Genomic DNA, 57671 nt, shown 5'->3' on the forward strand with positions numbered 1-57671 from the left:
CCTCTGGTTTGAGCATTTTAGCTGTTGCTGATAAAAAGAGGTTAACGTCAGCAACGTGCTCGACGACCTCCATATTGAGGATCACGTCAAATTGCTCACCTTCATTTGCAAGTTCTTCCGCAGTGGTAGCGCGATAGTCGATTAAAAGGCCGTTTTGTGCTGCATGGCTTTTTGCTATTTCGATATTAGCTTGCGCAGCATCGACTCCCACAACAGTGGCCCCAAGACGGGCCATTGGTTCGCACAATAAGCCTCCTCCGCAGCCAATATCAAGAAATTTTAAGTCTTTAAAGGGTGTCAGTGAAATAGGATCGCGGTCAAATGCTAAACAGACTTTTTCCTTAATATAAGCAAGACGCGTCGGGTTGAACTTATGCAGAGGCCGAAATTTGCCTTGCGGATTCCACCACTCAGCGGCGATACGCGAAAAATGGTCGATTTCATCCTGATCGATTGTTGTGCGATTTTCGTTTATCATACTGCCCTCCTTTCACTTCTCGATTATCACGTCAGATGAATTTTTTTTAAAGTCAAGCGTAAATTAACGTAAACCTGCTAAGGCTTGCGAAAATGGTAGATATTAGTTATGTCAGAAGGCGGCTTTGTATAATTACAGGGTCCCATTCTAGCTATTGTGTGAAATAAGAAATATAAGAGTGTCGTGAAATGGCGCGTATTGTCATGAAATTCGGCGGAACATCTGTTGCGGACATTGAACATATCCATAATGTTGCGCGGCACGTCAAAAGAGAAGCGGACGCAGGCAATGAGGTCGCTGTTGTAGTGTCGGCAATGGCGGGTAAAACTAATGAGCTTGTCCAGTGGACGCGTGATGCTTCACCAGTGTATGATACCCACGAATATGACGTAGTTGTCGCTTCTGGCGAACAAGTGACGGCCGGTTTATTAGCTATTACACTCCAAGCAATGGGAGTGAAGGCTCGTTCATGGCTTGGTTGGCAAATTCCTATTCATACAGATGATGCCCACGGAGGTGCGCGGATTGTAGATATTAACGGATCTCTTTTGCTGCAATGTTTTAGGGAAGGTCAGGTGGCGGTTATCGCTGGCTTTCAGGGGGTAGCTCCAGGTAATCGAATTTCTACTTTGGGACGCGGTGGATCAGATACGAGTGCGATCGCAATGGCTGCAGCTTTGCAGGCTGATCGCTGTGATATCTACACGGATGTAGACGGTGTTTATACAACTGATCCGCGGATAGAACCAAAAGCACGCCGTTTGTCAAAAGTGGCTTTTGAAGAAATGCTCGAAATGGCTTCTCTTGGGGCGAAAGTTTTACAAGTTCGTTCTGTTGAATTGGCTATGGTTCACAAAGTCCGCACTTTCGTGCGTTCAAGTTTCGAGGACCCCGGGGCTTTGGACATGGGTGATTTAATGAATTTTTCCGGGACACTTATTTGCGATGAGGATGAAATTGTGGAACAACAGAACGTTACTGGTATCGCTTTTGCAAAGGATGAAGCACAAATTTCGCTGCGTCGACTGGCAGACCGCCCGGGTGTCTCCGCGGCAATTTTTGGTCCTTTGGCTGAAGAGCGTATCAATGTCGATATGATTGTGCAGAATATCTCTGAAGATGGTTCGAAGACAGATATGACTTTCACTGTGCCGTCTGCCGATGTAGATAAGGCTGTTGCACTTCTGGAAAAAAATCGTAAAAATATTGGCTACGATGTTATTCAGTCCGAAGGTGACCTCGCAAAAATCTCTGTTATTGGTATTGGGATGCGGAGTCACGCGGGTGTCGCGGCTACAGCGTTCAAGGCTTTAGCTGAAAAAGGCATTAATATTCAGGCAATAACCACTTCGGAAATTAAGATCTCTGTTTTGATTGATCGCGCTTATACTGAACTTGCAGTCAGGACTTTGCACGCCGTTTATGGTCTCGACAAGGGGTAAGAGCTTTTTGATTTTGGTGTTTTCTCAGTAAACAATAATTATACACACAGGATAGCTGAGAGTTATAAAATGGGTCTTCAGCAGCGAAGAGAGAAAAGAGGGTAAATGTCCGCTTAGATGCAGTTATTTTGGCTATTGGTTTAATAAAAAGAGCGCTATTAAAGTTGGACGCTGAAGTTCTGCAAGCACGATTGTGTGCGGATGCTGAGAATCATAAAATGAAAATGCTGCATTTTTGATAGTTAAAATTTTCAGCTAATAGAATAGGCAAGAATATTTATCAGGCATTTTCGCCATAATTATAAGAAAATGACAATAAAATGAGCAAGCTAAACTTCTTTTGGGAAGTTTAGCTGTAGGGGTTTTGCGAGTGCTTTATTGATTAAGGGTCACCGTGCGCTTTTTTTTATTGTTCTTAATGTAACAGAGTCCGTATACGAGGCCAGCAAGGGAAGATAGACCTGATCCACAAAGTACGCCGATTTTTGCGGAATCAAGCTGAACAACGTCTTTAAAAGCGAGCATTGAAACGAAAATAGACATGGTAAAGCCAATCCCTGCTAAACATCCAATCAATAATATACCCGCCCATGTTATATTAGGTGGAAGGCGGCAAAGTCCTGATTTTACCGCTAGATAGCTAGCAGTCATAATCCCGAGCGGTTTACCGACACATAGGCCAACGATAATGCCAAGAACGATTAAGAACGATTTGTCAGAAGAAAGATCAAAATTTGCAAAACTAACGCCTGCATTTGCAAAGGCGAAAATCGGCATCACGCCGTAAGCTACCCACGGATGCAACGCTTTTTGGACGCGTATTACAGGTGCGATTATATCACGCTGCCCTTTGCGCATTTTTTTCAATATGAGTGAGATATGATTCAGATCTGTTTTTACGTTTTTTTCTTGAAGTGCATTAACTGCGTTACTTAGTATAGTAAGGGGTGCTACAAGATTGCGAGTGGGTAAGACGGGAGTCATCATGCCTAAGATCACACCGGCGAGCGATGGGTGAATGCCCGTTTTCATGAGACCCCACCAAATAATTGCGCCGGGCAAAATATAAAGCCATGCCGACGCGAGCCCAATCCATTGAAAAAATAATACTGCAAAAACGCCTGTCAAAGCGATAGCTAAACCACTAAGATCAAGATTAGTCGAATAGAAAAAGGCAATGATGAGAACAGCAATAATATCGTCAATAATTGCCAATGACAAAAGAACGATATGAAGATTAGTCGGGATTGCTTTCCCAAGAAGAGCAAGAATGCCCACAGCAAAGGCAATATCGGTTGCTGTAGGTACAGCCCAACCATGGGTATATCCGCCGTTAAAGTTAAAGCTAAGATAAATAACTGCAGGAAGACAAACTCCACCTATTGCGGCGATGATTGGTAAAGTTGCTTGTTTAAAACTAGAAAGAGCACCTTCATAAATTTCCCGGCGAATTTCCATTCCTGCTACGAGAAAAAATACTGTCATGAGAGCGTCGTTCACCCAGAAATGCAGATCCCACGATAATGTAAAATTGCCAAAATTGAAGCCAAGAGGTGTATGCCAAAAAGCTTCATAGGAGGAGGAATATTCAGAATTTGCAAAAATAAGCGCAGCGGCAGCGGCCAACAAAAGAACGACGCCGCTCAAAGCTTCAATATGGAGAAAACGTTCAATAGCAGAAAGCGCCCGATTTGTGGCACGGGAGGCACGATTAGGTAAGCGATTTGAAGATAAATCAGCCATAAAAAACTCCATTTATCGGCAATTTTGCCAACATATCTTTTGTATAAACTGTCCTGTGCAGAACCCCAACCGGCATTATATCAAAGAAAAAGCAAAACTAATAATTTTAAATTTACAATAGAAGGCTATTGTTTCGATATTGACTATATTTTTAGTGGATCACTTCGTTTTTAACAATTAGATTTACTTTTTTTAGAGCCGCTGATAGATCTCTTTGTAAGGCAGTTTCGAGGTCGGCCGCGGTGAGGCCTTTATCATCTTTTGCCCTTATTTTAATCGTGAGTGTTTGCGGATTTTGGGCAAAGTCACCGAAAGATTTTGCAACTTCTTCGGCTTCAGCGTGGTCCTTTAACAATATGCTTGGGCTTTGAGTCATAATTAGGTAAAAATCATCATAAAGCTCTTTTTTGAGATCATGTTTATTATCAGTAAGATTTTTTGCAAAATAAGAAAAAAGTTTATCAATAAAGCCTGCATCTGTGTAACGTATATCAATTTCAGTTACACCAAGATTTTGCGTTGTAGCAGCTATCGCGTCTTTTTGGCCAGAGAAGAGCGCTTCATCGACATTGATAATTTTTGCTGATACTTCTCCAGAGCCCACATCTCTTACACCGAAAGATATTGTATTAAGGAAAAGCGTGCGCTTTTTTTCATTATACGCGATATCGACTTTTCCAGAAAAGTCGAAAGATTCCAAGTTCATATCTTTGAGAAGGTCTAAGTCGTGTTTTTCCAATTCCTTAGGCGAGATCGAAAGGCTACTGAAAGATATAAGAAGCTTTTCAGGTACAGATTGTTGCCATTGGCTTGGTTGCAACTGAAATGATTCGAGCGTTGTTTTTAGCTTCGGTGTGTCAATAATCGCTTTGTCAATTTGGGCATCAATCGAGGTAATAGCTGAAAGAATATTTACAATAATGGCATTTTGTACTGTTTTTTCGGCAACTCTATTATTCGAGTTTTTCGCATCGAGATAGGTTTGAATAAGCTGCTTAAGATTTTGTTTAAACGGCTTCATTTTTAGGCCGGATGTCTGAAGCTTCCCAAGAGAAAAGGAGGATTTTTTTTCTGTTTCTCCGAAAATGTTAAGCGTCACATTTTCTAGTGCAATGGGTCCGGTAATAGTTTCGCTTCGATTATCAGTGGGGTTTTTACCGAAGATAATAGAATAGGCATAGCCTAGATCAATATTACGGACTTTCACTGCACCGCTTTCAAGTAACAGGTACGCCTGTTTTGTGCTATCTTTGGTTACTGTTGCAGAGTCTGTTTTGGTGCTTATATTTTTGATATCGATAGAACGAATACGGCCGTTTCTAAGATCAGTAAGCTTAAAATTCTTTATATCGACTTTTTCTGTCGGTTTATTCTCGTTTTTTACAGAAAGCAGTATATCTGATGCAACAATAGATTCTATATCAATGCGCATGAGGGATTGTAGAAGGCGAGATGGGATTGCGGTATTTTTCGCCTTTAAGGATATATCACTAATGGAAACGCGAGGGATTTGTAGGTGGATGTTATTGTATCTTAAATCGACGTTATAAAGTGTGAACGCGCCAGGAATGAAAGAAATAGGAGGGCGGCCTGAAACAGCGCCAATTCTAAGAGAGACGCCTTTTGGAGCCGGAACAATGACATTAGTTAAGTTGATTTTGCCCATAATGCTCGTTTCTGATGTTTCTGCACTAATGGAATGACGGGCCATTTCCTTTTTGAGAAAGCTGTCAAGATAGGGTTTTGCTGTGTAAAAAACACCAATAATTACGATCGCTAAAACAGCGATAAATCCGGTGATATATAATAACCAGCGTCTTTTATTATTTCGATACCTATCATTAAAATTGACCATTATTTTTTCTTTCTATTCCACTATCACGCACTAAAAGCGTAGGCAATTTTTGTAGGCAACGATAAAGGCCCATGTATGACGCACATCAATTTGACGTTATTTATTTTTCGCATGTAGGGTAGTTGTGGCCTTTTTTTCAATAAGCTTTCATTCACTGTCAACGGTTTTCTTTGGTCCGAAAATTTCGCAAAAAAGCCACGTTGATAAATGAGGAGGTACGTGTGGACCACAATCCTCTTTGCTATTTTTAACTACCTTATAAATGGTACCCGTGTCCAGTTTTGTCTTGTCGCTAGTTACAGGAACAGTTAAAAAAGGGAAATATCTATTGCTGATTGTTTCAGGCTAACGGGGAGAGATGAGTATCATGACAGAAGATCAAATAATGGCTTTTTCCATCATTGGTCTTATGATGGCCGTTTTTATTTGGGATCGATTTCGTTATGACCTTGTTGCTGTTTTTACGTTATTGATTTCCTGTTTTGTTGGTCTTGTCAGCCCGAAGGAGGCGTTTAGCGGTTTCAGCAGCGACATTGTCATTATTGTAGGGAGTGTATTTATAATCAGTGCGGCTGTATCACGCTCTGGTGTGATGGAGTTTATCGTTCAACGAATATGGCCCGATGTAAAGTCAATACGACTTCAATTAGCTTTTTTGGTTATCTGCGTAGTAATTTTGTCGACGTTCGTAAAAAATATTGGTGCTTTAGCTATTATGCTTCCGATTGCCTTTCAATTTTCTCGCCGTTCTCAGGTTGCTCCATCTTTATTTTTGATGCCGATGGCGTTTGGCGCTTTATTAGGTGGCCTTATGACACAGATAGGCACATCACCTAATGTTGTGATTTCAGCTATGCGAGAACGTTTAGTGGGGATTCCTTTCACAATGTTTGATTTTACGCCGGTTGGAGCGACAGTTGCCGCTGTTGGAATATTATATTTGGTCTTTTTCTCTTGGCGTTTACCTGTTCGAGTGCGTTCAGGCGTTTCATTTGATGACGCTATTGATATCCGTGATTACGTTTCAGAAGTACGTATTCCTGCCAACTCTTCAATTATTGGAAAGACCATTATTGATTTAGTCAAGCCATCAGGTGGTGAAGTTATGGTCACTCAGGTTGTCAGAAACAAAATATCTATTTCGCCATTTCCGGATTTTGTTTTGTCTGAGGGAGACACTATTTTACTAGAAGGTTCGCATACGGGGCTAGATATGGTGATTAATTCTGCTCGTTTAGAATTTTCTACCGGTCACGTCATTTCCGCAGGTGATAAAGACAGCGATGTTGATATTGTTGAGGCAGTCGTTACGCATAATTCGTCTCTTATTGGCATCAGTATTGAAAAATTTTTACTATTTGACCATTATGATGTGAATTTACTTGCGTTAAGTCGCCAGCATGAGCGGTTGCGGGGGAGGCTTGGCGACGTCGTTTTCCGTCTTGGGGACGTAATTATTTTACAGGGACGGGATACAGTTATCCCAAATTTGTTACGGGAGCTGAAATGTCTTCCCTTAGCAAAACGCAATATTGTGTTTGGTAATTTACGGCACGGTCTCGTATCTTTGTCTATTATATTTGTCGCAATTATTTTGACTGCTTTTCAGATTACCCCGGTTGCATTTTCTTTTTTCACCGCGGCTACTGCTATGGTCGTTTTTAGGGTTCTTCCGGTACGTGACTTATATCAGGCTTTGGATGGCCAGATATTAGTATTGTTGGCAGCCCTTATTCCGGTTAGTGAAGTATTGGAAAAAACAGGCTGTACGAATTTAATCGGCCATTGGCTTAGTCAAGTGGCTGTATTTTTACCTCCATCTGGGGCATTAGCGCTCATGTTAGTTACAGCAATGCTGGTAACGCCGTTTTTGAATAACGCAGCAACAGTGATGATGGTAGCGCCAATTGCGTCAAGTTTTGCTCATTCTCTTCATTATAAGCCTGAAGCTTTTCTGATGGCTGTTGCAATTGGTGCTGGATGCGAATTTTTAACGCCTATTGGGCACCAATGCAATATGTTGATTATGGGGCCGGGTGGTTATCGTTTTAGCGATTATATACGTTTCGGCGCTCCGTTAGCAGTATTGATAGCGGTCGTGGCGGTCCCGATGTTAATGTGGGTTTGGCCATTACAATAGAAAAATATCAGAATTTTAGAACGTAAATTACGGTACATCGTCGTTCACCGGCTTATATGATGAGCGACTTTATTTTTAGACAAATTTTGTTTTCGTCTAGTCGATAAAGAGCTCTACATCTCGCTCATTTTTGTTTTTTCATATTTTTTAAATAGCTAATTTGCTACGCATCTTCATACTTAATTTTTTGCGGTTTTGTGAGGCCGTTAATAAATGGTATTTGCAGGAAGTGGAAGTGGTTGCTAGGATAGATGCACGGATGCACCATGCCTGTTATTTATTACCGTGATCTATATTTCTGGGAAGCGTTCAGACAAAGTAAGGCGGCATAGGCCAAATGGTTTTATTTTTCGGGAATCAGCAACAAATTTTGCACAAATGCGCTGCTGAAATTGAGGTAATTAGGTGTAGCTTCACGTGTTTTGTAGTGTTAATTATACGTAAAGCTCGCGATGCCAACCCAAAAGCGATCAGAAGATGCGAACTGACAGAGTTACAAAAAGGCTAATTTGCTGGAGGTATATATTGATTCTAAAGTGAATCGGCTGACAAATATAGGATTTTTAGTTAGTTAAGGCTACCATCTTCGTCTGTTTATGCGTAAAAGTGCAACAATAAATTTGTCTAAGGTAGGATAATATGTCGTACGATAGTTTTATTTATGAGGTTAATGAAGAGCTCCGCCAGGAAAAGGCCCGTATTTTTTGGAGGCGTTACGGTTTCTTGGTTATCGCTGCAGTTGTTATTATTGTATCGTCAACGGCCGTTTATCAAATTTACCGTCATGGACAGATAAATAAAGCCAGAGATATTGGTGATGTATTTATAAGAAGTCTTGATTTAGCAGATTCGCATCATTTTGATGATGCGATGAAGCAATTGGAGGATGTCCGAGTATCTGATTTTGGGGGATATTCATTTCTCGCACGTTTACTTGAGGCTTCTTTGCTGATGGAACAAGGTGACACTGTTAAGTCAGTAGAGATATTTGATGCGGTCGCAGCTGATAAAAAGGCACCACAAATATTGCGAAAAGTTGCAAAAATTCGGGCTGCTTATATCTTGGTTGATACCGGGACATTCGATGATGTTATGAAACGCGTCAAAGATATGACGAATGATATTGACCCCATGCGTATGTCTGCGAGAGAGACTTTGGGCTTAGCTGCTTATAAAGCTGGTAAGATAGATGATGCATTTTATTATTTTCAGAAAATTTTTGAAGAGGGGGCTCCTGGGTTACGGATAACAGATCGGGCGAAAATCATGCTTGAGCTTATTCAGGCTGGGGGAAAAAGTAAGCACGGGGTAGATTAATGAGCATTATTGTTGCCATAGTTGGCCGACCCAATGTTGGAAAGTCGACGCTCTTTAATCGCTTAGTTGGACGAAGATTAGCTTTGGTTGATGATAAGCCAGGCGTAACGCGTGATCGGCGTATGCACGCGGCAAAGCTCCAGGATTTGCGTTTTGATGTGATTGACACAGCCGGTTTAGAAGAAGCGTGCGACCATACGCTTGAGGGCCGTATGCGTTCTCAAACGAAGGCTGCCATTGATGAAGCGGATCTGATTTTATTCGTTCTTGATGCGAAGAGCGGGATTACACCAAGTGACTTAAATTTTTCTTCACTAATCCGCAAGTCAGGTAAACCGATTGTACCCGTCATTAATAAATCTGAGTCAAAAGCGGCAGCAGGAGGGGGGTATGAGGCGTGGTCATTGGGATTGGGTGAGCCTTGCTTAATATCTGCTGAACACGGTCTTGGTTTTGCGGATCTCCGTGATGCGATGGTACATGTTATTGGTGGAGATAAAGCTTTTAAAAACAGGATAGAAGAAGGATGTGCTGCTGTACAGCTCACATCCATTTGTGACGATATTGATGAGTTGGAAGAGGAAGATTCTGTTTACGATAAAAGTAAGCCTATCCGAATCGCAATTGCTGGTCGGCCCAATACGGGAAAATCAACGCTTATTAATACTATTTTGGGGCAGGATCGTTTATTGGCTGGGCCTGAAGCGGGCCTTACACGTGATTCTATTTCTGTGAATTGGGAATGGCGCGGTCGTCGTATTGAGCTTTTCGATACAGCAGGTTTGCGTCGAAAGTCAAAAATTCAAGAAAAGTTAGAGAAACTTGCTGTTGCAGATACTTTACGTGCAATCCGTTTTGCGGAGGTGGTAGTGATTGTTTTTGATGCGACAGCGCCTTTTGAAAAGCAGGATTTACAAATTTCTGATCTTGTGATTCGTGAAGGGCGAGTACCCATTATCGCTTTTAATAAATGGGACCTTATTAAAAACCGTCAGGAAACATTAACTGATTTGTATAACAAGTGTGCTCGCCTTCTTCCCCAAATTCGTGGTTTAAGAGCCGTCCCTGTATCGGGCCAATATGGACAAGGGATTGATAAACTCATGGAAAATATTACGATGGTTCATCATGTGTGGAATCGCCGTATTTCTACGGGAAAATTGAATCGTTGGCTTGAAACTGTGATCGCTCACCATCCGCCGCCGGTAGTTTCTGGGCGTCGACTTAAGATCAAATATATGACACAGATTAAAACACGTCCTCCTGGATTTATGATTTCCTGTTCACAGTCGAAAGAGGTACCTCAATCATATTTGCGTTATCTTTCTAACGAATTACGTGATGCATTTGATATAAAGGGTGTGCCAATTCGTTTATCGTTACGGACGTCCGATAATCCTTTTGCGGGGCGCGCGTGAAAAGGAAAGCCCCGTTTATTTTCTTGAGTAATTTCCAATTTTTATGAAAGCTAGTAGAATTTGCGCTTAATGACTGGGTTAAAAATATGTTGTTAGAGACCCTTTAGTGCCTAATTTAGCGATACCGATAATAGTGTTTTAGTAACTATGAATAAAGAGAAAAATCGCTGTTCTTTTCTGTGTGAAGAATCTTTTTTCATTTTATGTAAGTTTTACGGTGGTGATTTGTACACTATTTTTGCGTATCGTTTACATAGGTTAAATATATTGGTGAAAAATTCAGTATTTAAGATTTTAATTTCGGCAAAAATTGCGTTAAGGACGGGAGTAAAATACTAAGTCTAAGTGGCAATAATGCCGGATTTAATCGCGATAAATGCGTAATATACGTTCGTTAACGAGTTATAAAATCGAAAATCCCAGATACAAGATGGTTCTTTTGGCGTCTTTTAGGCATGAATTAGAAAGTTGCAACAATAACTTTGCTTTTCAAAAATAGCGGTTGCAATGTCGCCGACGTTCAAGATTTTAGTATCTTTGGTAAAGAGCGATACAGTCCGCATTTTTTACTTGGTGATCGCTTATTGAGGAGGTTGACTTCACTTCTCGGTAGCATAATTAGGGGTGCAAAGATGAATGTGATCGGTTATTTTGTTCCGCTTAATCGAGGATAGAAATAGAAGATGCCTGGCTAGGTCTGATTATTTGAAAATATGAGAAAAACGCCACAAAGAGCAAACCGCAGGCGTGCAAATAGTGTAGGAGGTGGGGGTAAATTTTGTTGTTATATTTTTCACGGTAAATCGTTATTGTTTTATTTATTAATAAAGATCCTTGTGGTAGATTCCTTTTGTCTACTTGACGAATAAATTCGGTCGCAATATGTTGCTCACAATTTTATAGAGATTGTTTCAATTTTTCTTTTTGATTAAGGAGCTGACTATGGCGGAGGGTGACGAGCCCGTCGTGCCACAAGGGAAAGCCGAAGGGCAAGAGGCTTCTTGTAGTTTAGGGGATTTGGAATGTCGTAGTCGGAATTTGGGATTAGCTTTAATGCGTAAAGGGGTGCTGCGAGATTCCGCAAACGGGGGCGGGGTACCTCAAAAAAGGGTAGCGCGCGCTGTAAAGCTATCCAGTGAATTTTTGGCGAGTATTATTGTCGGTGCTGTTTTGGGATTAGGATTAGATAAACTAGCAGGTTCCTTGCCGTGGGGGTTGGTGTTTTTCCTTTTTCTCGGGTTTGCCGCCGGCATATTGAATATTCTTCGGTCTGTAGGGTCTGTTGCCCCCAGTCAGGTAGGGCGGCGCGGTACGCTGCACCAAAATAAAGAGGCCGATAGGCCCGGTAAATGAGGTTGAAGTGGCATCATACGTTCCAGATCCCGTCCATCAATTTGAGGTTTCACGGTTGATTAATATTTCCGTAGGAAATATGGATTTGTCGTTTACAAATGTGTCATTTTTCACTGTTTTGACGGTCGTTTTGTCTTCAGTATTTCTCTTTATTTCGTCGTCGAGTCGCGGGTTAGTGCCGACACGAACGCAGTCAATCTCTGAGATAGCGTACGAATTTGTGGCGTCAACTTTGCGCGAGTCGTCAGGTACACAGGGAATGCGATTTTTCCCTTTGGTGTTTTCGTTGTTCATTTTTATTTTAGTAGCCAATTTTATCGGGCTTTTTCCTTATTTTTATACCATTACCTCTCAAATTATGATTACTTTTTCGTTGGCGATGCTGGTGATTTTGACGGTGGCCGGTTACGGTTTTTATAAACATGGGGTTGGCTTTTTAAAATTATTTGTTCCCGATGGTGTGCCTGTGATTATTTTGCCTTTGGTTACGATGATTGAGGTAATTTCCTTCTTGTCCCGTCCTATCAGCCTTTCTCTCCGCCTTTTTGCTAATATGCTCGCGGGCCATATCACGCTTAAAGTTTTTTCTGGTTTTATCGTTTCGATGGTTGGACTAGGGGCCATGGGCATCGGTGGTTCAGTTTTGCCGCTCATTATGACTGTCGCAATTACTGCTCTTGAGTTTTTAGTGGCATTTCTTCAAGCTTACGTTTTTACAGTTTTGACTTGTATGTATCTCAGTGATGCGATTCATCCAGGCCATTAATGAAACTGGCGGGTTTCCGTCGAATAATATAATTTCGCTTCAAAGGAGAACGATATGGAATTAGTACTTGCAGCAAAATATATCGGTGCTGGCCTTGCTTGCTTCGGTATGGCCGGGACAGCATTAGGCCTTGGAAATATTTTTGGCAGCTATCTTTCTGGTGCGTTGCGTAACCCATCAGCAGCAGATAGTCAGTTTGGCCGCTTAGTTTTCGGTTTTGCTGTAACAGAAGCTTTGGGTATTTTTTCATTGCTTGTTGCACTTTTACTTCTTTTCGCGGTCTAATCTCTTTTATAGTAGGATATGCCTGCCTTTTATACAGGGAGCCGTGCTCTTGCGGCCCTTATGATAAAAGGGGGTGGGTTGAGTTATTGCGGGTTCCAAATAGGGAGTCTTCATGTTTTGGAGGATGAAGTAGGATGTTTGTTTCCGAGGTTTATGCGCAGGCTGCTGAGACGCCGATAGAGCGTATAGAAGGGGCAGCAAAGCACGCAAGCCGTGTATTTCCTCCTTTCGACCTTTTACATTTTAGTTCACACTTTTTTTGGTTAGCAGTTTGTTTTGGGCTTTTTTATCTCTTTATCTCTCGTGTTATTGTGCCGCGTATCGGTGGCGTTATTGAAACACGTCGAGATAGAATCGCGTCTGATCTGGATCAGGCAATGCGCATGAAGCAAGAAGCAGACGCTGTTGTCGAGATTTACGAGCAGAAGTTGGCAGAGGCTCATTTACAAGCACATGCTATTGCGCAAACAGCGGGCGGTGAAATAAAAGTGAAAGCTGAGTTGGAACGGAAAAAAATTGAGGCGAATTTGGAGAAAAAGTTGGCGGATGCTGAAGTTCAAATAGAAAAAATTCGAGATAAAGCTATGAAAAATGTCGGCGTGATCGCGGAGGAAATAGCTCTTGAAATTGTTAAGAAATTGATTGATGTTGACGTTAGTAAAGAATCTGTCCGTTCGGCTGTTAAAGCCGGGGGGTATTAAGGGTTACGGAGATGACTGATACATTTTGGGCTTTTATTGGGTTGATTTTTTTTCTGGCTCTTTTGGTCTATTTCAAAGTTCCATCTATGATAATACGGGGCCTTGATGAGCGCGCGAAGCGTATCAAAGATGAGCTTGATGAAGCTCTTCGTCTTCGTGAAGAAGCGCAGGAGGTTTTAGCTGAGTATCAGCGTAAGCGTGCAGAAGCGGAAAAGGACGCACAAGAGATTATTGCCGCCGCTAAGCACGAAGTTGAGGCTATGATCGCTGAAGCTCGCGCGAAAACAGAAGAGTATGTAAAGAATCGTAATAAATTGGCGGAGAAAAAGATCGCTCAAGCAGAAGCTGATGCAATTCGTATGGTTTCTTCATCTGCTATTGATTTAGCAATTTCTGCCGCGCGCACGCTTATTGCTAAGGAATTAGACTCTGATAGGGCTGATGAACTTATTAAAGAGTCTCTTATAAAAATGAAGACATATTTTCACTGATATTGGCGTTATTTAGAGTACTTTTTATAACCTTCTTTAGCTGTCTCGTACGGCAGGTGATGGAGAACGGCGGAGTCTGAGCTTTACTATTTTTTTAGCTAAGAGAATACTAAGCTTCAGATCATAAGTTTTGAGAAATTTGCAACTTCTTGTGTGATCGCGTGTACACACTCAAGAAGAGCAAGGCGGTTGGTGCGAATAGTAGGATTTTTATCATTCACAAGCACTTTTTCAAAAAATATATCGATAGATTGTGTAAGGGGAATCAAAGCATTGAACGCTAGTGATGAATTTTCTGCGTTGATATAATCACGAACCTTTTTTTCTACCTCAATGGCTGCTTTATACAGCTGTTTTTCTTCCACTTCACTAAAGAGATCTGGATCAAGTTTGTTTATTATCGGAGCTCCTTTTTTATTCTCATTCTCGAGAATACTCGCAGCGCGCTTTACAGAGATTATAAGATTGTTTCCTTCACGCGTGTTGATAAAGGCGGTAAGTGCTTCAATACAGCGTGCAACTAATAAAAAGTCATCAGCATCTTTGGTCATAACTGCTTCAATAGCGTCGTAACGAACCCCTTCATCTTTTAGGTGGATTTTCAAACGTTCATGGAAGAAGGACAGTAAGTTTAATAAAATATCTTCTATTTTTTCTGGGGATGCAGATTGCGGTTGTATAGCTTTTATTGCGGGGGAGATAAGTTTAATCTTTTGCTGCAATAAAAGATCAGCCGCCTGGTAAAAGAGCGGCATAAGGTTTATTTTCCGGTTATTAGAAAGCACGAGCTTTATAATTCCCAAGGCTGCTCGCCTTAACGCGTAAGGATCTTTGGAGCCAGTTGGTTTTTCATTTATAAGCCAAAAGCAAACAAGCGTATCAATTTTATCAGCTAATGCAACCGTTACAGCAATAGGTTCGTGTGAAATTTTGTCTGTAGGGCCTTGAGGTTTATAGTGGTATTCGATTGCTTCTGCTACGCGGGAATCTTCTCCTTGGAGAAGAGCATATTTTCGTCCCATAAGTCCCTGCAGTTCTGGAAATTCATTAACAACTTCTGTTTGTAAATCAGCTTTTGCGAGGATTGCTGCGCGCTTAGCTAACACGGGATCTGCTTGCGCTAAAGGTGCAATTTTTTGCGTCAAAGCGGCGATCCTTTCTACTCTTTGGCCTTGCGTTCCTAATTTTGCATGGAAAGCGACATTTAGGTGATCGAGGCGTGCCATCCGCTGATCAAGGGGTTTATTTAAATCAAGGTTAAGTTTTTTAGCGGAAGATTCTAAGCGCGCGATATCGGGTAAATCGTCTTGATCTGTTTGCCAAAAGTAAAGAGCATCAGAAAGGCGGGCGCGTACAACTTTGCTATTGCCCTTAGCGATTTCTTTTCCATCATCGCTCGCGAGGATATTAGAAACGAGAACAAAATGGTTAGATAAGTTAGCCTTTTCACCTTGTTTACTGGTTACAAAGCATTTTTGATTAGTTTGAATGGTCAAACGAATAATTTCTGGAGGGATATTAAGGAAAGCTTTGTCAAAATCACCCATGAGTACAACAGGCCATTCAACGAGCCCCGCCACTTCTTCTAAGAGAACATTATCTTCGACTAATGTTAAGCCGTTCGCAAAGCAAAGATTTTGTGCATCTGCTAAGATAATATTTTTTCGCCTTTCCGCGTCTAGGATGACCTTGTTAGTTTCAAGCTGAGCGATATAGTCGCCAAAGCGGCGTACTTGTATAGGTTTACTATCACTCAAGAAGCGGTGGCCATAGGTTAAGTTATTACTTTTGAGAGAGGAAACCGTGAAGGGAACAACGTGTGTTTCACCGATTTCTGGCCCAAAAACGCAAAGAATATTTTGTAAAGGTCTAACCCATTTTAACGCCGTATTTTGGGTTGAAGAATTTCCCCAACGCATAGATTTTTGCCAAGGGAAACTACGAATAATATCTGGCAAAATATCGGCAATAATTTCTTCTGCTGCACGGCCTTTTTTGGTAATTTTGGCGATATAAAAATCACCTTTTTTAGCGTCATGTACAATCTGCGCTTCAGAAATATCATCAAGACCTGTAGTACGTAAAAAGCCGTCAATGACTTGCTGCGGTGATTTTGTGTTGGGACCTTTCCTTTCTTCGACAATATCTTGTGAGCTTGCAGGAAGACCGCGCACATCTAATGTCAGCCGACGGGGTGTCCAATATTCACGGGCAGCTTTGTAGGTTAATCCTGCATTTACGAGCTGATCAGTGACACGTTTTTTTAGATCAGCGGCGGCTTTGCGCTGCATACGAGCAGGAATTTCTTCGCTGAAAAGTTCAAGAAGAAGATCAGGCATTAACTTTTCCTCTAGAGTGTGCGCTGCCAGCTTCAGTTAATAAGAAAGCGTCGCCACAGCGGCGCGCAAGATTACGTACACGGAGGATATAATTCTGCCGTTCAGTGACAGAGATAACCCCGCGCGCTTGCAAAAGGTTAAAGATATGGCTGGCTTTAATACATTGATCGTAAGCTGGAAAAACACACAAGTGCAAGCCGCTTTTTGCATTTGGTTTTCCAGCCTCAAGAAGTGTGATGCATTCGCTTTCTGCATCGATAAATTGCTGATGCAGAAGTTTAGTATTGGCAAACTCGAAATTATAATAGGAATATTCCTGTTCTGCTTGCAAAAAAATGTCGCCATAATTTATTCTGTCTGCACCATCCAAACCGTTAAAATTAAGGTCATAAACGTTGTCGACACCCTGGATGTACATCGCTAAACGCTCAAGCCCGTAAGTAATTTCTCCTGAAACTGGGGCGCATTCAATGCCGCAAACTTGCTGAAAATAAGTAAATTGAGAGATTTCCATTCCATCACACCAACATTCCCATCCAAGCCCCCAAGCGCCGAGTGTTGGACTTTCCCAATCATCTTCAACAAAGCGAATATCGTGAAGTTTTGTATCAAGACCGATAGCTTGCAGCGACCTGATATAAAGCTCTTGCAGGTTCAGGGGAGAAGGCTTGAGAAGAACTTGGAATTGGTAATAATGCTGTAAACGATTTGGATTTTTACCATATCGGCCGTCTGTCGGACGCCTAGATGGTTGGGCATAGGCCACTTTCCAAGGACGAGGTCCCAATGAACGTAGTGTTGTAGCTGGGTGGAAAGTTCCAGCACCCACTTCCATATCGTAAGGTTGCAGAATTGCGCATCCATGTTTGGCCCAATAATTTTGCAAGGATAAAATTAACCCCTGAAAAGAACGTACAGGATTCAAATATTCTGGTAAGTTCACGCTTTGCACTCTTTAAATATTTAAACAACAGAGAAGCTAAAAAGGTTTTAGCTTTTATTACTGTACTGTCTATTGCTTCATATTGTTATGGTCAAGTATTGTTGTTTCTGGCAGGCCAAACTTCAATTTTTCTTCGATTTTTTCTGGATTTTTTGGTTTTCCGTCGAGCGCATGGTTCCATTGAAATACCGCCTCACGCTTGCGTCCAGTTCGCCAATAAACATCACCCAAATGATCGTTTAATGTTGGATCTTCAGGTTGTAATTTGACAGCAGTCTCCAATGTTTTGACAGCGTCGTCGTACTGCCCAAGTTTATAATAAGCCCATCCCAGAGAATCAAGGATATAACCATTTCGAGATTGCAAAGAAGAAGCTTTTTGAAGCATTTGGAGTGATTCTTCGAGTTTTTGACCACGATCAATGAGTGAATATCCTAGATAATTTAGTACTTGTGGTTGATCGGGGGAAAATTCGAGCGCTTTTCGTAGATCAGCCTCTGCTTCTTGCCATCGTCCTAAACGTTCTAATATGACACCACGTTGATAAAAAAGTTTCCAGTCATTTTGCTGAAAATTTGTTATTTGTGCGATAGCGCGATTCATAACTTCAACAGCTTCGGCAAATTTATTTTGTTGCGTGTAAATATCAGCTAACACTACGAAAATATAGTGATCATTAGGGATCTTTTTCTCTAATAATGTTAGTAAATTAACGGCTTCATCATGGTTATTTTTATGAGCAAGGATCAGCGCAAGCCGCATCTGACTATCTCTATAATAAGGGGAGTTAGCTGGTAATGCACGATAAAACTTAACCGCTTGCTCATAGTCATTTAATTTGGCAGAAATGTGCGCTAATTGGAATAGTGCGGCGTCATTTTGGGGATATAAGGTCAAAGATAATTGCCCGAAGATACGTGCAACCCACTCTAAATTTCCTCGATTAAGGGCGGTGCCAAAGTCGTATAATGCCTCACCAGCTCCTTGTTGCGGCGTGGTAACTGGGTTTGCTAAGTGGGCGCCTTTTTCGACCCTTTTCCGGATATTTTTAAGTATTCCCCATCCCGACAATGTTTGCTCGCCGTGCCGGATAGTTTTAAGGGCCTGATCACGCATTTTATGACGCAATTGGAACGAAGCGTAGGCTATAATAACACGTTCGTAGGTATCGGGCGCGACGGCGGCGCCTCGCGTATTGTTTAATGCTTGAGTAAAATATTTTTGCGCGTTTTGCGTACGTCCCATTAGGTTATTCATAAGTGCAAGATGATAATGTACGAAAAGGTTGTACCAAATAGGTCCCTGGTGCTTTTCAAGATTGGCGATCGCCTCAGATTGGCGACCAGACCCAAATGTAGCCCAGGCATCTATTAATTCAGATATCGGGTTATTCGCGGAGGAGGGGGAAGTAACTTGCAGGGATTTTTTAGCATCTTTGTAGTTTTTTTTGATTAAATTATCCACCGACAACGTCAAAGAAACGAAGGGGGAAGTAATACCTTCTAGCTTTAGTTTTTGTGCTATTTCTACGGCCTCTTTAAATTCACCTACGGACAGCGCTGCTTCGAGCATCTCTTTTTGTGCTTGAATATTACCCGGTTCGTAACTAAGCGCTTGTTTAAAGTAATCAATAGCGAGATTGGTTTTGCGTTCATAGTTTGCGATTCGTCCGGCCAGATAAGCACCTGCAAATGAAGTTGCGTTAGTTTTGCCGTGGGTAATTGATGGCACCAACATGCTTCCCGCAATCAAGAAAATAAAAAAACGGGATATCGTTGCATTGCACATAGCACGGACACTCCTCGGAATAATTAACTGATTATGTAGTTTATAGATCATATCCGGTCGCTGTTTTAAGAAATACCGAGAATTCAAGAATTATTGATCGATAATTAATTTACACGCGTGATACAAAAATCGACAGCTTCGATCAAGGCTTGTTTAGCAGGGCTTTCTTTCATGGAAGAAAGAGCGTCGATTGCGCGTTTTCCATAAACGCGCGCTTGTTTTATTGTATCAGCTAGGCCGTCGTACTTTTCCATTAAGTTCTGCGCATGCATTAAAGATTCATCATTATTTTGACGATTTTCAAAAGTTTTTTTCCAGAATATTTTTTCTGCGGCATTGCTACGCGCATACGAGAGAATAACAGGCATAGTAATTTTACCTTCTCTGAAATCGTCACCTATATTTTTCCCGAAATATTCGGCATGACCGCTATAATCAAGTGCGTCATCGGTTAATTGAAAAGCCATTCCTAATGATGTGCCGTATTCACTTAGCGAAGAACGTTCTTTATGTCCATAAGCAGCAATAATCGGACCGACTTCGGCTGCAGCCGAAAAAAGCGCGGCTGTTTTAGCGTTGATGATTTTGAGATAATCTGAAGTAGTAGTTTCTATATTCCCTGCAGTTGCAAGCTGCATAACTTCTCCTTCAGCGATAATTGCTGCCGCATTGGCCAAAACAGCGAGTGCTTCTATAGAGCCAACATCTACCATCATCTTAAAGGCTTGCCCTAACAAAAAATCACCCACAAGCACACTTGCTTGATTTCCCCAAACTATCCGTGCGGTGGATTTTCCTCGTCGTAAATTGCTTTCATCGACTACATCGTCGTGCAGTAAAGTCGCTGTATGCATGAATTCGACCGCTGTTGCGAGTTTTATATGCCCACTCCCTTGATAGCCAAACATACGAGCAGCGGCTAATGTAATCATCGGGCGTAATCGTTTTCCACCTGACGAAATGAGATAATTGGCAATTTCAGGAATCATTTCAACATTTGATTCGACCATAGAGATAATGGACCGGTCCGTGTGCTCCATATCATCTTTAGTGAAATCCACTAAAGGTTGGAGAGAAGCCTGATTATTCTTTTTATAATTCGGATTTGCGGTGGTACCCAATGCATTTGCTCCCAGAGTATTTAAACGGACATACACGAGTCCCATTTTAATTCGTAGCATAAAGGGGTATCGATTTTGACTCAAGCTTTGATACCTCTTTATAGAGACAGTTCTTAGCGGTATTGATAAAAAAATTGAAAAATATTTTTCTTATTTGAATAATGCAACTATTTATAGTGCTGTGTAAATTCGAGATAGGGTAACAGTGATTTAGTTAGCCAGAGGCAGAAACATAAATAATGAAAATTGATATTGGCTTTGCAGATGGATAAAGCGACAAAATACGAAGATGAAACGATTGATAAGTTTCATCGCGGTAAATTTTACTTAGTTCAGCCGCGTTTACGTGGCCATCGTTCTGGCGTGGACGCTATGCTGTTAGCTAGTCTGGTTCCTAATCACTTTAAAGGAAAAATTGTTGATTTAGGCGCGGGGGCTGGAGCTGCGGGGTTGGCGGTTGCTTCACGTTGTTCTGAAGTTCATGTAACATTGGTTGAGCGGTCAGCTTTTATGACAGGTTACGCTAAAAAAACGCTAACATTAAAACAAAATGAAAAATTTGCTAATCGGATTTGCTTGTTAGAAGCAGATGTTACTTTGAAAGGCAAAGCGCGTTTAGAAGCTGGGTTGATGGATAATAGTTTTGATTTTGCGATCATGAATCCGCCTTTTAATAATCCTGTGGATCGCAGAACGCCTGATGAACAAAAGCTAGAGGCACATGTTATGCCTGAAGCAATGTTTGACGATTGGTTACGGAGTGCAGCAGCGATTATTAAGCCGGGTGGGTATTTAGGGTTAATCGCACGTCCACGGTCGCTCACCGATATATTGCGCGCTTTGGAGGGGCGCTTTGGCGATATATGTATAATTCCTATTCATGCTCGTACCGAAAAAGCCGCAATTCGTGTCTTATTTTACGCAAAACGAGGGAGTAAAGCGACTTTATCTGTGTTACCAGCGCTTATTATGCACGAAGGAAGTGATCATGCCTTTTCAGCACAAATTGATGCGATTAATAACGGGCGTGTGAGTTTGTGGGAAATTTTATGATAATACTTTGTAATGATATCTTGCGTTTTTTGATTTATTTTTTAAATTTAGCTTAGGCTTTTTATTTATCTCAGAGTTGTTTTTCTTAATTTTTTATTGGGAGGTTTTATTTTGATTGACTGTGTTAGTAATTTTATTGTGCGTTATTTTCGCCCCAATAAATTGGAAATTCCCGTAGTGCGTCTTCAGGGGGTGATTATAGATTCAGCTTCGTGTATGGCACGTAACCTTTCATTAAGCAGATGTGCGGGCCTTTTAGAAAAAGCGTTCGCTGATAAAAAAGCGCCGGCTGTCGCTTTGATCATTAATTCTCCTGGGGGATCAGCTGTGCAGTCGCGTCTTATCTTCCAGCGTATCCGTAATTTAGCAAATGAAAAAAATAAAAAGGTTCTCATATTTATCGAAGATGTGGCGGCATCAGGAGGTTATATGATTGCTTGTGCTGGTGATGAAATTTTCGCTGATCCCTCTTCCATTGTCGGTTCTATTGGGGTCGTTTCAGCTTCTTTTGGTTTTCCAGAGCTTTTAAAGAAAATTGGTGTGGAGCGGCGTGTTTATACAGCGGGAAAAAACAAGGTTGTGTTGGATCCATTTCAGCCGGAAAAAAAGGCGGATATTGAGCATTTGAAATCTTTGCAACTTGAGGTGCACCAAACTTTTATCGATTTGGTTAAAGAACGGCGCGCGACGAAGTTGTCGGATGATGCGGATATTTTTACAGGCAAATTTTGGAGCGGGAAGAAAAGTGTTGAATTAGGCTTGATCGATGGATTAGGTGACGTGCTCTCTATCGTTAAAGAGCGGTTTGGTTGCGACACAAAACTTCGGTTAATTTCTCCTCCTAAAAGTTTTTTCGGGCCTAAAATACCCTCAGGAGTTGCTTCTAATATGGCTTATGAGGCTATTGACGGCGCATTGATGGCAGCAGAAGAACGGGCGCTTTGGCAGCGTTATAATTTGTAATTGAATTGTTCCTCTAGATGTATGTTTAGCCTAAGGTGGCCGTTTGCACAAAAATTACCGTTAGAGGGAAAAGAGCTGAGATGACGCGGTTTGTTTTGGTGAGTTTGCTTTGTGCCGTTATTCTGTGCGTTTGCTGCGTGTTTAAGTGTCAATTACGGCGAGTATCGCGGTGTATTTATCACGCGAAAATTAAATCGCGCACAGACATAAGGGGAACATTAGTGAGGGATCCCCATACAGGCGAATATTACGCCGAATGACACCGGATCTAAAAATTTTACTTAAAGGGTGTTCTTATATGTTTACGCCTATTAAGTTGAATTTGGCTTTGCACGTTGTGGGACGACGTTCTGATGGTTATCACCTGTTAGAAAGTTTGGTCTATTTTAGTCTTGATGGTGATTGTTTAGGCTATATACCTTGGGAAAGGGATCGCTTCATTTTAGCTGGCCCCTTTGCCGGTGGGATTGTTTCTGATTCAAATAATTTAGTTATTCGTGCGCGTAATTTTATGCGTGAAACATTCCCCGAAAACGCTAAACCCACCTTTTTTCACCTTACCAAAACATTACCTATTTCTTCAGGTGTTGGCGGTGGATCGGGTGATGCCGCCGGCGTTTTAAATATACTACGTCGCGAATGGAATCTTGATTGTTCTTGCGAAAAATTAGCGAAAATGAGCTTAAGCCTTGGGGCTGATGTGCCGATGTGCCTTGTTGCATTAGAATACCAGCAGCCGCTTTTTGTTAAAGGAATCGGTCATGATATAATGCGGCTACAAGAGGCTTGCTCTATCGCAATGGTCTTAGTAAATCATGGTCAAAAAATTGCAACACAGGTTGTTTTTAATGCTCTGGAAAATCGCAAGAATCCTCATTTGAAAATTGATTTAACGGCTTTGAAAACAGTTCACTCTTTGGTCGAAGCTCTACAAGAAACGCGTAATGACCTCTTTACTACTGCGTTGAAAATTGCGCCTCAACTTTCTGATGTTTTATATGCATTAGATGAGAGTGGATCGCTTTTCTCCCGCATGTCTGGATCAGGTGCTACTTGCTTTGGTATTTTTAAAAATCTGAAAGAAGCACAAAAAGCAGCTTGTTTCATTAAATCGGTGAATCCTCATTGGTTTGTTAAACCCATTGTAACTGTAGGACGGCCCCAATTAACAATGTGAAGGGAAGATTTTTTGCTTAATATTACATCCTCTATCGTATCATATGCATATACGTAATTAAGGAAGTTGAAAGCTCTAATGATATTGGGGGGGGAAGCGGCTCCAAAGAGCTTGTTGTTACTTAAAAGAATGCGCTATTCCGTGCAATAGGGCCACAATATGTATATGTGAAAGAATTGATAAATTGCTTTTATATTGAGCTCCACCACAATGGAAGGAATTATTTTGTAGAGCAGGGATATTGTACCGGAAACCTCTGGATTTTCGTTAGGTAAAATGGATAGCTTCTTGATGATATTTTATAAAGTTTCTTCTGAAATGATTAGCGTAATAACGATCCTGCTATACGCAATAGCTGAGCTGATAAGCAGAACTTCTTTTTATCTCGTAGATTTAATTAGAGCATGTGAAAAAGGTGAATAAAGCGCCTTATAATTTAGTTATTTTATTATCGTGATCGCGTAAAATTAATAGGAATGTTTGGATAAACCAATTTTTGGCAGGGCTTGCGAAAAATAGAGAGTAGTGCAAATATAAAAATTATGTCTCGTCCTATTCATGGTTTATCCAATACATTTAATTTGCCGCTTCAGCCAGATTTTTCATGCGAGTTAGATTTGCGGAGAAGAGGTTTTTTTTATATCGCAGGTGTCGATGAAGTAGGGCGCGGCCCTTTAGCGGGACCCGTCGTGACGGCGGCAGTCGTTTTGGATAAAGACTGTATTCCGAATGGACTAAATGATTCAAAAAAACTTTCGGTTCAACAGCGTAACGGGCTTTACCGTGAAATTTTGCAAAGCGCATTGGCAATTTCGATCACCAGTCTTTGTGCACGTACAATTGATCAGTCTGATATCAGAAAAGCGACTTTAGAAGCGATGCGGCGTTGTATCACAGGACTTGCAGTTCCAGTTCATTACGTACTAGTTGATGGACGTGATATTCCTCTCGGTTTGCCGTGTCCAGCAGCGGCTCTGGTTAAAGGTGATCAACGCTCAGTTTCGATCGCGGCTGCATCTATTATCGCTAAAGTGACGCGCGATCGGATGATGAAATGTGTTGGACAGGTTTATAAAAGATACGGCTTAGAGAAGCACGTAGGTTATGCGACAGCAGCACATCGCGCGGCTATTGATGAACACGGGCCCGTTGTAGGACTGCATCGTTATAGTTTCGCCCCTCTCAAAAAAAACTATAAGGGCGATGTTTCATGACAGTTTTGCCCCTTAATAGCACTTCGATAAGAGAAGCGATTGCGATTCTTAAGAAGGGCCGATTGGTCGCTCTTCCAACAGAAACTGTCTATGGGCTAGCAGGTGACGCGACGAACGGAAAAGCTGTCGCGTCCATTTTTTCTTTAAAGAAGCGGCCACAGTTCAATCCCTTAATTGTCCACGTAAATGGTGTAATTATGGCAGAGCGCTACGTGGAAATTGATTTGCTGTCACGCCGGTTGATGGAAGCGTTTTGGCCGGGCCCTTTAACATTGGTTTTACCCTTGAAAGTGAATCATAATATTCACCCTTTAACGACTGCTGGCCTGAATACATTAGCCGTCCGTTTCCCAAGCGGTGGTTTTGCAGAAGTTATTCGATATTTTGACCGACCTTTAGCTGCTCCCAGCGCAAATCAATCGGGGCGCTTGAGCCCTACTTCAGCTGAGTCTGTATTGTCGTCTTTAGGGTCGTTAGTGCCTTTGATTATTGATGGAGGAGTTTCCAGCATAGGGATTGAATCGACAATTATTAAGGTGTGTAACGAAAGTGCTTATCTGTTGCGCCCGGGGGGAGTAGCTACTGAAGAAATTGAAGAAGTTATGGGCGGGCCTTTACGGCGATTGGATCAGCAGACTGCGATTGAGGCACCGGGCATGTTGAAGTCACATTATGCGCCTAATGCTTCGGTACGCTTGAATGTGCGAAGAGTGGAAAGCCACGAAGCACTTTTGGCGTTTGGACCCGAGCGCGTCGCGGGTGCCGAAAACGCTGTTGCTGTACTAAACCTTAGTGAGAACGGCGAATTGAAAGAGGCCGCGTCCCGTCTCTTTCAATATATGAAGCAATTGGATTCACTCAAGGTGAAATGCATAGCAGTAGAGCCTATCCCATTTTGCGGATTGGGTGAAGCTATTAATGATCGCCTAACCCGCGCTGCAGCTCCGAGAGGAAAATAAAGATGAAGCAGGATTTGATTGAGGAGTTTAAAAAAATTGTCGGTCCCGCATATGCTGTAACAGACCAGGAGTTAATTGCACCGTATTTATCTGAGGAACGTGGACTTTTTCGTGGAAAAACACCGTTGCTTTTACAGCCATCTTCTACTGCAGAAATATCGTCTATTATGTGTTTGGCCAGCTCTACGCGCACACCGATTGTTCCTCAAGGAGGAAATACCGGCCTAGTGGGCGCTCAGCTGCCGGATGATAGCGGACGCAGCGTTGTTTTATCTATGGAGCGTTTAAATAAAATTCGATGTATTAATCTTGAAGGCAATTTTGCTGTAGTGGAAGCTGGTGTTATTTTACGAACTTTGCAGAAAAAGGTTGATGAAGTAGGAGGTTTTTTTCCCCTTTCTTTAGGATCAGAAGGGTCTTGCCAGATAGGAGGGAACCTTTCATCTAATGCTGGAGGAACGGCCGTTTTAGCATATGGTAATATGCGTGAACTTTGCCTTGGTTTGGAAGTTGTTTTGCCTGATGGACGTATATTGGATGATCTGCGTTTTACTAAAAAAGATAATAGCGGCTACGACTTAAAAAATCTTTTTATCGGTTCAGAAGGAACTTTAGGGGTTATCACTTCAGCGGTTTTGAAGCTTTTTCCGCGGCCTAAAGGAAGGGCAGTTGCTTTTGTGGGTTTGCGCAGTCCGGCTAAAGCCCTCAAGTTTCTAACTCTGGCTCAATGTCAGGGAGGTTCGTTGTTAACCGGTTTTGAGCTTATGGGAAAATTCAGTTTGCAAATAGCCTTACAATATAAAATGTCTGCTCAATCTCTTTTCGAAAATGAACATGAATGGTACGTTTTAATCGATATTTCTTCGTTGCGTGGCGATGATGAAGCGTCTTCAGTATTAAGCACTATTTTAGAAACAGCTTTAAAGGACACCGTTATAGAAGATGCAATTGTTGCACAGTCACTAAAACAGCAAGATTTTTTTTGGCAATTACGTGAGAATATATCGCCTGCACAGAAGTTGATAGGAGAATCTATTAAACACGATATTGCCGTGCCTGTTTCTGCCATCCCCGATTTTATTGCTGAAGCTGCTTTTATAGTCGAAGATATTGCTCCATGTGCGCGGGTAGTTTGCTTTGGTCATATGGGCGATGGTAATCTCCATTATAATGTCATGCCGCCTACAGGGGCTGATAATACGGAATTTTTGCAATTATGGCCACAAATGAATCAGCGTATTCATTGTTTGGCAGTTGATTATCAGGGCGCATTTTCTGCCGAGCACGGAATTGGTCAGCTTAAGCGGCAGGATCTGCGCACCTTTAAATCACCTATTGCATTGGAAGTTATGCAGGCAATTAAGAAAGTATTCGATCCTTTAGGGATTATGAATCCCGGAAAGATATTATAATTGCAAAATAGTTGGCAAATTTACGCGCCATTTTACGCATAGGGAAATGACGCTTTAAAAGCTAACTTTTTTGTACAATAGCGCGCCATCCAATGTCACGCCGAACAAAGCCTTGTGGCCAATCAATATAATCAACAGCTTCGTAGGCACGTTTTTGTGCGTGTGCGATAGTCGTTCCTATTGCCGTTATGTTTAAAACACGTCCACCGTCAGCGATTAATTCCCCGTTACGTAAAGCTGTACCAGCTTGAAAAACTTTTACGTTAGGTAGAGTATCCACTTTATCAACGTTACGGATAACGCTACCTTTTTGAGGAGAATTTGGGTAACCTTCAGCAGCCATAACGACTGTTAAAGCCGCTTTTTCTGACCATTTAGGATATTTATTTGTGAGATTTCCTTGAGCTGATGCGAGAAGAAGCGGCAAAATATCATCTTTAAGACGCATCATTAAAACTTGGCATTCAGGATCACCGAATCGCACGTTGAATTCAATTAATTCAGGTCCTGTTCGGGTTATCATCAGTCCAACGAAGAGAACACCCTTAAAGGGCGCCCCCGCTTCGGCCATACCGTGCAGAGCTGGTTCAACAATTTCTTTGAGGGTGCGGGTAATCATTTCTTCTGTCATAACAGGCGCCGGTGAGTAAGCTCCCATGCCGCCGGTGTTAGCCCCGGTATCGCCGTCGCCGACGCGTTTGTGATCTTGGGCGGATCCAAAGGGAATAGCAATTTTACCATCACAAAGGCAAAAAAAGCTTGCTTCTTCACCTTCAATAAAGGCTTCTACAACAATTTTTTTTCCTGCATGACCGAAGGCGCCTTCAAAGCAGGAGTCTATGGCGTTGAACGCTTCTTTCATTGTTGTAGCGATGGTGACGCCTTTCCCAGCGGCTAAGCCGTCTGCTTTGATAACGACAGGAAGGCTATGTTGACACACGTAAGATTTTGCCTTTAAGGCATCATCAAAGCATTGATAGTCTCCTGTGGGGATGTTATTTTTTTTACATAAATTTTTTGTAAAGCTTTTCGACCCTTCTAGTTGAGCGGCTTCCCGATTAGGACCGAATACACAGATATCAGCGGCGTTAAGGGAATCTGTTATCCCCGCGACGAGGGGTGCTTCTGGTCCAACAACTACGAGGTCAACGGAGTGTGCTTTGCAAAAATCAATGACGAGGGGATGATCATCAATGTCCAAGTTAATATTTTCGCCAAATTCCTTTGTTGCGGGATTTCCGGGAGCGCAATATAGTTTTGTTAAGAGCGGGGATGCTGCTATTTTCCATGCCAAAGCATGTTCTCGCCCGCCTGAGCCGATAAGAAGAACGTTCATTGCTTGCTCCTATCATAGAAGGTGGTTAAATTAGTTTTTCTGTCATAAAAATGAAACGTTTCGATCGCAAGCTAAAAGGTGAATTTATTTGACGAAAAAAAGCAAAAATATTATACGTGTCCAATCCCGCGAATACGAGGGGCGGGTTATGGATGCGCCCGGCAGGCAGTGGGTCTATCATTTTTTTCCTCCCTCTTTGCGGCTTTGCGCTCAATTAGCGCGTTGGGATAGGCCTATCGGGTGGAAGTTATTGATGTGGCCCTGTTTTTGGTCGACAACCATGGGTGTTCTTTCTTATAAAGCGCCTCTGTCGCTTTTTTCGCCAATTATCGTCAGCTGGATTTGGTATCTCTTTCTTTTTTTTGTGGGTTCTGTAGTTATGCGTGGAGCGGGTTGTACTTGGAATGACCTCGTCGATCACGAGATTGATTCTCAGGTAGAACGGACACGCTCTCGCCCATTGCCAACGGGTCACGTGAGTCGGCTTCAGGCAAAAATCTTTATATTGGTGCAATGTTTAGTAGGTTTAGGCATTTTATTGCAATTTAATGTGTTTAGTTTTTTTTTAGGCATTTCATCTTTAGTCGCGGTTGCATTTTATCCTTTCATGAAGCGTGTGACGGATTGGCCGCAATTTTTTTTAGGCGTCACGTTTAATTGGGGCGCATTAATGGGATGGGCCGCTATATACGGGAGTCTTAGTTGGGCGCCGATTATGCTTTACGCAGGCTCAATCTTATGGACGATTGGGTACGACACAATTTACGCTCATCAAGATAAGGAAGATGACGCCATCATCGGCATACGTTCCACGGCGCTTCTTTTTGGGAAAAACACTAAGCGCGTTTTGGCATTTTTGTATAGCGGCTTTGTAATGCTGGTCGGTTTTGCATTTTATCTGGCACAGGTACCTGTCGTTAGTTTTTTAGGACTTTTTATTGCTGCTGGTCAAATGTTTACCCAAATTAAAGTTATCGATATAGATAATAGCCCACAGTGTTTAAAGCTTTTTAAGTCAAATTCATTCGTCGGTTTCTGGATCTTTTTTGGTTTAGTGTGCGGGGGCATTTGGGAGATATTGTACCCCGCAGTTTAGCATAAAGTGTAGTAAAAAATCATATCTTATGCGGTGCAGAAACAAAAAAGTGACCGTTTTATTGACGAAAAGGCCTAATGACTTTAAAGACTGGAAACTCAGGGGTAGAGTATTTGTCTTTGCCAGTCGTTTTGCTCGGTAGAATTTCGCGTAAAAAGCAAGCGATCATGTAAACGAAATGGGCGGTCGCGCCAAAATTCGATGAAAAGAGGGTTAATGCGGAAGCCAGACCAATAGGGCGGGCGCGGAATATCACCCACGGCGTAGCGCGCAGTGTATTCAGCGACCGCTTTTTCAAGAGTAAAACGGTTTTTTAGCGGCCGAGATTGTTTCGATGCCCACGCACCAATACGGCTTTCACGCGGTCGCGATTGGAAGTACGCGTCTGCCTCTTCAGCACTAACTTTTTCAACAATGCCCCTAATATTGACTTGGCGGCGGAGCGATTTCCAGTGAAAGCACAAGGCTGCTTTCATCGATTTTAAGATTTCTTGCCCCTTACGACTTTCGTAATTTGTGTAAAAAACAAATCCTTTAGAGCTAAAATCTTTGAGGAGAACCATACGGATATTGGGTAACCCTCTCTCATCGTTTGTCGCCAATGCCATAGCATTAGGATCGTTTATTTCGCTTTTTGTTGCCTCTTCAAGCCAATTTGCGAAAAGTGCAAAAGGCTTTTGCGTCTGCATAAAATCGTCGTTTGTTGGTATTTTATCGTCCATAATATACTCGAATACCCACCCACGCCCACTAGCACAAATAAGGTGTGCTCTGAGTTGTCTTTGTCAACGAAAAGTAAGTTATTGCTTTTCTTCTTATCTTAAAAACTTAGCGACGTCATGTATTTTCGTGGTGTTGCAGTTATTTTTACTCTTAGTATAGAATCTAATGAACTACACTGAGTACAAAAATATCCATCTTATCTGGTATTTTCGTTTTTTTATAGACATATAGATAATAGGTAAAAGAAAAGAAGTTTATTAAATAAATCGATAAAGTAATAGAGGCAATAAAAAATATTTGACAACAACTTAGTTGATATTTTGAAGATGAAAAGGCTGGAAAGAGGGCAATATGCGTGATCCCTATACGGTTCTTGGTGTAGAACGTACCGCAAAACCGCAGGAGATTAAATCTGCATTCAGAAAATTAGCAAAGAAGTATCATCCAGATCATAATGCGGATGATGCGAAGGCTAAGGAGAGGTTTTCTGAAGTTAATCAAGCTTATGAAATTATAGGCGATAAAAATAAAAAAGCGCAATTTGATCGCGGTGAAATTGATGCAGAAGGAAAGCCGATCCACCAAGCTTATGGTGCTGGGGGCAATTTCAGAAATAGACAGAATCCTTTTTCAGGAGAGACGAGAGGATTTGATTTTAATTCTTCAGGTGGTGCAGGTTTTGATGTAAATGATATTTTTCGTGATTTATTTGGGAAAGGGGAAGGCTTCCCAAATTCTACAAAATATAACCCGTCTCAACGAGGTTCTCACGTCCGTGCCAATCTGTCAGTAACACTAGAACAGATAGTCGGCGCAGAAAAGGTGGAAGCAATTTTTCCTAACGGGAAAAAGTTAAAAATTAAATTACCAGCTTACGTTGAAAATGAGCAAACTATTCGTTTAAAAGGCCAGGGGGAAGAAAGTCCGTATGGGCAAGCTGGGGACGCCCTTGTGACAATCCATATTCAAAAACATCCTCGTTTTCGGGTTGAAGGGCGGGCGCTTCACCTCGATTTGCCGGTTTCTCTCAAACATGCTGTTTTGGGAACAAAAGAAGAGGTCGAGACGCTAGAAGGTCGTGTAGTTTTGACAATTCCTGCGTGGTCGAGTTCTGATCGTGTTTTGAGATTAAAGGGGAAGGGACTTCGTTTAAAAAACGGAGAAAGAGACGATCTTTACGTGCATATCCGTGTTATGCTGCCGGAAAGCAGAGACGCCGCGTTAGAGCAGTTTTTGCGAATGCAAAAAAGTTAAGCTATTCTGAGCGCGCAAAATCGTTGTTTTGGTTTGATGTTTGAACCAATTGCTTGAAGAAAAAGTCGACCTATGTCATAGGCAGGTTGATAATGTAATTTGGAACAGCAATGAGGCAGTGCTTATGGCTAATAATAATGGTTTGTTGTACGGTAAGCGTGGTTTGATTTTGGGGCTTGCTAATAATCGCTCTATTGCCTGGGGAATAGCTAAAGCAGCGAGTGCGGCAGGGGCGGAACTTGCTTTTACCTATCAAGGTGAAGCGATGAAGAGGCGTGTTGAGCCTTTGGCCAAAGAATTGGGGGGAAGTGTTTGTGGTCATTGTGACGTTTCTGATAGCGCGTCTATTAATGCAGTTTTCAGCACGATAGAGAAAAAATGGGGTAAACTAGATTTCTTGGTTCATGCTATTGGCTTTTCTGATAAAGGCGAATTAAGTGGTCGCTACGTTGATGTCAGCGAATCAAATTTTATGATGACGATGAATATTTCTGTTTATTCGTTGACGGCTCTCACGCAGCGTGCAGAAAAATTGATGACAGACGGTGGATCAATTTTGACGTTGACCTATTATGGCGCGGAGAAAGTTGTCCCTAATTATAATATAATGGGTGTGGCCAAAGCAGCTCTTGAGGCGAGTGTGAGATATTTAGCTGTGGATTTAGGTCCGAAAAATATCCGCGTTAATGCTGTGTCTGCGGGACCAATTAAAACGTTAGCGGCTTCCGGCATTGGTGATTTTCGTTATATTTTAAAGTGGAATGAATATAACGCTCCTTTACGTCGTACGGTAACAATAGAAGAAGTTGGCGATTCTGCCCTTTATTTTCTCTCAGATTTATCCCGCTCTGTTACAGGTGAGGTGCATCACGTGGATTCTGGGTATCATGTTATTGGTATGAAGGCTGTTGATGCGCCGGATATTTCTGTTGTCAAAGATTAAAGCTTTATTCGCGAGGTTTTATCTATTTTGATCACAGCTGAAACAGTAACAATGATCTTGGACGGAGTTGTATTGCGCGCGGTTGGCCGTGTACTATAGTCGTGTATGTTTGAAAAAGAAGAGGGTCTTTTTCCATGTCGCATAATATATTTGGTCGTTTATTTCGTTTAATAACGTTGGGTGAAAGTCACGGCGTTGCTCTCGGCTGTGTTGTTGATGGTTATCTTCCGGGGATTGCTTTTGTTCTTGCGAAAATTCAAACATATCTTGATAAACGTGGACCGAGACAATCAAAATATACGGCGCAGTGCCAAGAATTAGATCAAATAGAGGTTCTCTCAGGGGCCGTTTTCGAGATGACGGTGTAATATTTATGGCAATGGGCGCACCAATTTCGATGTTTATTCGAAACGTAGATCAACGTTTTCAGGATTATAACCCAATTATTGATCAGTGCGGCCTAGGGTATGTAGATTATATTTACGACGTAAAATATGGTATCCGTGATTATTGTAGTGGAGGGCATGCTTCGCGCGAGACGGCAGTGTGTATCGCGGCGGGGGTTCTTGCGTGTAAAATCGTTCCCGATTTAACTGTGCGGGGAGGGGCGGCAGCAATCGGTCCTTATAAGATCGATTATGATTGCTGGGACTGGTCAGAGGTCGATAGTAATATTTTTGTCGCACCTGATACAGAAGCGGCAGATATTTCCGCTGTTTATGTATATGGGCTGTGCGAAGCTGGTTCACCGGTAGGTGCTATTGTTGAGATCGTTTCAGAAAACGTCCCGGCGGGTTTAGAAGCGCCTATTTATGCAAAGCTTGATCAGGATATTGCACTTGCTGCTCTAACTGGTAAGAAAAATACCTATGGAATGCGGGTGGGAAGTGATGGGAAATTGTTTTTTTTTGTTTAACCGCATTGGGGGTATTTTAGGCGGGATATTGAGTGGACAGCCGATTATTGCGCGTTTCGCTATGAAGTCCACACCGTCAATTTTAGTTTCTCGTTGCTCAATTGATATCAATGGTAATAATGTGGATGTTGCGGCGGAAGGGCGTCATAATCCATATGTTAGGATTTGTTCTGTTCCCATCGGTGAAGCGATGGCTACTTGTGCTATTGCGGATCATTATCTGAGATATTGTGGCCAAGTTGGCGGCATTTGAAAGGTTGATGATGACTTATAATCAGGAAAAAATTATTTCTGCCATTAGGGCTTTTGAATGCGGTGAAGTCGTTGTGGTTACGGATGATGACGATCGTGAAAATGAAGGTGATTTAATTGTTGCCGCCTCTCATTGTACAGAAGAAAAAATGGCATTTATCATTCGTCATACATCGGGCATCATTTGTGCACCTATGCCGAAGGAGAAGGCGCAACGACTTAATCTTTCGCCTATGGTCTCGGATAATAATTCAGCGCATTGTACTCAATTTACTGTTACCGTTGATCTTAAACGTGGAATAACGACCGGTATTTCAGCATATGACCGTACATTAACTGCGCGTAATCTTGCTGACCCAAATAGTGATGCTAATGATTTTGTCCGTCCAGGGCACATTTTCCCCCTGATTGCGAGTGAAGGCGGTGTTCTGACACGTTCGGGCCACACTGAGGCTGCTGTTGATTTATGCAAATTAGCTGGTTTACCGCCAGTCGGTGTCATTGGTGAGTTAGTTAATGATGATGGAAGCGTCAAGCATGGAGACGAAGTTGTAAAATTTGCACAAGATAACCAATTGCATATCGTAACGGTTGCTGACCTTATTGCTTATCGTCAGCGAGAAGAAATACTGGTTAAACGTGTCGGAGAGATGCATATAGAAACGTCTGCGGGGCCAGCTGTGATTTGGGGTTATCAGCTCCCTTGGGAAATAGTTCAGCATGCTGCAGTCGTTTTGGGTGATATTTACGACGGTAAAGATATCCCAGTCTGCTTGTATCATGAAAATATTGTGGGTGATGTTTTCGGTCAATCATCAGACGTAAGGATTATTATGCAGCGTATGGTAGAAAAAGAGAAACGTGGTGTATTCGTTTATCTACGCGAGGGATCTGTTAATTTTGGTTCTCAGCCGGTTGTTCATGGTCGAGAAATGGGAATGAAGGATGCAGCAGGTCATGCGCGGAAAATTGGACGTGAAAAAGAATGGCACCGAATTGGTTTAGGGGCACAAATTTTGAAAGATTTAGGGGTTAATTCTGTTATTATTTACGCTCTTAAAGGATTCCATTACGCCGGCTTAGAAAATTTCGGGATTCGAATATCGAGGACAGATATTGTATGAGGGTTACATGAAACAAGAAATTAAAAAAGAAGATATTGCTACATTAAGTTTTGAGGAAGCGCTCAAGCAACTCGAAGTGATTGTTGAAAATTTGGAACGTGGGGACGTTCCTTTAGAGCAATCTATCGATATTTATGAGCGCGGTGAAGCTCTTAAAAATCATTGTGACAAATTATTAAAGATAGCTGAAGCTAAAGTTGAGAAAATTCAGCTCTCAGATGAAGGGTGCCCTGAAGGTCTAACTCCACTTGATCCTGAATAATGCAGAACAGTTTTCTGTATTTATTAAGCGGTAAGAGGTATAAAAATTTAAGGAAGATAAGATGGCTTTTATCGGTTTCTTTTTCGTTGAATGAGTTAAAAGCTGTGGATAAGCCCGGAGAGGTGAAATATTTCAATCAAAATACATCACACTACGAGTGGGATAACAAAAGATGTGTATTTATCATCTAACTGTGTCGATAATATAAGGGGGAAGGTTTGCCTCGGCCATTAACACCGCTGCTTGACCGTGTTCGCTTGCCGCAAGATTTGCGGACACTGGCTGAGTCTGACTTAGCGCGATTGGCTGATGAGCTGCGGTCTGAAACAATCGATGTAGTTTCTGCAACAGGTGGTCATCTCGGTGCAGGACTTGGTGTTATTGAATTAACTATTGCACTACATTACGTTTTTAATACACCTAACGATAGGATTATTTGGGACGTCGGCCACCAAACTTATCCTCATAAAATTTTGACTGGTCGCAGAGATAGGATTCGTACGCTGCGCCAAGAGGGTGGCTTGTCAGGTTTTACAAAACGTTCGGAAAGTGTGTATGACCCATTCGGTGCTGGTCATTCTTCTACTTCTATTTCGGCCGGTCTTGGTATGGCAGTAGCCAGCGCGTTAAAAGGAGAAGGAAGACGTAACATCATTTCCGTTATTGGTGATGGCGCTATGTCTGCCGGTATGGCTTATGAAGCAATGAATAATGCCGGCGCTTTAAACGCACGTTTGATTGTTATTCTCAATGATAATGATATGTCCATTGCGCCTCCTACTGGTGCCATGAGCGCCTATCTTGCATGCTTAGTTTCTCGTCCTTCCTATCGTCATTTTCGTGAACGAGTGAAGATATTGAACAAGAAATTGCCCAAATTCTTTTCAGAGAAAGCGCGTCGTTCAGAAGAATTAGCACGTGGTTTTTTGGTTGGTGGTACCCTGTTTGACGCGCTTGGTTTTTATTATGTTGGACCGATAGACGGCCATAATCTAGGGCACTTGTTGCCTGTTTTAAAAAATGTCCGCGAATATCCCAATGGTCCTGTTTTGGTGCATATAGTAACACATAAGGGCAAAGGTTACGCACCTGCAGAAGCATCATCTCATAGATACCACGGTGTTAGTCGTTTCGATGTTATTACGGGCAAACAAATTAAAGCACGAAGTAATTGCCTTCCCTATACAAAAGTGTTTTCTAAGGCTTTAATAGAAGAAGCTAGCTATGATGATAAGATTGTTGCTGTGACGGCGGCTATGCCAACAGGGACTGGCCTCGATGTTTTTGCTGAAAAATTTCCCGGAAGGATGTTTGATGTTGGTATTGCTGAACAGCATGCTGTGACTTTTGCTGCGGGCGTTGCTTGTGAAGGTTATAAACCTTTTGTTGCCATTTATTCTACCTTTTTACAGCGTTCTTATGATCAGATTATTCATGATGTATCGATTCAAAAATTACCGGTGCGGTTCGCGATTGACAGAGCAGGTTTTGTGGGCGCAGACGGCCCGACTCATGCCGGCAGTTTTGATATTATTTTTTTGGCAGCTCTACCTGATTTTATCGTGATGGCTCCTTCTGATGAAGTGGAACTTATGCATATGGTGCGTACGGCTGCAGATTACGATCAGGGGCCTATTTCTTTTCGTTATCCACGCGGTGAGGGTACTGGGATAGTTTTGCCGCAGCGCGGTGAGTTACTTGAAATTGGTAAAGGGCGTGTTTTGTGTGAGGGAAGCAGGGTGGCTTTGGTTTGTTTTGGGACACGGTTGTCTGAAGTATTATCGGCAGCTGAGGAATTAGAGGCAGAGGGGCTGTCGACAACTGTCGCAGACGCACGGTTCGCAAAGCCTTTAGATAAGAATTTAATGCGCCGTTTGGCACGTGAGCACGAAGTGTTGGTAACAATCGAGGAGGGAGCAGTAGGAGGATTTGGAGCGCATTTATTACAATTTTTAGCGCAAGAGGGGTTATTAGAACACGGTTTAAAAGTCCGCACGCTAAAATTTCCGGATAAATATTTAAATCATGGTTCGCCGGAGAAGGTTCTTTCGCTTATTGGACTTGATGCGGCCGGCATTATTAAAACTGTTTTTAGTGCTCTAGGACGCGAAACCCGGACAGTATAACAAGTTTTAAGTATGACATGGTAACTGTAAAAAGGCTAGATGTTTTTTTAGTTGAAAAAAAAATTTTTGCGACGCGTTCACGTGCACGTGACGCGGTTGTACGGCAAACGGTAAAGATCAACGGAAAAATAGCTTTTAAAGCTGGGCAAATGGTTCATGATGATGCCGAGGTTGTAGTTTGCGATCCTGCGCAGAATTATGTTTCACGTGCGGCGTTGAAGTTAATTAGTGCACTTGATACATTTCCTATTATAACAACTAAAGTTACTGCTATTGATGTTGGCGCATCAGCAGGAGGTTTTACGCAGGTTCTTTTAGAGCGTGGAGCAGCTCATGTTATTGCTGTTGATGTTGGCCATGGTCAGTTTGACGCCCGTTTATCGGGCAACAGCGCGATAACTTTACTAGAAGGTTTGAATGTCAGAGATTTGAAACAGGAGCATTTGGGGGGGCACGAGATTGACCTCATTGTATCGGATGTGAGTTTTATTTCTCTCAAGCTTGCATTACCGCCTGCTTTATTTTTAGCCAAAAAGGGAGCGCAAGCAGTTTTGTTAGTGAAACCCCAATTTGAGATTGGTCGGGGGAATATTGATAATGGTAGGATATTGAAAGATCCGTTAATGACAAAAAAAATCGCTGAAGAGCTTTTTGGCTGGTTAAACACTCAAATAGGGTGGAAAGCAAAAGGTTTGCTCCCTTCTCCCATCGCTGGTGGCGACGGGAATTTGGAGTATTTGCTATTTGGGGAAAAACAAGAGTGAGTAATGATGTGATAATTAGCCGCATCGGAGCTAGTGGTTGTGGTATTGCTGAGATACAACAGAGCTTTGTTAATGTTCCCTTTGCTTTACCGGGAGAGATTGCAAAAGTCGATTTTCGTGGAAAATACGGCGTCCTTACTGCGATAAAAGAAAGATCACCGGAACGTGTTGACGCTGTTTGCCAACATTTTGAGAAATGTGGAGGATGCGTGCTGCAGCATTGGCGGACCGATGCTTATTGTTTTTGGAAGCGACAATTGGTGGTTGATAGATTCAGAGAATGCGGGCTTGATGTAGTCGTTTCCCCTTTAATTGAGTGTGGGCGCTATAGTCGCCGGCGTATTACTTTGACTGCATCTACAACTCAGCGGGGCTGTACCGTCGGTTTTAACCGTTATCTATCCCATGATCTCGTAGCAATTGAGGAATGTCCAGTTGCTTGCCCGAAGATTATATCTAAACTAGGCGCTATCAGAAGAATATGTGCTCTTTTAAGTAGTCGCGCTCAGCGGTTTCATGTAACGATCACATCTACCGAAAATGGCCTCGACGTTGCGTTAAGTGGTCACATTGCGCTGAATGAATCTGTCCGCCAAAAAATAATATGCGCTGCTCTCTCATTTGGAATCACGCGCTTATCTGTCGAAGATGAAATCTTGGTTGAACAAGAAAAGCCGTTTGTCTATTTTGGAGATATACGCGTTGAACTTCCTCCGGGTGGTTTTCTTCAGGCCACTGCCGAAGCAGAGACTATTATGAGTGATATTATTTTGGCGCATTTGAAAAAGGCAAAAAACGTCGCTGATTTATTCTCAGGGTCAGGAACTTTTACTTTGCGTATGGCTAAAAAAATGAATATTCATGCAGTGGAGAATGATGGATTAGCATTAGCAAGCTTAGATCGTGCCGCACGTTTTACCCATGGTTTAAAAACAGTCACTTGCAAAAAACGTGATTTATTCCGTTGTCCGCTTCTTGCAGAGGAACTTGAATGTTTTGATGGCGTTGTCTTTGATCCGCCGCGCGCTGGTGCAAAAGAACAGGCGCGCGAATTGGCAAAGACAACGGTGCCGTACGTGGTCGCTGTTTCATGTAATCCTGCTACACTTGCCCGCGATTTATCTATTCTCGTGGCAGGTGGTTATATAATAGAGAAAGTTACACCAATTGATCAATTTTTGTGGTCTCCTCATATAGAGGTTGTTGCTGTTTTGAGCAAACGCAAAGCAAAAGCCGGCTGGAAGCTTTAGCGTAAACTGCGCGGCTATTTTGAATTATATTAAGAAAATTTTAAGGTGAAACTCTCTCGAGTCACATTTATGGAAATGTTGTTCCACCGATCGTCATATCATTGATTCGTAGGTGAGGTTGTCCGACGCCAACGGGGACATTTTGTCCCGCTTTTCCGCATGTACCTATACCACTATCGAGCTCGCTATCATTACCAATCATTGTGATACGTTTCATGGCATCTGGTCCATTTCCTATAAGCGTCGCACCTTTGATTGGCGCTACGATTTTACCATTTTCTACCCGATAAGCTTCAGTACATTCAAAGACAAATTTTCCAGAGGTAATGTCTACCTGTCCCCCGCCGAATGAAACAGCATAGATACCGCTTTTTAGCGAGGATAGAATTTCCTCAGGTGTCTTGTCCCCTGCTAGCATCATCGTGTTAGTCATTCGCGGCATTGGCGTATGAGCGTAAGATTCGCGTCTCCCATTTCCGGTTGGGCTAACGCCCATAAGTCGAGCATTAAGTCTGTCTTGCATAAAGGAAACTAATTTTCCATCTTCAATCAAAATATTGCGGCTTGACGGTGTTCCTTCATCATCGATAGTGAGCGACCCGCGGCGCTGAGGAATTGTGCCATCATCAACGATAGTCACACCTTTTGCTGCCACCTGTTGGCCTAAAAGTTCGGAAAAAGCAGATGTCTTTTTACGGTTAAAGTCGCCTTCTAAACCGTGGCCAACGGCCTCATGAAGCATAACGCCAGGCCATCCATTAGCTAAAACAACATCAAATACTCCCGCTGGCGCTTCTTCTGCTTCTAAGTTTACTAGAGCCATGCGAAGAGCTTCGTCAGCCGCAATTTTCCAATTTTTTTCGTTAATGAATCGGTCAAACGCTTGCCGTCCTCCACACCCATAAAAGCCATTTTCACGTCGATTGCCATCAGCAGCAACCACAGAGACAGAAAGCCGCACAAGGGGGCGGATATCACGAACAAAATACCCGTCAGCACGCAAAATTTCAACATGCTGCAGTGATCCAGAAAGGGAAACAGTCACTTGATGTAATTTGTCACTTTTTTTGCGTAAATACGCATCAATTTTTTGCAAGAGCGCACTTTTTTCCTCAAATGACGGATTATCAAGAGGATTGTTTGGTTGATAGAGTTTCTTGTTTGTTAGTCGGGGCGCTACACTATAAGGCCCTGCGTGGTTATTGTAAGTGGCGGCTTTAGCTGCCTTGCTCGCGCGTTTGAGCGCAACAGCCGATAATTCACCGGAGTGAGCGTACCCGGTGGCTTCTCCGGCAACAACGCGTAGACCGAATCCCATATCTTGGTGAAAGGAGCCATTTTTCAGTTGTCCGTTATCCAACAAAAGCGCTTCATTTTCTGTATATTCGAGGTACAATTCACCGTCATCGGCATTATGAAGCGCTTCTTGCACAAGTGATTGCACTTTAGAAGAAGCTATATCAAAACGATCAATCAGCGCTTTCATAGTTATTATCCTATTTTCGTTGATGTTTGGAAATTTTCCATTTTCTTTATCAGAGAATTTACTGAAAAACCTCTGGAGTGCTACAAGCGCTCTTTATTACATTGGTAAAGCTGAGTAAGCATCACTGAGACCGTTAAGGTCAACGAGACCACCGATTCCTTTTTCAGGGGTTGTGAAGACAGAATAGATCGCCGTTTTTCCTTCTAGGAAATGTTTTAGCATATCTTCTTTGAGGAGAGCTTCAGCGATACAAACATTGTTCAAACAACGACGATACGTTATTTTCCCTATGTCTTTACCGTCGATTTTAATGAGGATACCAGGACGCAATTCAACTAGAATAGGTGCAAAAACACGCATCAAAGTTCCTTTATTTCCGGGTAATTTATAAAATGCGATACGAAAGGTAATATCGCGTCGGTCCTGTGTGCGCACATCTTGCACAGCTTCACATTGCATATTAGGGGTGCCAGGCGGCAAAGAACAAATTTTCGTCCACGCACCATAAGTTTGTGGAGCAGGAATACTGTGTGCGTTGGGCATTTGTGCAACAGTATGGTTGGCAAAAATACTGCAGAGTGCACAAATAATAGCGCCAACGAGAAAGATTTTTTTTAAGAATTGATGAAGTAGCATAAAAGTTCCTATCCGAATCGTCATTGTGTCGTCATTATAGCATTGTGCATAAATTTTCATGAAAAATGAATTCGAAAGCTGGAATACCCACGCAAAACCTGGGTCTGTTTGGGTGCTTAACCTGTATTATAGAGGATAGAAGCAAAAAACGAAAAGAATGGGACCTTCTAGGCTTCTTTGCAATATTGAGAGGAATATTGTTCATTTTTGCGGTGGCTTTGTCTTTCTTTATAAAAATAATATTATTGAAAAAATACATTTTTATTGTAAAGCTTGTATCTGTTTTTAGCGGGTATGTACATATAGGTACATATATAGACATCCTAATATAGTCTCAAAAGCGTGATGGTATTCATTAATCGCTCTTATATGCGAGGTTAATGTTTGCTTATGGATGACAGATAGAAGAGGTCTTTGAGCAAAATGTTCGCTTCAGGAAAACTACCAGCCACGGGCAGTAAAGGAGTCCCACCAGTAGCCAGCGTATATGATTATATCGCGTTATTAAAACCGCGAGTTATGTCGCTCGTCGTTTTTACAGCTTTAGTTGGATTAGTAGTATCGCCTGTTACTATGAATCCCTTTTATGGCTTTTTGGCGATTTTGTGTATTGCTGTGGGTGGTGGTGCTGCAGGGGCGCTGAATATGTGGTATGAAGCCGACATTGATGCAATAATGAAACGTACCCAAAATCGCCCAATTCCTGCCGGGAAAATAAGCCGCAGGAAGGCATTAGTTTTTGGCCTGGCTCTTTCTGTAGTTTCAGTTTCGGTTATGGGTTTTTTCGTTAATTGGTTTACAGCGCTTTTTCTCGCTTTTACAATTTTCTATTATGTTGTTATTTATACAATTTGGCTCAAGCGTATAACACCACAAAATATTGTTATTGGTGGTGCTGCCGGAGCTTTCCCACCGATGATTGGGTGGGCGGCCGCGACGGGGACAGTGAGTGTTGATAGCTTCCTATTATTTTTAATTATTTTTATGTGGACTCCGCCACATTTTTGGTCTCTTTCGTTGTTTTCATCCACTGATTATGACGCTGTGGCTATTCCTATGATGCCTAATGTACGGGGCGAGTATTCGACAAAAAAACAAATTTTAGTTTACACTATTATTATGGCAGTGTGCGCGACGGGGCCTTATATTACAGGCCTTGGAGGGGGTGTTTATGGCGTATTTTCAACGATTTTAAGCGTTATTTTTGTTTATCTTGCTTATCGCTTATGGAGAGCTAGTACACACAGCGAAACCCTCCGCATAGCGAAAAAAATGTTTTTCTTTTCGCTCTTTTATTTGGCTGCTATATTCGGAATTCTCTTGGTTGAAGCCTTAATTTGGTATTTTATTACCTTTTAGCCTTTATTAAATAAAGGAGTAAAATCAATCTGTTCGTGCAAGTCAACATACTGCGGTGCTGTACTAAGGAGATATAGCGTTGTCGCGTAAAGGTGATGTTTCGAGTTTTTCTTTTTATACTATTTGTTGTACATTGACGTGCTTTGGGTAATAAAGATCGCTAACATCAAGGATAGGCTATGCGTGGGCTTCCCCCTTTAACAATACGCCTTTGCAGTCCGCGTGGGTTTTGTGCTGGAGTCGATCGTGCGATTCAGATTGTCCTTCTTGCATTAAAAAAATATGGGGCTCCAGTATATGTCCGGCACGAAATTGTGCATAATCGCTATGTGGTTGAGGGATTACAGCGACGCGGGGCTGTTTTTGTTGAAGAGCTTGATGAGATTCCTGAAGAACATCGCAGCCAACCCGTTGTGTTTTCTGCCCATGGTGTGCCGAAGTCTGTTCCAGAGGAAGCACGTCGCCATAATTTGTTTTACCTCGATGCAACATGTCCGTTGGTTTCTAAGGTTCATAAACAAGCTATACGGCACCAACGTCATGGTCGCCATGTCATCTTGATTGGCCATTCTGGCCATCCTGAAGTGATAGGCACGATGGGGCAGCTTGAAGAAGGGGCTGTCACATTAATTGAAACAATAGAGGACGCTTTACATTATCAACCAGGTGACTCTGATAAATTGGGATTTGTGACGCAAACGACGCTTTCTGTTGAAGATACAGCAGGAATTCTTGATGTACTGCGACGACGTTTCCCTGCTTTAAAAACACCAGCCGCTGAATCAATTTGTTATGCTACCACTAATCGACAAGATGCCGTTAAGGCTGCGGCGTCGGGGAGTGATTTATTTTTGGTTGTCGGTGCGCCAAATTCATCTAATTCGCGACGTTTGGTAGAAGTTGCTGAGAGATTCGGAGCGCGGCGATCTATTTTAGTTCAACGTGCTGATGAAATTGATTTTGATCATTTGGGAATTCTCTCAGTCGTCGGTCTTTCTGCTGGGGCATCTGCTCCCGAAATTATTGTGGATGAAATTATCTCGGCTTTCCGTGAACGTTATGATGTTGCAATAGAATTGGCTGAAACTGCAGTAGAAAAAGAAGCGTTTCTGGTTAATCGTGAATTGCGTGATGCTGTTTTAACTCCATATGATACGGCTTTTGTTAACGGTCAGTCTGAGGCACTAATAGATGAGAATCGCAATAAACGAACGCTTAAAACAAAAGCGGAATGACAGCAGATTAATATTTACCAAAATGGTTTGAAAGCGCTCAAAACTCAACACCTGATAGTTTTTTCTATCAAAAGATAGAAGGAGGCGCCAGCAATCCAAATATGATATTTTCTGCGTCAGAGAAAGATTGATTTTGAGAAGCTCTATGCAGCAGTGTGATCGGCATGGAAGCGCCTTTCCCTCAAGAAGAGAGGAGGATAGGGAAAAATTACTAGATCAGGAAGGACGTTTTAGCTGGTTCCTTTTCTAGAAAATATGAGGATTTGCAAATCTAATATATATCATTTCTGTGAGGTGGGGCGTAATTGAGCGTGGCTGTATTTAGCCGGTTGAGACCCCGCTTTGGCTAAAAATATTTGTTTAGTTTGGACTGGGAAGAGTCGCGGAAAATTATTTAGTAGAAGGAAGTATGCTACCGGAAAGATTCTGGCAAAAATTGATATAAAGTTTATTTTTTAGGCGGTTATTAGCTGTTATATTTACAAAAAGGTGCTGTACGCGCTGATTTAGTGGATAATTAACGTATTTTGGATGGTCCCATTTTTGATAGATATTATAGATTTCTCGGGTCATTTATGAGGGCTTTTGAATTTATAATCTTGTGGCCTATTTATAACCGGTTAGTATCCTGGGTGCGATCATTCTTATAGTTTAATCAGGGTGCGTAGCTTATCAGCGGATCATCAAAAATTGGGCTATTGATTTTTTTGAGCAATGGGAGCGTTTTTTGGATTAGTGTATGATTCTAATTTCGCGCTTTTTACTTATAGAGTTCTGTCATTGCTTTAATACATTATCTGGTGGCTTTGTCATTAAGGGAAATTTATGGGACTATTGAAAAAAGCTTCATTTTTCAATGATACGGATTCGCTAAGTAGATTGGATTTTCAAATTTTATGTTAAATCAAAAAAAAGTCGTTGAAATTTATACAGACGGCGCGTGCTCCGGCAATCCCGGGCCCGGAGGATGGGGAGCAGTTTTACGCTGGAAGGGCCACGAACGCGAGCTTTACGGCGGAAAAGCGCACACTACCAATAATCAAATGGAATTGACAGCGGCGATTTGCGCACTGAACGCACTTAAGGAGCCTTGTTCAGTCGCCCTTTATACAGACTCAGTTTACGTGCGAAATGGAGTGTCTACGTGGCTCGAAGGTTGGAAAAAAAATAATTGGCGCACCGCATCGAAAAAAAACGTTAAAAACATGGAGTTATGGCAGGAACTTGATAGAGCTTGTTTTAGGCATACTATCAAATGGCACTGGGTAAAAGGGCACGCTGGCCATCCAGATAATGAGCGCGCGGACGCGCTCGCGCGCAGAGCTATCATTGAATATCGCGAAAATGGACGCTTTTTAGCGTAATTTTTCGAGATTTTTTTTGGGTTCTTTATAGAAGAGTTGGATGACTCGGTTCCGCGTGTATTACGAACGTTCCGCTGAAAGCATGGTCTTTAGAAGAGACTATATAAAAAACTGTGCGGTCTGTTTTTTTAGGAGCAAAATATATAGGCGCGCTAAAGAGGGTGTATCCTTCCTGGTCGTTTATTTTTTTTGCGGGTCCAATTTGTATTTCTCCTCCATCTAAAAAAAGAGCTAAAGGTATATTGTCACTGTTATGTTGTATTTTTATCAGGAGGGTGTCCTTATTTTTTTCGCTGCTTATTTTAAATTCGTTGTGCATCGTCCTGGGTAAAGCAGCTCGAGCGTTTGCTAATAAGGATAAAGGGAGGCGCTTATTTTCTTTGGTAAACGGGGAAAAATTAAAATTAACAGTAAAAGGGATACAGATTTTATTACATATTCCAAGAGTTAATGAGCCACTTAAATTTTCTTCTGAATTGGAAATATTAAAGGGTAATACAACATGATTTTTATAGCCTAATGACCAGTCATTGCCCGCCTCGTAAAGTTGTGGGGCGGGATAAAAAATTTCGTAAGAAACTTGCTGATCGAAGTTAAAAAACGGTGCCATGCCTGAATTTCCTGGATTACGCCAGTAAGTTTTCCATCCTGGTTGCAGGATAATTTCGATAACGCCGTCCCTCGTTCCAGAAAGAGAAGGTTTTGTTACAGCTAATCTCACACGGTTACCGTCTGATTTATACCATGGTGTTGCAAAAAGGTTTGCTTCTTGCTCTGGTTGAGCACAAATAGCGAAGTTGGATTGTCCTAAAAACGCGATTATCAGGCTCAAACTTATTAAAAGATTTTTATAAAAAATATTTGAAGTTCTTTGTGACATTGTAAATATTTGAAGTTTTTTCATTTAGGCTTTATTTTCTTTTTGTATTAACTTAGTTGAAGTCTGATATATAAGTCACGGAGAATATCAAATTAATGAAACAAGGTGGTGGATTTTTGAACGGACAGTTGCTTATAGCAATGCCTGAAATGAGTGATAAGCGCTTTATTCGTTCTGTTATCTATATTTGCGCTCATTCTGACGCTGGTGCTATGGGAGTTATTCTTAATCAGCCGCACGATATTGATTTTCCCGAACTTTTATTTCAACTCGGAGTGATCAGCCAGCCTCAAAAAAAATATCTTTCTGAGCCGATAAAAAAATTTCCGGTACGTTACGGCGGGCCGGTTGATACTTCCAGAGGTTTTGTGATTCATTCAGATGATTATATTTGTGAGACAACAATTTCTGTCACGGATAAGATTTGCCTCACTGCAACGATCGATATATTGAAAGCCATTAGTTGCGAACAAGGCCCCCAGCACGCACTTATAGCGCTAGGCTATGCGGGATGGAAAGCAGGACAGCTCGAGATGGAGATTTCCGCGAATGGTTGGTTAACCAGCCCCACGTCGCCTAGTTTTCTTTTTGAAAGCGATATAAGCAGTAAGTACGACGAAAGCCTCACTCGTATGGGAATTAACCCGGCTTATCTTGTTTCTGAAATAGGCCACGCCTGAATGCATTCATTATTTTGTGAGCTTTTTAACATTCTGTCTATGATACCTTAAGCTTTATAGGGAAAATTGTTTTGAACGAGTGTGATTAATCTTTCAACGGCGATTGGTTTGGTAACGATCGTACTTTGAACGTACTGACAGCCTTCTTGACGCAAAAAGATGGCCTCCTTTTCGTTCGCAACACCTTCCGCAATAATTTGCAAGTTGAGCTCAGTGGCCATGTTGATAATTGACCTGAGGACAAGCTTTTTCTTAGGTGTACCTATTGAGATGAGTGAGCGGTCTAATTTTACCATATCGAATGGGTAGCGGACGAGGTAGGAAAGCGACGAATAACCCGTCCCAAAATTATCTAGCGCGAGATTTATTCCCAGTCCCTTAATTTGTTCGAGAAAATGGGCTGATTGTTCAGGATTTCTTCTCAAAACAAATTCCGATATTTCTATCATTAAGCGTCCTTTAGTGAGTGGATTGCGAAGAAGAGCAGAGCGCAATTGATTTATAAAAAAAGGATGGACCATTTCTGCGCTTGGTAAATTGATCGAAATGAAAAAAGATGGTTGAGTAAATTTTTCTTGTATATTTGCAAGATCAGTAACAACATTATCGATGATAAATTGCGCTAAATCCGCAATGATCTGTTCATTTTCCGCAATTTTGATGAAATCGTAGATGCTTAAATTTCCGTGATTTGAGTGATGCCATTCTACAATCGTTTCAAAACCAATAATTTGCCCGTCTGATAGGTTAAGAATAGGGTGATAAAGAATTTTCATTTCATTGTATTTTATGGCGCGACGTATATCGTGTCCCATAGTTTCATGCTCAGTGCTGAAAGTACGAAAATTTGGGCGAAAAGGCTCAATATGGTTGCCGCCTTTTTGTTTTGCGTGGATCACCGCGAGCTCACTGTCATCAAAAATATCTTTAGCAGTCGATCTGCTTTCACTCCACGTAACGAGTCCGATTGATGCGGAAAGCGTTATTTTTTTTCCGGCAAGCGAAATAGGTGCCGAAATTATTTTATGTAGGTGGTCTACAAACGCCGCGATTTTTTGTGATCTAGTTTCGCTGAGTAAAATGATTGCGAAACGATCTGCAGAAAGGCGTGATAAAGTATCTTGGAGGTTTATGAGCCGGCTTAAACGACGCGCGATTATCAGAAGTATAGTATCGCCTACAGCTATGCCCAATTTGCGATTAATTTGACGAAAATTATCGAAATCAATCATAAGGACGGTTGGCCTAATTTTTATATTTTCTCTGGCTAAGGAAGTGTAATTTTGTAGTCTGTCAAAGAAAATTTGCTGGTTAGGCAGGCCAGTTAAACTATCGTGAACTGCGTCGTGCAATAAGCGTTCTTCGGCTTTTTTATGGTTAGTAATATTGACAATAGTTCCGATTACGCGGGTAATATTCCCATCTTTTTGCATGGCTGGGCGCGCGCGAAGGGAAAACCAATGATAGTAACCTCCGCCGGAAGAGAGTCGAAAAATTTGATCAATGCGCCCCTTTTTTTGTTTAAGAATAATGTCTAGAACGGCATTAAAGCGCTCACGATCATCGTAGTGCAAAGCTGAAATCCAGTTATCCATGGTACCATTAATTTTGTGAGATTCAGTACCAAAGAGGGCTGTCATATCCGGGTGAATGACAATGCGATCACGTTCAACATCCCAGTCCCAAATGATATTCCCAGCCCCTCTCGCAGCGAGCGCTTGCCGTTCAAGATCAGAAAATATTCCTTCATGAAAAGAATCATTTGAAAAAGTTTGTTGCATAATGGTAAAGCTGATGAGTAGGACAATGAGTACTAACCCTCCCGCTAAAGCTGGTTGAATAATATCGTTATCTAGATATCCTACTATGCAAGCATAAGCTCCAAAAGACCAAAAGCTAATTAATAACCATGTTGGAATAAGCATGATGGCACGGTCATAGCTGCGGATTGAAAAATAGCTAATCAAGATAATACCAAGTGCGGTAGTGAAGCCGAATGATAAACGGGCTATTCCTGCTGCTCTGGTGGGGTCATAAATAGAAAATGCTCCTAAACCGCAAAGAGCTATAATCCACGCAATTGCGCCATAGCTGAAGTGATAATGCCAGCGGTTAAGGCGTAAATAGGTAAAAAGGAATATGAAAAGTGTCGCGGCGAGTGCGACCTCTGTACCTGCGCGCCAGACTGGTTCTGTTATTTGCGTGATTGCGAAAAATTTATTCAAAAAATTGAAATCGATGCCAATATAGAAGAGGACAGCCCAAGCGATAGAAGCCGTTGCAGGGAAGAGACTTGTTCCGCGAACAACAAACAGGACAGTTAATAAGAGCGCCAAAAGACCTGATATGCCAAGTAAGATACCATGATAAAGCGTATAAGAATTGATTGTATCCTTATAAGCTTCAGGTTGCCATAAATAAATTTGCGGTAAATTAGAAGAATTAAGTTCTGCAACGAATGTAACGATGGCACCGGGATTAAGTGTGATACGAAACACATCTGAGTTTGCACTTGTTTGACGATCGAGGGAAAAACCTTCACTAGGAGTGATGGAATGAATGCGCGTTGAATCGAGATCCGGCCAAAGAAGGCCCGAGTGAGCCATACGGTAATGAGGTGCGACGATAAGGCGGTCGATTTGTTCATCTGTCGGATTCGCGAGGGCGAAAACAGCCCAATTTCCAGAAAAATTTTCGTCATTAGCCTGCACTTCAATACGCCATATAACACCATCTGGCCCCGGTGCCGTACTCGTTTGGAAAATAGGGTTACTCGTATGGTGTATTTCAATCGCTTTTGATAGATCAAGAGCTACATCTTGAGGGGAAATTTTAATTGGCTCAACGGCTTGCGCTGATGTCAGGCAAACAAAAAAGCCCATTACCGTAACAAGGATGATATCGATTATTTTACGCAAGCTTTCCACAATATTCCACTTTCGGTGTTGTAGGCCAGTTAATTTCAAATCAGATTTTCTAGAAAATACACCCACTGTTTTAAGATTTATTTTTTGCTGAAGGGCGACCGTTACTTTTCAAAAAAGTCACGCAATCCTACACGAAAATAAACTAGATATTTGCTCTTTGCAATGAATCTTAAAACTGATGGAGTTCTATATTTTAAAAGGTAAAAAAATATCGGTTTTTATATTTTGCACATATACCCTTGCCCGCTCAAGTCTTGATCATATAAAGCGTTAATTAAGTGAGTTTGTATGTTTTTTTGATAAACATTTTCTAAACTTATTTGATAAAAGAATTTTTGCTATGATTTTAACTATAAAATATGTACGCGCCATAATATTGGCTGTTTTCGGTGATGTTTCATTCGTAGAAAACACATAAATTGAAATACTTAGGGAAATCTTTGTTCGCTGCGGTTACGCGCGCCAAGAGCGCCGGTTGTATTGGATGAAAGAGTCGAGGTTAGATCATCAAAATTCATGAGAGTGCCGATAGGGCCGACAGCTGCTAGTGTCGGATTGGAATTTATAAAAAGGCGATCTGCTAAGTCAGTGAGGCGCTCTGGCGTAATAAGTTCCAAGCGCTCAGTCATTTCAGATATTGGAATTGGTCGGCCATAAAGAAGAATTTGGCGGGCGATAAGATCCGCTTGACTAGATGGGTTTTCCCGCGACATTGTGAGGCTGGCACGATATTGCGCTTGCGCGCGCCGGAGTTCGCTTACTTGAATATTTTGGCTTGCTTTAGAGAGTTCTTCAAGAATAACCGGTAAAAGCGCTTTTAGTCCCTCTTGTCCCGTAGCAGCATGAATGCCAAAAAGTCCAGTATCTGAAAAATCCCAGTGAAATGAATAAATAGAATAGCATAATCCGCGTTTTTCTCTAATTTCTTGAAAGAGGCGCGATGACATGCCTCCCCCAAGAATAATAGAAAGAATTTGAGCTGCGTAAAAATCACGTGCATGATATGGGCGTCCCTCAAAACCAAGAACAACTTGTGTATCCATTAAATCACGGTACTCACGAAAGTCGCCGCCAATATAATTAGCAAGGTTAGCGAAAGGAGCTGTTGAATGTGATCTAAAAGTGCCAAGGCGACTTTCTATTTCGCGCAGAAACCTTTCATGCTCTACTGCTCCCGCTGCAACTACAATCATGCGGTCTGCGCTGTATTGCTTATTCATGAAATTGTGAAGATCAGCAGATGTAAATGATTGAATCGTTTTTTGTGTTCCTAAAATAGAGCGCCCAAGGGACTGATTACGAAAGGCCGTTTTAGTAAAGTGGTCAAACACAACATCGTCTGGAGTATCATAAGCGGCACCAATTTCTTGAAAAATGACTTGTTTTTCCCGCTCTAATTCATCCTCGTTGAATTTTGAGGATGTTAGAATGTCGGCTAGGATGTCAATAGCAAGGGGAACATCATTTTTAAGTACGCGCGCAAAATAGGCGGTTGTTTCGACACTGGTAGTGGCATTAATTTCGCCACCAACATTTTCAATATCAGTTGCAATTTGAAAGGCTGTACGGTTTTCGGTTCCCTTGAAAGCCATATGTTCAAGTAGGTGAGCGATACCATGTTGTGAGAAGGTTTCGTTGCGTGAGCCTACTTTGACCCATATCCCGAGTGCTACACTATCAATTTGCTGCATTGTATGCGTAGCGATAGTCAAACCATTCTCGAGTCGACTGATATCTACACCCATGTATCCATGACTCCATTTAAATAAACCAAATGCCCATTCATAAAGGCACGTGGGGTATCTTTGATTTGAATAAACGCAGCTAACTCTAATGAGATGCACGCAATTGTAAAGAAGTGCAATTCTTTACCATTTTTTCATTATTAGCAAGCCTTATAAAGTACTCTTCATTTTTAATAATTATTTAGACAAGATAATCGTAGTGTATTCATACCGCGAGTATTTGAGGTAGAATCAGCAATTCAGCAGAGAGAGCAGTCACGAAGATGGCTGTTGCAATCAATATATAATTTGTCTTTTTTCAGGCAGAGAATCATTGCCGCGTACGTAGAGCAGAGGGGTGGGTGTTGTTTCGCGAGCACTGCCAATTAGTTACGTAGTTTTAGGGTGGATATGATGGGCGTTTATAAACCAAAAATGATTTTTAATATCCGTATATGAGTTTGTGGTAACTGGTTATCGTTTTCTGCTTCCGAATTGGTGATATGTGCGCTTTAGGAAATAACATACAAATATCTGAGATTTTTCTTCAAAGAAGGTTTCAGATCGCAGTGTTGTCTGTATCATTTTCTGTGGAGTATCGATAATGACCGCATATTTACTATTTTGACCAGAGCATAATTTATCGGTCTAGGGAGACGTCGTATTGCACATTGCGATATTTTAAATGTCAAAATAAGATTGTGGAAAAGCCTAAGGTGAATTCATTTAGGCCGATGCCTGGCAATAAATGTTTTTGAGAATAACGCATTTTTGGATCTCGTAAAGGAGGATATTGCATATAGCCTGAAAATCTATTTTTACTTTTTGTGGAGCATTAATTTGTTAACAATTTGTGCAATTTTATGCAGTTACCTCTAGGTAAAATTAGAGGACAGTGTGGCGCATCAAAGGGGGGGCTTATAAACGCTTAACCATTGCGCTTACTGTTTTTATCGTAGTTGCACGTGACCGTGATTTCACGATGACTCGCGCTTCTCAGACGAAAGTAATGATTCGGGCGGTGTAATTTATGAGGAGGTATTGTGCGAAGTTGCAGGCACGCGCTATACACTTAATGTGATCTTATCCATGAAAATAGACGTCGCAAGCCACATAATTGCGCGGTTGCAACTCAAAATTGGCCAGGTTAATATTTACGTCATTTTTTGCTGAAGATTTTAACTGAGCTTATTCCAAGCCGCACCATTACCCAGTTTGCGCTGTGAATATTTACCGAAATATACAGTTTATTTTCGCGATATTTAGCCCTTTGAGTTAACTTTAAATTGGATATTACCGGGATTATTTATTATGATAAAGATGCACCACACCCCAAGTATTTCTACAATACATTATTGACACCGTTTTGGGCATCTTTTGACTGCCCTGATATATGCTTTAACTCAATGATATCTTGATACAAAAAGTTGCAGAAGAGGGTGTCGATGTATGTTTAATATACTTTAATTATTATTATGAATCTTGCCATATTGCCATTGCTTCTAAAAGTTCTGGCAAGTGAGTGTGCCTTGTAATAACTGTTTCAGCCCCGGCGTCCGTGAGGGCATTAGTATGGCTAAAATAACTGTGAGATCCTCCAGTAAAACCGACAGTGCGCATGCCTGCTGCCGTCGCTGCGTGTACGCCGTGAATAGAATCTTCTATAACAATAGTGTTTGCCGGCTTCACACATAGCTGTTGCGCAGCGAAAAGAAAAACATCAGGCGCAGGTTTTAGTTTTTTAGCTCCAATTTCAGAGGCGGAAAATATTTTATCTTCAAAAAGATCGTATATGTTAACGGCGGTGAGCATTTCTTTTATACTTACGCTCGTCGCATTAGAGCAAATACAATAAGGATAGCGAGGCTTAATAAATTCTACTGCTTTTCTTACACCGCCAATAGCACGTAACTCAGTTTTGATTTGCGCACGAAAAAGATCGTCCATTTTGTTTATAAGATGAGCTGGGATTGGTTTCTCCGTTTCCTGTTCAATTTTTTTAAGAATATCAAAAAAGATAAGCCCGCAATAACGCTCACTTAATTCTTCTGGCGATATTTTATATCCTATTTCTTGAAGCAGTTGCGATTCGATTTTTGCTGCGAGATATTCAGAATCCACCAGAACTCCGTCACAATCAAAAATAATAAGATCAATTTGGGGCATAAGGCACTCCTTTATACGTTATCCGCAGCTTAAGAGTTTGCAAAAAAGGTATTCGTAGATTTTCAGTTCACGGGGATAGTTTCACAATCGTTACCGGTGATTTAACGAAGCACGAGGTATGCGAATAGCACATTGAAGAAAAAGAAAACAAGGCTAAATCGGCATCCAATCCTTTACCTGTCTTATAGGGATAAAACAAATATTATTTTTGGAACGCCTTAACGATACATTTACTTTATTTTGTGAGTATGACGGCCGATGCGGCTCTCTAAGGCATTTTAATCACAGGAAAATTTTGGTTTGTATTGTTGAGCGTTTTATGACAGTTGTTCAGCTTAAAAAAGATTTGGTTCGTGCTTCTTCACAGATGCAGTGGCGTAATAAAATCTTTAAAGGAGATTGCATTGCGATTCTGGGGAAACTTCCTAAGCATTCAATTGATGTTATTTTTGCAGATCCTCCCTATAATTTACAGTTAGAAGGTGCGTTGTACCGTCCAGATCATTCGCTCGTTGATGCTGTTAATGATGAGTGGGATCAATTTGAAAATTTTGCCTCTTATGATGCTTTTACGCGTGCGTGGTTGCTTGCTTGTCGTCGCGTCTTAAAGCCTAATGGAACACTCTGGGTTATCGGGTCTTATCATAATATTTTTCGAGTTGGCACAGCGTTACAGGATTTGGGCTTTTGGGTGCTTAATGATATTATTTGGCGCAAAAATAACCCTATGCCTAATTTTCGTGGGCGTCGCTTTCAAAACGCTCACGAGACGCTCATTTGGGCCGTGCGGGATCAGAAAGATAAAAAATATACATTTAATTATGATGCTTTAAAAGCTGCAAATGAAGATGTGCAAATGCGCTCGGATTGGCTTTTCCCCCTCTGCACAGGGGCTGAGCGTTTAAAGGATGAAGCAGGGCGTAAAGTGCATCCAACCCAAAAGCCACAAGCATTATTGGCGCGTATTATTTTGGCCTCTAGTAAGCCTGGTGATGTCATTCTTGATCCGTTTTTTGGTTCAGGGACGACAGGCGCTGTTGCTAAGCTTATGGGGCGTGATTTTGTGGGTATTGAACGTGAGCAACACTACATTGATGCAGCGCATAAGAGGATTTCTGCGGTAAAACCTTTAGCTGAACCAGAATTGACGATTTTAAATGGGAAAAAAGCAGAACCGCGTGTAGCATTCACTAGCTTACTGGAAGCGGGCTTACTTCGCCCTGGAAAGGTCCTTTATGATCGGAAGAAACAAATATCGGCGACTGTGAGGGCAGACGGTACTATTACGTGTTGCGGCGAAGCTGGTTCCATTCATATGATGGGACGGAAGGCACAGGCTTCGCAAAGCTGTAATGGTTGGACATTTTGGTATTATGAAGAAGATGGTCAATTAAAATCGATAGATGATTTAAGGACGGTAGTACGTTCACAGATGCTGGAAACCGGTGTTTTATAGGCGGCAAATTAAATTTTTTATTTTGGATTGTCTGCTTCTAAAACAGGTAGTCGGCTTTTTAGGGAGCGGGATTACTTTAGTTTGAAAGAGTCAGGGACCACGACTGAAATGGCTTTTTTCATGACTGTGGGGAGTGCTTCTTTAGCAAGCTGATGGGTGTCGCACCACCATCCATGTTCAAGGTTAATTTCTTGAATGCTGTCAACGCAATAAACGTCAAGTTTTAAAGAAAAGTGGGTAAAAATATGCGTAATCTGCCCTTTAAATTGCCAATTGGCGGAAAAAGGTGCGTCTTGGAGTCCGTTTTCACCGCGTGTCCCAATATTATTAGGGATTTGGGTCATGCCGCCGAGTAACCTTTTATTTTGTCGTTTTTCTAAGTAGATTTGCTTATTTTCATTAAATATTACAAAAGCAGTGCCAGTTTTTAAAGGGCGTTCTTTTTTAGCGGTTTTAACTGGAAAAATTTCCGTTGCTTGCATTTTTGCTGCTTTGCATAAATTTTGAAGAGGACAGAGTAAACAAGCCGGTTTTCGCGGTGTGCAAATTGTTGCTCCTAAATCCATCACAGCTTGAGCGAAGTCGCCGGGACGTTTTGAGGCGACAATTTTTTGCGTTTTTTCTCTGATTTCAGATTTTGCTTTAGGTAATACTGAAGTGATGGCAAATAAGCGGGTTATAACGCGCTCGACATTACCGTCAATAACAGCTACGGGGTGATTAAAAGCGATTGCAGCAATAGCTGCTGCAGTATAGTCTCCAATTCCGGGTAAAGTGCGTAATATTTTTGCAGATTGCGGAAATTTACCCCCGTGTTCTTGAACGAGTTTGCAGGCGCAATTTTTAAGATTACGCGCGCGCGAATAATAGCCAAGACCAGCCCATGCTTTCATGATATCATCTTGCGACGCTTGCGATAAAGAAAAGAGATCAGGCCATAATTTTAGAAATTTTTTGAAATAAGGTTTGACGGTTTCGACAGTCGTTTGTTGAAGCATGACTTCAGATAGCCAGACTTGATAAGGATCGGGGCGGGTGTTTTCTGTTTGTTTTTTAGGGGCGACGCGCCATGGCAAATTCCGGTGATTTTGGTCGTACCAAGCAAGGAGGAGTGAAGAGATTTCGTGCATCGTTATTTTCAACCATAGGAAGGTATAAAATGCAAAGAAAAAGTATTTATTTATCGTAGTGTACGGTTTATTTTGAGCGCTTTATCGCGGAATTTTAGGCTCAGCAGGTGCCGTATTTTCACTCGTGCTTGAGGTTAGCCCTGTGAGGTGGTAATTTTAAGACGAAAGAAAGGGCGTAACGATTTGGTAGATAATTTGACGAAGATTTAGAGCGAATGAGAAAACAATTTCAGGAGTGCCGTTTTTATCCTCTTTCCAAGGTGGTGTCTGGGATGCTCGATCCGATTTTGCGAAAGCGGGCGGGGCTTAATATGGTGCTTATAGAACATTGGCCGCAGATTGTGGGCAGCGATATCAGCGAACATACGGTGCCGTTCAAGATTATTTGGGAACATCATACAGGTCGAGATGGAGTTTTTCGACCTGCGACGCTTATTGTAGTTTCTGAGGGGTTTGCTGCATTAAAATTGATGCATGAAACAGATGAATTGATCCAGAGAGTTAATAGTTTTTTTGGGTATGCTGCCATCGGCCGCATTAAGGTAGAGCAAAAGCGCGCATCAATTTCCGTTGGTCCGCAGAAGGCGCAGAAGCTAGAGTCGCCTTTGGATAAAAAGGATAAAGAGCGTGTAGAAAAAATGCTTGAGGATATTGAAGATACGAGTTTGCGTCAGTTACTTTATGAACTTGGGTGTTGCATTTTTGCGGAAAAAAATAATAAAGTATCATAAAGGAGTTTATAATCTAAAATTATAGTTTGAAATTATAGCCTAAAATTATAAAAGGGTTTTGGTCTCTGTTTGTTTTGCAACAATATAAAGAAGTATTATCAAAGAAGTATTATTCATGCCATATTTTCGCGTCTTTCTATCTTCGGTCGTAGTTTTTAGTTTAGCCACAATTACGCATATTAGCGCTGCTGTCGCTCCATCTAGTGAAGTTAAACCGGTTGCAATTGTTGATATGGCTCGGCTTCTTCAATCGAGCAGGGTTAAGGATAGAGTTGAGGGGGAGGATAATGCGCCAGTAACTATTATTGAGTATGCTTCGCTGACGTGCGCTCATTGTGCCTTTTTCTTCAATGATATATTTCCGAAGCTTCGCGAAAAATATATCAAAACAGGGAAAGTAAGACTTATTTTCCGAGATTTTGCTTATGACCCCAGAGCGACAGCGGGCTTTATGCTGGCACGGTGTGTACCAGAGGATCGCTATTTTCCTTTAATAGAAGTTTTATTTCAAAAACAGGGTGAGTGGGTTTGGGAACAAGATGCTCTAACGCCATTAAAGAAGATTGGCTTAATGGCAGGGTTAACGGATGAAAGTTTTGATGCTTGCCTGAAAAATCAGTCTATTTTAGATGAAGTTAATGCATCTTTCGAGCGCGGGAAAGAGCTGGGCGTTACAGCGACGCCTACCTTTTTTATTAATGGCCATAAATATGAAGGCGCTGCATCAGAAGAGTCTTTCTTTTCGGTAATTGATAGTTTCCTTCCAAAATAGACTTCTTCTTCAAAAGATGAGCATTTCATTTCGCTAACAGGGATTAATTTTCGCGTTTACCCAGGTGATGTTTTGCTCAGCTTGGCCAATTTTTGGATCAAAAAATTACTTTTGACAATTA

Annotated in this window: 47 protein-coding genes and 1 pseudogene (1 of these 48 only partly in view); 32 read left to right on the plus strand and 16 right to left on the minus strand. The window is 41.7% G+C overall.

Features of this window, described 5'->3' with window-relative positions:
* A protein-coding gene (gene ubiG, locus BANH1_RS01750) for a bifunctional 2-polyprenyl-6-hydroxyphenol methylase/3-demethylubiquinol 3-O-methyltransferase UbiG (protein ID WP_015397723.1) crosses the window boundary here: on the minus strand, positions 1 to 478 show its 5' portion. Its footprint begins 269 nt before the window's first position; the window shows 478 of its 747 coding nt (coding positions 1–478); it begins with the start codon at positions 476 to 478; its stop codon lies off the left edge, out of view.
* A gap of 188 nt (positions 479 to 666) precedes the next feature.
* Here ubiG and BANH1_RS01755 point away from each other — a divergent pair, with 188 nt between their 5' ends.
* Complete coding sequence (locus tag BANH1_RS01755; protein ID WP_015397724.1) at positions 667 to 1920, plus strand: aspartate kinase; 1254 nt, start codon at positions 667 to 669, stop codon at positions 1918 to 1920.
* A gap of 375 nt (positions 1921 to 2295) precedes the next feature.
* On the opposite strand, the gene nhaA is transcribed toward BANH1_RS01755, so the two are convergent.
* Positions 2296 to 3663: a Na+/H+ antiporter NhaA gene (nhaA, locus tag BANH1_RS01760; protein WP_015397725.1), complete on the minus strand. Its 1368-nt coding sequence runs from the start codon at positions 3661 to 3663 to the stop codon at positions 2296 to 2298.
* Between the two features lie 151 nt (positions 3664 to 3814).
* A complete protein-coding gene (locus BANH1_RS01765; protein ID WP_015397726.1) occupies positions 3815 to 5518 on the minus strand; it encodes a hypothetical protein in 1704 nt (567 codons plus the stop codon).
* Between the two features lie 367 nt (positions 5519 to 5885).
* Here BANH1_RS01765 and BANH1_RS01770 point away from each other — a divergent pair, with 367 nt between their 5' ends.
* The 8 genes from BANH1_RS01770 to BANH1_RS01805 all read left to right on the plus strand — a co-directional run bounded on the left by BANH1_RS01770 (position 5886) and on the right by BANH1_RS01805 (position 13989).
* Positions 5886 to 7658 carry an SLC13 family permease gene (locus BANH1_RS01770; RefSeq protein ID WP_015397727.1) on the plus strand — a complete coding sequence of 591 codons (1773 nt, stop codon included), beginning with the start codon at positions 5886 to 5888 and terminating at the stop codon, positions 7656 to 7658.
* Positions 7659 to 8297: 639 nt separating this feature from the next.
* The gene (locus BANH1_RS01775) at positions 8298 to 8975 is read left to right on the plus strand and encodes a DUF2659 family protein (protein ID WP_015397728.1); all 678 of its coding nucleotides are present in this window, start codon (positions 8298 to 8300) and stop codon (positions 8973 to 8975) included.
* Positions 8975 to 10393, plus strand: coding sequence for a ribosome biogenesis GTPase Der (gene der / locus BANH1_RS01780; protein WP_015397729.1), 1419 nt, complete (start codon positions 8975 to 8977; stop codon positions 10391 to 10393). Before BANH1_RS01775 ends, der begins: the two co-directional genes overlap by 1 nt.
* 942 nt (positions 10394 to 11335) lie before the next feature.
* Positions 11336 to 11746 (plus strand): AtpZ/AtpI family protein, encoded by a 411-nt coding sequence (locus tag BANH1_RS01785; RefSeq protein WP_015397730.1) that lies wholly within the window; start codon positions 11336 to 11338, stop codon positions 11744 to 11746.
* A 7-nt stretch (positions 11747 to 11753) separates the two neighbouring features.
* On the plus strand, positions 11754 to 12512 hold the full coding sequence (locus tag BANH1_RS01790; RefSeq protein ID WP_015397731.1) for a F0F1 ATP synthase subunit A: 759 nt from the start codon (positions 11754 to 11756) through the stop codon (positions 12510 to 12512).
* 54 nt (positions 12513 to 12566) lie between these two features.
* Positions 12567 to 12797: a F0F1 ATP synthase subunit C gene (locus tag BANH1_RS01795; protein ID WP_004855165.1), complete on the plus strand. Its 231-nt coding sequence runs from the start codon at positions 12567 to 12569 to the stop codon at positions 12795 to 12797.
* A gap of 134 nt (positions 12798 to 12931) precedes the next feature.
* Positions 12932 to 13498 carry a F0F1 ATP synthase subunit B gene (locus BANH1_RS01800; RefSeq protein ID WP_015397732.1) on the plus strand — a complete coding sequence of 189 codons (567 nt, stop codon included), beginning with the start codon at positions 12932 to 12934 and terminating at the stop codon, positions 13496 to 13498.
* 11 nt (positions 13499 to 13509) lie between these two features.
* Entirely contained in the window at positions 13510 to 13989 is a 480-nt protein-coding gene (locus tag BANH1_RS01805; RefSeq protein WP_015397733.1) for a F0F1 ATP synthase subunit B, read from the plus strand.
* Between the two features lie 116 nt (positions 13990 to 14105).
* Here BANH1_RS01805 and glyS read toward each other — a convergent pair whose 3' ends face one another.
* The 4 genes from glyS to BANH1_RS01825 all read right to left on the minus strand — a co-directional run bounded on the left by glyS (position 14106) and on the right by BANH1_RS01825 (position 20240).
* Positions 14106 to 16328, minus strand: coding sequence for a glycine--tRNA ligase subunit beta (gene glyS / locus BANH1_RS01810; RefSeq protein WP_015397734.1), 2223 nt, complete (start codon positions 16326 to 16328; stop codon positions 14106 to 14108).
* Positions 16321 to 17271 (minus strand): glycine--tRNA ligase subunit alpha, encoded by a 951-nt coding sequence (locus BANH1_RS01815; protein ID WP_015397735.1) that lies wholly within the window; start codon positions 17269 to 17271, stop codon positions 16321 to 16323. Before BANH1_RS01815 ends, glyS begins: the two co-directional genes overlap by 8 nt.
* A 69-nt stretch (positions 17272 to 17340) precedes the next feature.
* Positions 17341 to 19059: a tetratricopeptide repeat protein gene (locus BANH1_RS01820; protein ID WP_015397736.1), complete on the minus strand. Its 1719-nt coding sequence runs from the start codon at positions 19057 to 19059 to the stop codon at positions 17341 to 17343.
* A gap of 104 nt (positions 19060 to 19163) precedes the next feature.
* Positions 19164 to 20240 carry a polyprenyl synthetase family protein gene (locus tag BANH1_RS01825; RefSeq protein WP_015397737.1) on the minus strand — a complete coding sequence of 359 codons (1077 nt, stop codon included), beginning with the start codon at positions 20238 to 20240 and terminating at the stop codon, positions 19164 to 19166.
* 204 nt (positions 20241 to 20444) lie between these two features.
* Here BANH1_RS01825 and BANH1_RS01830 point away from each other — a divergent pair, with 204 nt between their 5' ends.
* The 6 genes from BANH1_RS01830 to BANH1_RS01855 all read left to right on the plus strand — a co-directional run bounded on the left by BANH1_RS01830 (position 20445) and on the right by BANH1_RS01855 (position 26958).
* Positions 20445 to 21233: a tRNA1(Val) (adenine(37)-N6)-methyltransferase gene (locus BANH1_RS01830; protein ID WP_015397738.1), complete on the plus strand. Its 789-nt coding sequence runs from the start codon at positions 20445 to 20447 to the stop codon at positions 21231 to 21233.
* Positions 21234 to 21344: 111 nt separating this feature from the next.
* On the plus strand, positions 21345 to 22196 hold the full coding sequence (locus BANH1_RS01835) for a S49 family peptidase (protein WP_015397739.1): 852 nt from the start codon (positions 21345 to 21347) through the stop codon (positions 22194 to 22196).
* A 256-nt stretch (positions 22197 to 22452) separates the two neighbouring features.
* On the plus strand, positions 22453 to 23373 hold the full coding sequence (locus BANH1_RS01840; RefSeq protein ID WP_015397740.1) for a 4-(cytidine 5'-diphospho)-2-C-methyl-D-erythritol kinase: 921 nt from the start codon (positions 22453 to 22455) through the stop codon (positions 23371 to 23373).
* Between the two features lie 542 nt (positions 23374 to 23915).
* Entirely contained in the window at positions 23916 to 24587 is a 672-nt protein-coding gene (locus BANH1_RS01845; RefSeq protein ID WP_015397741.1) for a ribonuclease HII, read from the plus strand.
* On the plus strand, positions 24584 to 25546 hold the full coding sequence (locus BANH1_RS01850) for an L-threonylcarbamoyladenylate synthase (RefSeq protein ID WP_015397742.1): 963 nt from the start codon (positions 24584 to 24586) through the stop codon (positions 25544 to 25546). The genes BANH1_RS01845 and BANH1_RS01850 overlap by 4 nt, the downstream gene beginning before the upstream one ends.
* 2 nt (positions 25547 to 25548) lie before the next feature.
* Positions 25549 to 26958, plus strand: coding sequence for an FAD-binding oxidoreductase (locus tag BANH1_RS01855; protein WP_015397743.1), 1410 nt, complete (start codon positions 25549 to 25551; stop codon positions 26956 to 26958).
* Positions 26959 to 27019: 61 nt separating this feature from the next.
* On the opposite strand, the gene purD is transcribed toward BANH1_RS01855, so the two are convergent.
* Positions 27020 to 28294 carry a phosphoribosylamine--glycine ligase gene (purD, locus tag BANH1_RS01860; RefSeq protein WP_015397744.1) on the minus strand — a complete coding sequence of 425 codons (1275 nt, stop codon included), beginning with the start codon at positions 28292 to 28294 and terminating at the stop codon, positions 27020 to 27022.
* A gap of 148 nt (positions 28295 to 28442) precedes the next feature.
* On the opposite strand from purD, the gene ubiA reads away from it, so the two are divergent.
* Positions 28443 to 29390, plus strand: a complete 948-nt coding sequence (gene ubiA, locus BANH1_RS01865) for a 4-hydroxybenzoate octaprenyltransferase (RefSeq protein ID WP_051039112.1) — start codon at positions 28443 to 28445, stop codon at positions 29388 to 29390.
* A gap of 98 nt (positions 29391 to 29488) precedes the next feature.
* Here ubiA and pdxH read toward each other — a convergent pair whose 3' ends face one another.
* A complete protein-coding gene (gene pdxH / locus BANH1_RS01870; protein ID WP_015397746.1) occupies positions 29489 to 30112 on the minus strand; it encodes a pyridoxamine 5'-phosphate oxidase in 624 nt (207 codons plus the stop codon).
* 352 nt (positions 30113 to 30464) lie between these two features.
* Between pdxH and BANH1_RS01875 the strand changes: the two genes are divergently transcribed.
* The 8 genes and pseudogenes from BANH1_RS01875 to BANH1_RS01910 all read left to right on the plus strand — a co-directional run bounded on the left by BANH1_RS01875 (position 30465) and on the right by BANH1_RS01910 (position 39004).
* Complete coding sequence (locus tag BANH1_RS01875; RefSeq protein WP_015397747.1) at positions 30465 to 31367, plus strand: DnaJ C-terminal domain-containing protein; 903 nt, start codon at positions 30465 to 30467, stop codon at positions 31365 to 31367.
* 124 nt (positions 31368 to 31491) lie between these two features.
* Positions 31492 to 32310 (plus strand): enoyl-ACP reductase FabI, encoded by an 819-nt coding sequence (gene fabI / locus BANH1_RS01880; RefSeq protein WP_015397748.1) that lies wholly within the window; start codon positions 31492 to 31494, stop codon positions 32308 to 32310.
* Positions 32311 to 32444: 134 nt separating this feature from the next.
* Positions 32445 to 33479: pseudogene (locus tag BANH1_RS01885) on the plus strand (chorismate synthase).
* Between the two features lie 10 nt (positions 33480 to 33489).
* A complete protein-coding gene (gene ribB / locus BANH1_RS01890) occupies positions 33490 to 34602 on the plus strand; it encodes a 3,4-dihydroxy-2-butanone-4-phosphate synthase (RefSeq protein WP_015397749.1) in 1113 nt (370 codons plus the stop codon).
* A gap of 7 nt (positions 34603 to 34609) precedes the next feature.
* On the plus strand, positions 34610 to 34864 hold the full coding sequence (locus tag BANH1_RS01895; RefSeq protein WP_015397750.1) for an exodeoxyribonuclease VII small subunit: 255 nt from the start codon (positions 34610 to 34612) through the stop codon (positions 34862 to 34864).
* Positions 34865 to 35082: 218 nt separating this feature from the next.
* A complete protein-coding gene (gene dxs, locus BANH1_RS01900) occupies positions 35083 to 36990 on the plus strand; it encodes a 1-deoxy-D-xylulose-5-phosphate synthase (protein WP_015397751.1) in 1908 nt (635 codons plus the stop codon).
* 17 nt (positions 36991 to 37007) lie between these two features.
* Positions 37008 to 37754: a TlyA family RNA methyltransferase gene (locus BANH1_RS01905; RefSeq protein ID WP_015397752.1), complete on the plus strand. Its 747-nt coding sequence runs from the start codon at positions 37008 to 37010 to the stop codon at positions 37752 to 37754.
* Entirely contained in the window at positions 37751 to 39004 is a 1254-nt protein-coding gene (locus BANH1_RS01910; protein ID WP_015397753.1) for a class I SAM-dependent RNA methyltransferase, read from the plus strand. The genes BANH1_RS01905 and BANH1_RS01910 overlap by 4 nt, the downstream gene beginning before the upstream one ends.
* 67 nt (positions 39005 to 39071) lie before the next feature.
* Here the strand turns inward: BANH1_RS01910 and tldD are convergent, their stop codons facing one another.
* Both tldD and BANH1_RS01920 read right to left on the minus strand, forming a co-directional pair.
* On the minus strand, positions 39072 to 40490 hold the full coding sequence (tldD, locus tag BANH1_RS01915; RefSeq protein WP_015397754.1) for a metalloprotease TldD: 1419 nt from the start codon (positions 40488 to 40490) through the stop codon (positions 39072 to 39074).
* A 96-nt stretch (positions 40491 to 40586) separates the two neighbouring features.
* Positions 40587 to 41126, minus strand: a complete 540-nt coding sequence (locus tag BANH1_RS01920; protein ID WP_015397755.1) for an invasion associated locus B family protein — start codon at positions 41124 to 41126, stop codon at positions 40587 to 40589.
* 423 nt (positions 41127 to 41549) lie between these two features.
* Here BANH1_RS01920 and cyoE point away from each other — a divergent pair, with 423 nt between their 5' ends.
* The 3 genes from cyoE (at position 41550) to rnhA (ending at position 45084) form a co-directional block, all read left to right on the plus strand.
* Complete coding sequence (gene cyoE / locus BANH1_RS01930; RefSeq protein WP_015397756.1) at positions 41550 to 42485, plus strand: heme o synthase; 936 nt, start codon at positions 41550 to 41552, stop codon at positions 42483 to 42485.
* Positions 42486 to 42664: 179 nt separating this feature from the next.
* A complete protein-coding gene (gene ispH / locus BANH1_RS01935) occupies positions 42665 to 43720 on the plus strand; it encodes a 4-hydroxy-3-methylbut-2-enyl diphosphate reductase (RefSeq protein WP_015397757.1) in 1056 nt (351 codons plus the stop codon).
* Between the two features lie 896 nt (positions 43721 to 44616).
* Positions 44617 to 45084, plus strand: coding sequence for a ribonuclease HI (gene rnhA, locus BANH1_RS01940; RefSeq protein ID WP_015397758.1), 468 nt, complete (start codon positions 44617 to 44619; stop codon positions 45082 to 45084).
* Positions 45085 to 45109: 25 nt separating this feature from the next.
* On the opposite strand, the gene BANH1_RS01945 is transcribed toward rnhA, so the two are convergent.
* Positions 45110 to 45988 (minus strand): protein-disulfide reductase DsbD domain-containing protein, encoded by an 879-nt coding sequence (locus tag BANH1_RS01945; protein ID WP_015397759.1) that lies wholly within the window; start codon positions 45986 to 45988, stop codon positions 45110 to 45112.
* A gap of 71 nt (positions 45989 to 46059) precedes the next feature.
* On the opposite strand from BANH1_RS01945, the gene BANH1_RS01950 reads away from it, so the two are divergent.
* Positions 46060 to 46644, plus strand: coding sequence for a YqgE/AlgH family protein (locus BANH1_RS01950; protein ID WP_015397760.1), 585 nt, complete (start codon positions 46060 to 46062; stop codon positions 46642 to 46644).
* Between the two features lie 47 nt (positions 46645 to 46691).
* Here BANH1_RS01950 and BANH1_RS01955 read toward each other — a convergent pair whose 3' ends face one another.
* Positions 46692 to 49571: an EAL domain-containing protein gene (locus BANH1_RS01955; protein ID WP_015397761.1), complete on the minus strand. Its 2880-nt coding sequence runs from the start codon at positions 49569 to 49571 to the stop codon at positions 46692 to 46694.
* Positions 49572 to 49999: 428 nt separating this feature from the next.
* Complete coding sequence (locus tag BANH1_RS01960) at positions 50000 to 51316, minus strand: M16 family metallopeptidase (RefSeq protein WP_015397762.1); 1317 nt, start codon at positions 51314 to 51316, stop codon at positions 50000 to 50002.
* A gap of 874 nt (positions 51317 to 52190) precedes the next feature.
* Here BANH1_RS01960 and BANH1_RS07565 point away from each other — a divergent pair.
* Positions 52191 to 52322: a hypothetical protein gene (locus BANH1_RS07565; protein WP_256378711.1), complete on the plus strand. Its 132-nt coding sequence runs from the start codon at positions 52191 to 52193 to the stop codon at positions 52320 to 52322.
* A gap of 446 nt (positions 52323 to 52768) precedes the next feature.
* Here the strand turns inward: BANH1_RS07565 and BANH1_RS01965 are convergent, their stop codons facing one another.
* Entirely contained in the window at positions 52769 to 53461 is a 693-nt protein-coding gene (locus tag BANH1_RS01965) for an HAD family hydrolase (protein WP_015397763.1), read from the minus strand.
* 367 nt (positions 53462 to 53828) lie between these two features.
* Between BANH1_RS01965 and BANH1_RS01970 the strand changes: the two genes are divergently transcribed.
* Positions 53829 to 54917, plus strand: a complete 1089-nt coding sequence (locus tag BANH1_RS01970; protein ID WP_420804623.1) for a site-specific DNA-methyltransferase — start codon at positions 53829 to 53831, stop codon at positions 54915 to 54917.
* 71 nt (positions 54918 to 54988) lie between these two features.
* Here the strand turns inward: BANH1_RS01970 and mutY are convergent, their stop codons facing one another.
* Positions 54989 to 56047, minus strand: coding sequence for an A/G-specific adenine glycosylase (gene mutY / locus BANH1_RS01975; RefSeq protein WP_015397765.1), 1059 nt, complete (start codon positions 56045 to 56047; stop codon positions 54989 to 54991).
* Positions 56048 to 56262: 215 nt separating this feature from the next.
* Between mutY and BANH1_RS01980 the strand changes: the two genes are divergently transcribed.
* Entirely contained in the window at positions 56263 to 56778 is a 516-nt protein-coding gene (locus BANH1_RS01980) for a DUF721 domain-containing protein (RefSeq protein ID WP_015397766.1), read from the plus strand.
* A 115-nt stretch (positions 56779 to 56893) separates the two neighbouring features.
* Entirely contained in the window at positions 56894 to 57550 is a 657-nt protein-coding gene (locus BANH1_RS01985) for a DsbA family protein (RefSeq protein ID WP_015397767.1), read from the plus strand.
* Positions 57551 to 57671: the final 121 nt, after the last annotated feature.

The organism is Bartonella australis AUST/NH1, from assembly GCF_000341355.1.
Classification (GTDB): Bacteria; Pseudomonadota; Alphaproteobacteria; order Rhizobiales; family Rhizobiaceae; genus Bartonella; species Bartonella australis.

Excerpts from the sequence above, each read along its gene's own strand:
- BANH1_RS01755 (WP_015397724.1), top strand. The coding sequence starts at position 667 with ATGGCGCGTATTGTCATGAAATTCGGCGGAACATCTGTTGCGGACATT.
- nhaA (WP_015397725.1), bottom strand. The coding sequence starts at position 3,663 with ATGGCTGATTTATCTTCAAATCGCTTACCTAATCGTGCCTCCCGTGCC.
- BANH1_RS01765 (WP_015397726.1), bottom strand. The coding sequence starts at position 5,518 with ATGGTCAATTTTAATGATAGGTATCGAAATAATAAAAGACGCTGGTTA.
- BANH1_RS01770 (WP_015397727.1), top strand. The coding sequence starts at position 5,886 with ATGACAGAAGATCAAATAATGGCTTTTTCCATCATTGGTCTTATGATG.
- BANH1_RS01775 (WP_015397728.1), top strand. The coding sequence starts at position 8,298 with ATGTCGTACGATAGTTTTATTTATGAGGTTAATGAAGAGCTCCGCCAG.
- der (WP_015397729.1), top strand. The coding sequence starts at position 8,975 with ATGAGCATTATTGTTGCCATAGTTGGCCGACCCAATGTTGGAAAGTCG.
- BANH1_RS01785 (WP_015397730.1), top strand. The coding sequence starts at position 11,336 with ATGGCGGAGGGTGACGAGCCCGTCGTGCCACAAGGGAAAGCCGAAGGG.
- BANH1_RS01795 (WP_004855165.1), top strand. The coding sequence starts at position 12,567 with ATGGAATTAGTACTTGCAGCAAAATATATCGGTGCTGGCCTTGCTTGC.
- BANH1_RS01800 (WP_015397732.1), top strand. The coding sequence starts at position 12,932 with ATGTTTGTTTCCGAGGTTTATGCGCAGGCTGCTGAGACGCCGATAGAG.
- BANH1_RS01805 (WP_015397733.1), top strand. The coding sequence starts at position 13,510 with ATGACTGATACATTTTGGGCTTTTATTGGGTTGATTTTTTTTCTGGCT.
- glyS (WP_015397734.1), bottom strand. The coding sequence starts at position 16,328 with ATGCCTGATCTTCTTCTTGAACTTTTCAGCGAAGAAATTCCTGCTCGT.
- BANH1_RS01820 (WP_015397736.1), bottom strand. The coding sequence starts at position 19,059 with ATGTGCAATGCAACGATATCCCGTTTTTTTATTTTCTTGATTGCGGGA.
- BANH1_RS01825 (WP_015397737.1), bottom strand. The coding sequence starts at position 20,240 with ATGCTACGAATTAAAATGGGACTCGTGTATGTCCGTTTAAATACTCTG.
- BANH1_RS01830 (WP_015397738.1), top strand. The coding sequence starts at position 20,445 with ATGGATAAAGCGACAAAATACGAAGATGAAACGATTGATAAGTTTCAT.
- BANH1_RS01840 (WP_015397740.1), top strand. The coding sequence starts at position 22,453 with ATGACACCGGATCTAAAAATTTTACTTAAAGGGTGTTCTTATATGTTT.
- BANH1_RS01845 (WP_015397741.1), top strand. The coding sequence starts at position 23,916 with ATGTCTCGTCCTATTCATGGTTTATCCAATACATTTAATTTGCCGCTT.
- BANH1_RS01850 (WP_015397742.1), top strand. The coding sequence starts at position 24,584 with ATGACAGTTTTGCCCCTTAATAGCACTTCGATAAGAGAAGCGATTGCG.
- BANH1_RS01855 (WP_015397743.1), top strand. The coding sequence starts at position 25,549 with ATGAAGCAGGATTTGATTGAGGAGTTTAAAAAAATTGTCGGTCCCGCA.
- purD (WP_015397744.1), bottom strand. The coding sequence starts at position 28,294 with ATGAACGTTCTTCTTATCGGCTCAGGCGGGCGAGAACATGCTTTGGCA.
- ubiA (WP_051039112.1), top strand. The coding sequence starts at position 28,443 with ATGGATGCGCCCGGCAGGCAGTGGGTCTATCATTTTTTTCCTCCCTCT.
- pdxH (WP_015397746.1), bottom strand. The coding sequence starts at position 30,112 with ATGGACGATAAAATACCAACAAACGACGATTTTATGCAGACGCAAAAG.
- BANH1_RS01875 (WP_015397747.1), top strand. The coding sequence starts at position 30,465 with ATGCGTGATCCCTATACGGTTCTTGGTGTAGAACGTACCGCAAAACCG.
- fabI (WP_015397748.1), top strand. The coding sequence starts at position 31,492 with ATGGCTAATAATAATGGTTTGTTGTACGGTAAGCGTGGTTTGATTTTG.
- ribB (WP_015397749.1), top strand. The coding sequence starts at position 33,490 with ATGACTTATAATCAGGAAAAAATTATTTCTGCCATTAGGGCTTTTGAA.
- BANH1_RS01895 (WP_015397750.1), top strand. The coding sequence starts at position 34,610 with ATGAAACAAGAAATTAAAAAAGAAGATATTGCTACATTAAGTTTTGAG.
- BANH1_RS01905 (WP_015397752.1), top strand. The coding sequence starts at position 37,008 with ATGGTAACTGTAAAAAGGCTAGATGTTTTTTTAGTTGAAAAAAAAATT.
- tldD (WP_015397754.1), bottom strand. The coding sequence starts at position 40,490 with ATGAAAGCGCTGATTGATCGTTTTGATATAGCTTCTTCTAAAGTGCAA.
- BANH1_RS01920 (WP_015397755.1), bottom strand. The coding sequence starts at position 41,126 with ATGCTACTTCATCAATTCTTAAAAAAAATCTTTCTCGTTGGCGCTATT.
- cyoE (WP_015397756.1), top strand. The coding sequence starts at position 41,550 with ATGTTCGCTTCAGGAAAACTACCAGCCACGGGCAGTAAAGGAGTCCCA.
- ispH (WP_015397757.1), top strand. The coding sequence starts at position 42,665 with ATGCGTGGGCTTCCCCCTTTAACAATACGCCTTTGCAGTCCGCGTGGG.
- rnhA (WP_015397758.1), top strand. The coding sequence starts at position 44,617 with ATGTTAAATCAAAAAAAAGTCGTTGAAATTTATACAGACGGCGCGTGC.
- BANH1_RS01945 (WP_015397759.1), bottom strand. The coding sequence starts at position 45,988 with ATGAAAAAACTTCAAATATTTACAATGTCACAAAGAACTTCAAATATT.
- BANH1_RS01950 (WP_015397760.1), top strand. The coding sequence starts at position 46,060 with ATGAAACAAGGTGGTGGATTTTTGAACGGACAGTTGCTTATAGCAATG.
- BANH1_RS01960 (WP_015397762.1), bottom strand. The coding sequence starts at position 51,316 with ATGGGTGTAGATATCAGTCGACTCGAGAATGGTTTGACTATCGCTACG.
- BANH1_RS01965 (WP_015397763.1), bottom strand. The coding sequence starts at position 53,461 with ATGCCCCAAATTGATCTTATTATTTTTGATTGTGACGGAGTTCTGGTG.
- BANH1_RS01970 (WP_420804623.1), top strand. The coding sequence starts at position 53,829 with ATGCAGTGGCGTAATAAAATCTTTAAAGGAGATTGCATTGCGATTCTG.
- mutY (WP_015397765.1), bottom strand. The coding sequence starts at position 56,047 with ATGCACGAAATCTCTTCACTCCTCCTTGCTTGGTACGACCAAAATCAC.
- BANH1_RS01980 (WP_015397766.1), top strand. The coding sequence starts at position 56,263 with ATGAGAAAACAATTTCAGGAGTGCCGTTTTTATCCTCTTTCCAAGGTG.
- BANH1_RS01985 (WP_015397767.1), top strand. The coding sequence starts at position 56,894 with ATGCCATATTTTCGCGTCTTTCTATCTTCGGTCGTAGTTTTTAGTTTA.